We start from the raw sequence: 57,671 nt of genomic DNA, 5'->3' as shown, positions 1-57,671 counted from the left end.
CGAACTCGAGGCACGACAGTCCTGGACCGTGAACGCGGCTCGACTGTCCGTTGCTGCTCCCTGGCTCGTGTTGGCGTTGATGTCCACCCAGCCGGCCGCCATCGAGGCGTACAACACTCCCACCGGAGCATTGGTGTTGCTGGGCGGTTTGGCGATCTCCGTCGCTGCCTACCGACTGATGCTGCGACTCGGAGCACTCCCCACCGAGCGGAGGGTGCTGCGATGAACACATGGACCACAGGAGTTCTCATTGCCCTGGTTCTGGCCGGGGGACTGTGGCTGATGCTCAGCGCCGTGCGTGCCGTCGGAGCGCCCAGTTTTGCCGACCGCATTGCGCCGCAGTTGCGCATGGTTCAGGTCAGTTCCGCCTTGAACCGACGCGGAGTCGTGAGAGCCAGTCGAACAGCTGGAAACGACCGTGTCGGGCCCGTCCTCCAGCAAGCACTGACGTGGGCCACCGACAAGATAACTCCCTTCGCCGGAAGCGCGTCGGTTCTTGAGCGACGACTCATTCGGGCGGGTCTCGATAAGTCGGTGGTCGACTACCGAGCGGAGCAAGTGGTCTTCGCGGTGCTCGGTGTTCTGATCGGCAGTGTCTTCAGCATCGGCCTCATTCTGCGAGGAGACGTGAGCGTCGCCATCGTCATGGTCGGAGCGGTCCTGGGCGCCTTCTGCGGGGTATGGGGCAGAGATTTTCTCCTGAAACAACGCATCGCCAAACGGGAGAAGCTCATGCTTGCAGAGTTCCCGGCCGTGGCCGAACTCATGGCCTTGTCCGTGGGCGCGGGGGAGAGCGCCGTCGGAGCCCTGGAACGAGTGTGCCGTGTTGCCGAAGGCGAGCTTGTCGACGAGTTCAGGCAAGTCCTGGCACAGACCCGCGCAGGATCGGGGCTGGTCACGGCGCTCCAGGATTTTTCCTCCCGTACCGACGTCATTCCGCTGGGACGGTTCGTGGACGGCATCATCGTGGCCATCGAACGGGGAACACCGCTGGCCGAGGTCCTGCGCGCTCAAGCCCAGGACGTCCGCGATCACGATAAGCGCGTCCTGATGGAGATCGCGGGCAAGAAGGAAATCGCGATGTTGATACCCGTCGTGTTCTTCGTCCTTCCACTCAGCGTTGTCTTCGCCGTGTTCCCCGGATTGGCCGTCCTAGAAATGGGTTTCTGATCTCTACCCAATGACTTCACCGAATAAGAGTTAGCAATTATCAAAGGAGCTAGACATGAAATACCGCCTATTAGTGACCACACCGTTGTTCGCGCTGTTGACCTTGAGCAATGCACTGCATTCTCGTTTCAGCGATGAGGACCGCGATCGTGGGGACGTACCCGGTTGGGTCATGCTCACGCTGATGTCCGCAGTGCTCGTCGCTGGCCTGCTCCTCATCGCCCGTCCCGCACTCGAAGGCCTGTTCCAGGATGCGATCAACCGAGTCTCCGGTCTCTGAGGACAACAGGGACGCGGGTAATGCCGTCGCCGAATATGTGATGGTCCTGGCGCTCGCCGTGGTCATCTTCGCGGGCATTCTGCAGTTGGGCTTCGCTTTGCACGTGCGTAACACCCTGATTGACGCCGCCGCAGCCGGCGCGCGGTACGCCAGTTTGGCGGACCGCACCGACGACGACGGCGTCGCTCGCGCCCGCGGGATTATCGCCAACTCGGTGGGTGAGAGCTACGCCCACAACGTGAGTGTCTCGCGAACTCAGGTGGGATCATTGCCCGCCGTTGAGATCACCGTGGTCGCGCCACTGCCCGTGGTCGCAATGTTCGGTCCTCCGGAATCGTTGAATGTGAGTGGTCATGCCGTGGTCATGGACTAGTCGCGTTTTACGGGGGCGCATGCCCGCGTCACCGGCTGTGGAACCTGATCATCCGGATCGGGGCAGTGCCATCGTGGAATTCGTCGCGTTGGGGCTGCTGTTGCTCATCCCTGTGATCTATTTGGTGGTCACGGTGTCTCGGGTGCAAGCAGGTTCTTTCGCCGTGGTGGCCGCATCTGAACAAGCTGGCCAAGCCATCTCGGTCATGGAAGCGGATAGCTTCAATCAGGCTGCCATTCATGAGATTGCCGCGGTCGCCGCCCTGGATCACGGGTTCGACGCGCAGGACCTCGCCCTTGAGGTGAGCTGTTCCGATGGCTCATGTACTTCACCCGGTGCAGTGGCAACGGTTCATGCTCGTCTTACCGTGGGGCTCCCTGCTGTTCCGGGGTTCGTGACGGCCAACGTGGCCACTCTCAATTCGGATGTCACGGTCGTGTCCGGGAGGTATTCGTGACGATTCTGCCTGACATCGAACGTCCTTCTCACCGCACACGCCTCGTGACGTGCCTGTTGCGCCGGTTTCGGGGCGATCCTCGTGAACGGGATTCCGGACAGACCACCATCGTCCTCTTGGGGTTCACTCTGGTCACTCTGCTGCTGGTCATTACGATCATGGCCATCACGAGTGTGTACATCGGAGAGAGGAAACTTCAGTCACTGGCCGATCGGGCATCCAGTGCTTCCGCGGATACCTTCACCGACCTGGATCGAACGGCGGGAGCGGCACCGTCGCCAATCCTGACGCACGACGGCGTGGCGGGAGCGGCGTCGAGCTACCTTGGAACCGTGGGTGCTTTTGATGAGGTGCAGCAGCTATCACTGGGTGCACCGACCGGAACCTCTGACGGGCTGACTGCGCAGGTCACCTTGAACGCCGTGGTGCACCCGCCGGTGGTGAACTACATTATTCCCGCGGGCGTTCCAATCACTGCCACCGGTGACGCGCGAGCGGTCATGGGGCGCTAACCGGGTGCCATCGAAATCTTGGGTGAGGGAAATGCCCGTGGGAGACTCAAAATTCACTTTTTCCTCACATGAGACCTCAGTACTTCTCCCACCCCCGCGGCAGCACCGCTTCGTGGTCGAATTCATCGCGTTGGCTGACCTTGCCGTCGCGGTCGATCAGCGTGATCGCTTGGGAGGACCCGCGTTGAGTTCCTCCGGTGATTTCCGCGCCTGAGTCGGCCACCACGTTGATGAGCTCCACCGTGGATCCCACGTGCACGTTGTCCAACAGCACGCTGTTGCGCACCACGGCACCGGCCTCGATCACGCAGTTTTGGCCGATCACGGAGTGTTCGACCGTGCCGGCCACGCGCGCGCCGGGAGCGATGAAGGAGTTGGTGATCGCGGCGTCGTCGTTGACGAAACCCGGCAGGAGCGGAACCTGGCCGGTCCAGATGGGCCAATTCAGATCGTCAAGGGTGGCGCCGTTGCCGTCGATCAACTGCATCTGCGCGGTCCAGTAGGACTGCACCGTGCCCAGGTCCATCCAGTAGCCCAGGTGGCGGTGCTCGAAGACCTTGTGGTGCTCCATGAAGTAGGGGATCAGGTCCTCGCCGTAGTCGGCAAGCTGACCGAGTTCGTCCTGCAGGGTGTCCAAAGCGGAGAGCAACTTGTCCGTATCGAAGAGGAACATTTCTCCCGCAACGAGCTGGCCGGCAGGATCCTCGGGCTTGTAGGCGAATGAGGTCACCGCACCGGACTCATCCGTGGTCACCACGCTGTAGCGGGAGGTGTCCTCGTCCACGTGGGTGGTGACCATGGTCAGATCCGCGCGCTTGGTCAGGTGGGTGTCGATCACGTCGCGGAAATCCACGGTGTAGAGGTGGTCGGCCGAAAGTACGAGCACCAGATCCGGATCGGCATCACGAATTAGCTCGGCCTGACGGTAGATCGAATCCGAATTACCGGAGGCGAAACCCTCACCGTTGCGGCCCTCGAATGGCGGAAGGATCTGCAGCCCGCCGTGGGAGCGGTCCAAATCCCAGGGGCGGCCGTTGGCCAGGTACTTGTTCAGGCTGTGGGGGAGGTACTGCTGGACCATCCACACGTCAGGAATATGAGAGTGCGCCAGGTTGGACAGGGAGATGTCGATCAACCGGTAGGTGCCACCCACGGGCAGGGCGGGTTTGACCACGTTGTCAGTGAGTGCCCCCAGCCGCGATCCTTTACCTCCGGCAAGAACAAGTGCGAGAACCGTGGAACGCTCCATAGTCACCCTCCTGATTGTTGTGGCAGGGCACCAGAATAGCGGCACTGAAGGACCCGCACGTATGCCGTAAAGTGGTGTCCCATGGCCTCTATTGATTTTGCAGCTGAAATTCGCGATCTGCGCTCCACCTATGCGTCCGTGGAGGCCGTCACAGACGTTGCCGCGCTCGAGCGGGAAATCGCTGAACTCTCGAAGCAGGCCACCGCTCCGGATCTCTGGGACGATCAGGAACGGGCACAAAAGGTCACGTCGCAGCTGTCCCACAAGCAATCCAAGATGGACCGCCTCAAGAAGCTCAACGAGCGCATCGATGACCTGGAGGTCATGGTGCAGTTGGCCGAAGAGGAAGACGATCAGGACACCCGCGACGGCACGGTGGAAGAGCTTGAGTCCATCCGTAAGGCGCTGGGCCAGCTCGAGGTCCAGACCCTGCTGGCGGGCGAGTACGACGAGCGCGAGGCCGTGGTCACCATTCGCTCCGGTGCCGGTGGCGTGGATGCCGCTGACTTCGCGGAGATCCTCATGCGCATGTACCTGCGCTGGGCCGAGCGCCACGGTTACCCGACCAAGGTGCTGGACACCTCCTACGCGGAAGAGGCGGGCCTGAAGTCCGCCACGTTCGAGGTCAAGGCCCCGTACGCGTTCGGCACGCTCTCGGTCGAGGCCGGCACGCACCGCCTGGTGCGCATCTCGCCGTTCGACAACCAGGGCCGCCGCCAGACCTCGTTCGCCGCGGTGGAAGTGATTCCGCTGATCGAATCGGACGACACCGTGGAGATACCCGAGTCCGAACTCAAGGTGGACGTGTTCCGCTCCTCGGGTCCCGGCGGTCAGTCCGTGAACACCACGGACTCCGCGGTGCGCATGACCCACATCCCCACGGGCATCGTGGTGTCCATGCAGAACGAGAAGTCGCAGATCCAGAACCGCGCCGCCGCCCTGCGCGTGCTGCAGTCCCGATTGCTGCTGCAGCGTCAGGAAGAAGCGGACGCCAAGAAAAAGGAAATGGCCGGGGACGTCAAGGCATCCTGGGGCGATCAGATGCGCTCCTACGTGCTCAACCCGTACCAGATGGTCAAGGACCTGCGCACCAACTATGAAGAGGGCAATCCCTCCAACGTGTTCGACGGTGGCATCGACAAGTTCATCGACGAAGGCATTCGCTGGCGTGCCGACGCGCGCCAGCACGACGAAGACTAAGGAGCTCTCGTCCAACGACGACGCCGCCCCGCCCAGCAGGTGCCCCAGGGCACCAGGGTGGGGGAGCGGCGTCGTACTGGGTGAGACCCGCTGAAGGAAGTAACGGCCCATGGCCAAGAAGAAGAACGATGACGGCCGCCAGATCGTGGCCAACAACAAGAAAGCCCGGCACGATTTCAACATCTACGACACCTATGAGGCCGGCCTGGCGCTCATGGGGACCGAGGTGAAGTCGCTGCGCATGGGACGCGCGTCCCTGGTGGACGCGTTCTGCCAGTTCGACCGCAGCGGTGAGCTGTGGTTGGAACACGCGCACATCCCGGAGTACCTCCAGGGCTCGTGGACCAACCACTCGGCACGGCGCCGCCGCAAACTGCTGTTGCACCGCTCCGAGCTGGACAGAATCGCGAGCAAGACTCGCGAGGCCGGCTACACCATCATTCCGCTGTCCCTGTACTTCGTGGACAACAAGCGCGTGAAAGTGGAGATCGCCGTGGCTCGCGGTAAGCGCGAGTACGACAAGCGCCAGACCCTGCGTGAAAAGCAGGACAACCGTGAGGCCCAGCGCGCCATGCGGTACCGCAACATGGGGGCATAAACCCGCGTGTTGACGCGTTACACGGGTGCGGCGTAAGCTGATGTGTCCGCGACCGAGAGGGAGCGGGTTTGGTAATTGAATACGGGGATGATCGGTTTCGACGATGTGAGTTGAGACAAGGGAAGCGGGTCGAGGACGCAGAGTTATCTCGTAAACGCTCTCTGCAAAACAATAAGTGCCGAATCTAAGCGCACTGACTTCGCTCTCGCTGCGTAAGTAGCGACAGCAGTCTGGCAGCCCAGGTTTACCTTCGACCTGGATCCTGCCATCAGCTAGAAGGTCACTGCTGCGAACGCAGGTTACGGGCGTTCGTGGGACTCTTACGTAACTGAGTTCGGCGGCCACCTGTGTGTGGGATGGCCGGAACTGAGAAACCTATTAGCACACTGCACCCGGAGAAGCCTTGACAATGCTGCATCGGACGGGGGTTCAATTCCCCCCATCTCCACAAATTTCCCGTATCGGGAGAAAGCCTCGCGTTGTATACGCGGGGCTTTTTTCATGCGGTTTTCCCAATGTTTATTTTGGTCGTCACTTTGATGTTCAGTCAGCGCAGAATCACCGTGCTCCCCGTCAGGCCCAGCGCCTTCATCTCGGCCTCGATGGCGAACACGATTGCGCCCCTCACCTCTGGGGAGAACAACAGTTGCTGCCCGGTCACGGGATCGGGGAGGGGATGGTCCAAGGCGTTGACCAGCATCCGATAGACGTCGTTGGCTGTCATGGGGGTGCCGTTGCGCACGGCAGCGTTCCACACCGGAACCCACGTGCGGTCCCATGCCTGATGCAGGGCGCGGGGTGCCAGGGTGGTCAAGGCTTTGTGTGGACTGTAGCCGTGAGACGCTGGCAAGACCTTGCCGATGGCCTGGGGGAACATGTGCATGGCCTCCATCTCGGCTCCCGCCATCCCCAGTGACTTACTGACCAGGGGCGCTGTGCTGTAGCTCGAGAACCCCAACTGACCTCGGCCGACATCCACCAGCCCCTGCTCAGTGGCGTGGACCGCTCGCGCCGCCGCAGAACGCAGGGGAGGGACAGCGCCGCCGCCCGCGCCCATTGCCAGGAACACGGGCGCCTTCGCGGCAGCTACCGCGCCCCTTGCCCCACCGCGGCCCAAGACATCTAGGGCACCCATCGCCGCCGGGACACCCTCCAATGCCAATCCCATGGCCGGGAACAGGGGAGACATGTGCTGGAATGCGTCGTACTCGGCGGCGACCGGGCTGTGTTTGATGGCCTCATCCACCCCCATGAGAGTCGCCAGGGGCACGTTGGTCCAAAACGCTATGAAATTCACCCACGGCAGCAGGACCTTGTTCGCCACCGCATTCACCGCACGGTTTCCCGTATCCGCGCTCGTGATGGGTTGGAGCAGTCCCCGTGCCGGTGGGGGAAAGGTCCACTCGGTCTGGGTGGTCCAGTCCGGTGCGGTATCGGCCTGGGCAGCGGGAGGTGCTGGGGCGGCGTCGTCACCCAGGGGGCTCTTGGCGAGCCCGGAAGGGTCGGCGAAATCCACGGGATTGTGGCCGGCGAAGACCGTGGTTGAGGGGCTGTCCGTATAGAGCAGCGGGTCGGGAGCGAGAAACACACCCTGGCCGGGGTCGTACATGCGGGATGGTGAATCGTAGAGACCCAGAGCGTGGTTGAGGGACATGCCGCGCCAGCGCGCAGCCACGGACGGCGCAGCCAGGGGAGCGTGACCATCACCGTTGAGGATGAGCGGTTCACCGAACGTCCCATACCGGTGCCGCTCGACCACCGCCCCGGAGGTGTTCGTGACGCACATGCTGGATCGTCCGCCGTCCACGTGCAAGAAGTGTCGCCCCTGCTGATCGGTGATGCACAGGGGCAGTCCCCGCAGCGGATGGGGCGTGAACTGACGCAGGGTGCCCGGCGCGCCTCGGCGCTCCTCGAGCGGCTGGCCGTCCCACCACGTGCGCGTGAACGAGCCCTCGGAATCGACGCCGCCGATCACCCGGGACAGCGCATCGTACGCAAAGGTTGCGCGGACGGCCCCGCTGGTGTTGTCCCGGATCTCGACCACGCGACCGAGCGCGTCGACGTCGTAGACCCACCGGTTATCTCGCGAGCGTTGGCCGTCCCCGTGATATTTCAACGGCTGGCCGTTCACCGAGAGGAGGCGGTGGTCCGGGCCCAGCGTCAGCAGCTCCGTGACAGGCAGGGCGCCGGCGCGCGAACGGGTCACGCTGACGCGCGCATCCGCCTTGTTCAGCACGTAGGACTCGCGCACGGTGGCGGCGGCCGAGGCGGTCGTAGCCGCGGCCAGGGCAGTCGCATGATCCTGGGGTGTCCAAACATCCGCCATGATGCCCGGATCGAAGCCGCTGCGCACTTCCACGACCCGGTCCTTGGTGTCGAAAGTGTGCAACGAACTGCTCTTCGGCTCGGTGAGAACCCGAGTCAGCGCACGGTGCCCGCGCGGGTCGTAGCGCCCGTCCCAGCGTTCGAACACCATGCCGTTGCGGAGGTGGCGGACACTGACCAGGCGATCCAGATCGTCGTAGTGGAATTCGCTGACCACACCGTTGGGGAGGGCCAACCTCGTGGGCAACCTCATGTGACTCATCGACGCGAGGACTTCCCCGGGTGTTCCGCCCAAACTCCCCGCCGTCAGTAGTTGCACGTGCGTCGATCGCCCGGCCAGGTCATAGGTCGTGCGTTCGCTGCGGCCGTCCGGGTACCGGAGAATGCTGGTGCCTGCGGTGTCGTCATAGGTCAGGTGGATCGATCCGTGATCGCTGGTTTCCTCGATGAGCCTGTGCAGACTGCCGTAGCGGCGCTGCGCCGTGTCCCCGGACTGTGAGGCCTGAATCAGCCGTCCCAACGGATCGTAGGAGAATTCCTGAGCCGGTACCGTGCGCGCACCGGCCGCCGCAACGGTTTCGCGCCGAACGGCGCAGCCCGCCGCGTCCAGATGGTGCCGAACCCGGTGACCGGCCGGTGAGACATTCTCGATCCATGCGCCCGCCGGATCGTACGCGGTGTGCCACGCGGCCCCGCCCGGCAAGAGAGTCTCGCGCACGCGGCCGAGCGCGTCATAGGTCCACGACGTGCCAGCGCCCTCGGGATCGGTGAGCTGCGCGAGCAGACCGTCAGGCCCGTAGTCCCAGTGCGTGTGCAGCCCCAGACCACCCGGATCGACCACGCTGTCCCGCAGCTGCCCCCACGCGTCCCACGCGAAGTCCAGGACCACATTGCCCGGTTCGCGGCGGCGAGTCACGCGCCCGGCGGCGTCGTACTCGAGTTCCGTGCGGCCGTCCGGGCCGACGACGGCGCTCGGCAGCCCCCGCGCGTTGTACTCGTACGTCCACGTGATCTGCCGTTGGAAACCCGGGGAATCCTTGGTGACCGTCATCCTCTGCAGATCGCCGAACGGGTTGTACGCGGCGTCGTACTCGGTGCCCACACCGTCGGCCGCAGACTCCAGCCTGCCCAGCGTGTCGTGCTGGAACGTCAGGATCCGCCCGTGGGGTAGCTCCATACCGGTGACCCGGTCGCCGCCGTCGTAGCGGTAGCGGGTGGTGACCGGCTGTGCAGTGGTCGGATCGTGGTCGAAGGCCCAACTCACGTGGGCCGTCACGCGCCCGCGCTCGTCGTAATCCCACGTGCTGCGGGTCAGTACTCGCGTGGGCGCGCCCGCCGACGGCGCTCCCTCCTCCGTGACCTCGAGCAGCCGGTCCTCGACACCCCAGCGATACCGCCGCAGCGCGCCGGTGGGTAGGCGGAGCGATACGAGCCGACCCCAGAGGTCATAGTCGAGGGTCGTGAGAGCGCCCGTGGGCCCCATCAGGCGTATTAGTCGACCCGCGCGGTCGTAGGCGGCATGGCTAGTGCGTTGTTCAGGGGTCCCGACCGCCTGGGTTTCTCGCAGAAGAAGCCCGCGTTCGTCGAAGGTCCGCCGCGTGATGGTGCCTACCGGGTCGGTCTCCTGGACGGAGTGCCCGAGATGATCGACCCGCTGCGTCCAGACCCGCGGTTGATCGGAGTTCGCGGCCTGTCGCACGGCCACCACACGGCCCAGGACATCGCGGTCCAGCTCTGCCGTGATGAACTCGTCCGCAATTTTCGGTTCCGCGGTATCCCCGCGCGGCTGTTGGGTGTGCACCGGCAATCCCGCATCGCCGAACCACATGCGATAGCTGGACCCCGTGCCGTCTGAGGACGGGGAAACAAGGTTCTCGACCTGCCCCAGCGCGTTGCAACTGATGGTGACCACGCGACCGTCGGGACCGGTGATGCGTAACGGGTGCCCGCGGGCGTCGTACCCGAAAGTGGTTTCCAGACCGGCGTGATCGGTATTTTGGACCATGCGAACCAGACGGGCGTCGTCCGGTCCCGCCGGTGCGTACTCGAAGATGGTGCGGCCACCGTCGGCTGGAGTCACGGAGATGAGCCGCCCGCGAGAGTCATGCTCTAGCCGCGTGACGCTCAGATCCACGGTGCCGTCAGGTCGCGTGATGCCCGGTTGCTCGATTCGTTCCAGCAGTCCGCTGGCTCCGGGGTCTGGGCCATCCAGATCGTAGAACCAGCGCTTCACGGCCCCGGACTCCGAGGTGGAACGCGTTACCAATTGGAAGCGCGGCTCGTACTGGTTGATCTGCAGCGTCCGGCTGGGGGCCAACCCGGGAAGGGCCGTACCGACCTTCGACCGCAGGAGATTTCGGCGCGTGCACGGGTTGGGGTTGTCCACGTCGAAGAGCATGCGGTGGCGGATCCCGTCCGGCGCGGTGAGGGCCGTGCAATTGCCCGCGCGGTCGTACTCGAAGTACCGGGGGACCACTCGAAACGAACCGTCAGAGATCAGGCGGAAGCGATGTTCCAGGAGGTCGCCTCGGTAGTTGAACGTGTGCGAGTGCAGCGAACCGTCGGGCGGCATGACCGTGGTCTGCGAGGCGGGAACCGCCAGGTAGGTCTCGTTCACGGGGACGTACTGCAGCTGCTCGTAGCGGAACTGGAACTCCTCACCACCCACCAGTTGACGAGTGACGGTATTGAACGCCCACCCGGCTTCCGGACCGGCGTAGTCGATTTCCAGGTAGGTCCGCTCCACCGCATCCCTGATCCGCACGATGTTGTGCCGCATGGCTGGATGATCGGAACGCTGCTCATACTCGTAGCCGGTGGTCGGTCCGCGGGGGAATTGTGCGGTGGGCGGAAGCCGGACGCACACCAGATGCTCGATCCCCGGATCGTGTCCGTATTCCACGGCGCGTGTTCCGGTGTGATCGGTGATGCCCTCCAGCAACCCGCAATTGCCGTAGCGGAAGAACAATCCGCGAGCCTCCTGGTCCAGGACGGAGGTCAGGCGGCTGAGCTGGTCGTAACTGAGGTGGACGTGATTGCCGTGTCGGTCGGTCACGGAGACGAGCGGAATGCGCTCAGGATCGGTCCACCCGGCGGGTCGAGTGAAAACCTGGACCAGCCCGCCCGGGTGTTCCAGGTGGTACGTCTCTGATGCCTCCGTTCCGCGCCGCAGATTCATCGCCGCTTCCGCGGGCGGATCCCAGCCGTTCCCGTTGTCCGTGAAGGTCATTTCCTGCAGATTGCCGGTCCACAGTGCCACGGCGCCGTCGAGCAACGGCCGGAGATACACGTTCCACGTGTGGTCCCAACCAAAGCCGAACGGCCCGTAGTACGGCCGACCGCTGCGATACGAGCGCTGCAGCAGAATCGGAAGCGTGGCGGCCGGGATCACGAGATCCGTTGCGCTCACCGTCAGCGCACCGGTGAACAAGTCCACGGGGTCTGCGTCCACGGTCGGCCGCAGTGCCTCAGGTTGCGAAAAGGACGGGTCCGGTTCGTGGGGCATCGGCTGGTTACGTCGAATGCGCTCGGCCAGGTCGTCCACCTCCGCCGACGGCGCTCCCTCCGGCGCGACCCACGTCGCCAGAACCTCGGGAGACACGGGCTCGAACTGATCGAAGTGAGAGTTGGTGGGCGTCCGTGAGCTGAAGGACGGATGAGCCTTGTGGCCCTTGACCTGTGCGGTCGAGGTCACCGCCGGAGCCCCTTGGAGTTCGGGGGAGTCCCCGTCCGTAGGCGGGGCGGTTTCAACGGGCTCGGTGCTCGGTGGTGTGATCTCAGGGACGATCGGGTTCGGAGCGGGCAACGGATGGGTCTGCCGCCACGTCCCACAATCCGCGGTGACCCGGTCGATCAGGCCGCGCGAATTCTCCGTGACACCCGCGCTACCTTCCAGCGCACTGAGCACCCCGCAGGGGCTGTCCGCGACGATGACCTCGCCACCTTCATCCAGCGCACCGGTGTGGACCTCGTAGCCTTGGTCGTCCCACTCCACGTCGTAGCCCATGACTCCGCCTAGCTGAGTGCGACGATTGCGGGACCGCCCGGGGACCAGACCAGGTCACCGTGATTGAGATCCACGCGGTAGGGGAGGTTGGGTGCGGCGGCCGCAGCGACGTCGTCGACGGCCTGGTACATGCGCTCGCGTTCGTCGAGGCTCGCGTAGCGGCCGTGCGCCCCGATGATCTGGGCGGGATGTTCCGAGGAGGTGCGGAAGCGTTCGATCAGGACGATCCGATGCTCCGGCGAACGAGCCGTTGTACCGTCCACCGAGCCGATGAGGTGTGCCTCCAGGGCACGGGGGACGTACTCGTTCCGAGTGACCACAACGTTTCGGGTGCCAGTTCCCTGCGTGAGGGGGACGGAGGCAATGTCCAAGACCGCGGCGATAGGGAGCTCGGGGTGACGGTCCAGGAGTGTCCGCATGGCTTGGCTCGTGTCTTCCAGAACGGGGCCCGCGTCAATGTCCCGAGCAACGTTGAGGATGAAGTGCGTATGGGCGTCATCGCCCGCGTGAAGGACACTGACCAACCACACGCTGGACACGTGCCCTTCCTTGATGTTCCACAGCTCGGCGCTGTCGAGGTCATCCTCGCTCCAATCGGCGGCCCACCGCGAGCGCAGACTGCGGGCGGCGCACGCCACGGATTGCGAGAAACTGAGCACGCCGTGCTGTTCCGCCAGATACCTCAGGACGCGCAGCTCTCCGTCGTCATCGGATGCGGTCGGCTGGTCCAGCACGTGGGCGTACCGGTGCCACCATTGAAGGCTGTCCGGCCGGTTGTTCAGTTCGTCGCGCAGGCCGTAACTGATCACGCCGTGGAAGGGTCGTTTGCGGAATTTAACGGCGATTCTTGACTCTGATTCGGTATCGAGAACCGAGCGATCTGGGCCGCACCGGATATCCATGATGATCACCTTCTCCTCGGATCAATCCCGCCGTTTCACGAACTCTGCTCGCCCTCGGGACCGAAGAGTCGGCCCTCCTGAGTCGGTGACAGCCAGACCTCCCGGGCGGACTGTGGGGTGTGGTTGGCGCCCGTGAGGGCGGATCGCAGCTCGAGCGCTTGTTGTTCGTCCAGGTCCAATACTTCTCGCAGCCCCGTCAACGGCATGTCGAGCAAGTCGGCCACGGTCACGGAGGATCGCAGGTCCTTGAACCGGCGACGGACCGCCGCGGGGAGCTCTGTGACCGAGTCGATCGAGGCGTGCTGTGCCTCCGGCACGTAATGAACGAACGCCTTGGCCGCGAAATCCGTTTGGGACAGGGACACGGGTCTGGACAGCCGGTGTTCCGGGTCGATGGTGCTTCGGCGGATGCCTTCTTGGACCGCGTTGTGAAGTGACTGCGCACCCTTCACCCCCGGCCGCTCGATCACAGTGATGTTGGGTAGGTTCCGTTCGTACACCACTCCGTCGACCTCACGGACGGCGTCTTTCAGACGATCATTTCCGCAACAGACCAGTGAGCGGGCCGTCATGAACAGGGTGTCGGTGCTTTTTTCGACCTGCTCGGTTTTCACCAGGGTGATGTCCACGGTGAAAGGGTAGGAGATTTCCTCCCATCGGTCGGCACCCACGGCGTGATTGGCAAATCCCGAGTGCACTTTGCCGGAGACTTTCACGAAGTGACCTTGGCGGTCACTGATGTGCGGATGCTCGTCGACCAGGTTCGGCTTGTCGTAGTTGTATCTCATCCGATAACCGGGAGTGGACAACACCGCGTCCTTGATCGTGTAGCCCTGGCCCGGGTAGAAATCTTGGACCCGCCAGAACCTGTCGGCCTGGTCGTACACGGTGGTTTCGTCGTCGTCACCCTTGGGCTTAGCGTTGTATGAATCCGACCAGGAGGCGTGAATTTCACTCCCGGCAATCTCGCGAGCCTCGGTTCGGGGCACCTTACCGATGTGTCCGGTCTCCAAATAGGCCTCGATACAGAACTCCTCAGTGTCGGAGGGCCGGGCGACCACCAGGAAGAACTCCTGAATACCCTCAATATTGCGCAGCCCGTTAACAAACGTGTGTTCGGTTTCCAAGGTGTTCGGGCGCGGGAGCATGAAGAACAGTGCCCGGTTGGTCCCCAGGTGATAGCTGTCCAGCTGGTGATACAGCTGGGACAGCTGAGTGGTGAAGGAGAACGTCTCGCGTTTTTCCTGCCCGGCATCCGTGGAACGCGACGACATGGTTTCATCCGCGTTCAACCGTTTGGTGCCCCACTGACCGTTCGGTGCCGTGTAGCTGAAGCCGCCACCGGTGCCGGCAAAGGAGCCTTGAGCGCTGAAACCTCCGCCGCCCGTATCGATGTCGTAGGTTTCCAGGGACTGAGTAGTGTCGGCCGACTTGGTGAGGTTGAGCGACTCGATAGAGCGGGACTGGCGCTCGTTGGTTTCCGAGGCCATTTGGTACAGCTCGCGCTTCTTGGGCTCAAAATCCATGAAATACGGGTACTGCCGCAAGGGGGCCCTGTTGACCTGTGGAACGACCGAAACCTCCAGCACGGCCCCGAAGCACGCGTAATACTTCTCCAGCGTGTTCAGATAATCCGTAATTCCCGGGGAACCACGCCACGAACTCAGCAGCCCCCGCCTCTTGAGACCTATTTCCGTGGGGTTTTCCTGATACCCGGTGATACTGCAGACCACTTTCAGATAACTGATGATCACACCGGGATAGTTCTGATATTCCTCGGGCGGCTCGTAATCGAAGATGGCTAAGGAGGAGCGCCATCTGTAGGGCGCCTCGGAGCCCCCGGTTCTCCGGTCGATCATGTCGTCACTGACGCAGCGGCGGCTCCACGGAATGTCTAACGGCAGACGTAAATTGAAGGTGGACATGGCGAACAGCTTTCCGCCAACCGGGCATTCCCGGCCTCTTGGCCAAGTGCCCCCACATGTATGTCCGGTTGCCTATAGCGCGAATTGTCCGCTCACTCATTCAGCAAGTCAACGAACATGAACACGTCCGTTTCTTATCCCTCGGATACTTATCGGTATTCGCCAATCGTGCGGGTCGCTTCTCCGAATTCCACAATGACCGCGGCTGTTCGCGTAAATCACCGCGAGGGTAGGGCACCCTGTGGAAGACTTGGCCACAGATCCCACGAACAGCCAGCACGACAGACAGGTAGGTGCATCCCATGAGCGATCGTCCCAACGAGCCGCAGTCCGGTTCTTCCTCCGCTTCCGGACACACCTCGGGCAATAATCAGCCCGAGTACGGTCAGCGCGTGGAGGGCAACGACCAGGCCTTCGGTCAGAACGCCTACGACCGGTCGCAGCAGAACTACGGTTCGCAGCAGCCCGGGTACGGCCAGTACGGCGACTCCCAGGCCAACGGTCAGCAGTTCGGTAACGACCAGTACGGCAACCAGGGCTACGGCAACCAGTCCCAGTACGGTGACCAGCAGTACGGCAATGACCAGTACGGCAATCAGGGCCAGCAGGGTTACGGCAACCAGGGCTACGGTAACGATCAGTACGGCAACCAGGCGTACGGCCCGGGCGGGGCGAACAATCCCACGTATTACCAGAACGACTACAACCAGCAGCCCTACGGCAACCAGGACTACTACGGCAACGGCAAGCCCGCCGGTAACGGCCTGGGCATCGCGTCGCTCGTGCTGGGCATCATCGGCATCCTGACCTTCTGGTTCTTCGGTGTGGGTGGCCTCATCGGCCTGGTGGGTCTGATCCTCGGCATCGTGGGCTTGTCCAAGCTGCGCAAGACCCCGGGAGCCTCCAAGGCGTTGCCGATCGTGGGCATCGTGCTCTCGATCCTGGCGATCATCGGTGGCATTCTTATGGCGGCCCTGTTCTTCTGGGCCTTCGACATGATCAGCGAGTGCATGCCGTTGATCGAGTCCGGTTCCCAGACCGCTTACGAGCAGTGCGTGAACGACGCAGTCAACCAGAACATGGGTATCGACAGCTAACGCACCTTCCACAGCATCGTGCCCCGGCACGGTCGACGACGCCGCTCCACGCGGCGGTCTCGGCCGTCCGGGGCACGAGCTGGTTAAGACGAGCGCACCAGGCCCAGCTGAGGCTTGGCCCTAGGAAGTCTCGCGCGTACCCAGGATGTCCAGAGCGGCGTCGTGAAGTGCGCCGTTGCTCGCGATCGCGTTGGCCCCGAACGGGCCGTCCTGGCCCTTGAGCGAGGTGAAGCGACCGCCGGCCTCGGTCACGATGGGCACCAGCGCGGCCATGTCGTAGAGGTTGAGCTCGGGTTCGCACGCGATGTCCACCGCGCCCTCGGCCACCAGGCAGTAGGACCAGAAGTCACCGTAGGCGCGCGTGCGCCACACGGAATCGGTCAGCTCGATGAACTGATCGCGCACGCCCAGATCACGCCACCCGGTCAGGGACGAGTAGGAGAGCGACGCATCCGAGAGTTGGTTCACGGACGACACGGAAAGCCGGGTGGCCTGCGACAACGATCGTCCCGTGAAGGCGCCCGAACCCAGGGCGGCCCACCAGCGGCGGTTGAGCGCGGGAGCGGACACCACACCGGCTACGACCCGGTCGTCCTCGACCAGGCCGATGAGCGTGGCCCACACGGGTACACCGCGGACAAAGTTCTTGGTGCCGTCAATCGGGTCGATCACCCATTTGCGGGAGCCGGAACCGGTGGTGCCGAACTCCTCGCCGATCACGGCATCGCGATTGCGCACCCGGCCCAGCTGCGAACGGATCACGGATTCGGCCTCGCGATCCGCGTCCGTGACGGGGGTGAGATCCGGTTTGGTCTCCACGTGGAGGTCCTGAGCCTTGAACCGACGCATGGTCAGCCCGTCCACAGAATCGGCCAGAATGTGCGCGAGACGGAGATCCTCCGTGTAACTGCTGGGTGGTCGCATGTGCTCTACGTTATCGCCTGTCCTAGGTGCTTTTCCTCGGCGCCCGCCTGTGTTTCCCCGCGCGATGCCGCCAGCAGCCTGCGCAGCGACTCGAGCCTGAGCGGGGCTGCCGGGGAAGCTTCGGGCCGGTGCACCCACTCGTCCAGCGCGCAGCCGGGGGAGTCCTGGGTGTGCAGGCAGCCGCGCGGACAGTCCGCGGTCGCCGGCACGAGGTCGGTGAACGAGTTGAGGAGTTCTTCCTCGCTCACGTGGGCCAGGCCCAGCGAACGGATCCCGGGGGTGTCGATGACCCACGTGCCGGGGGAGGTGTCCGGCATGCGGAGGGCCCGGGCGGAGGATGACGTGTGGCGGCCACGACCCGTGACGTCGTTGACGCCACCGGTGGCCCTTTCCGAGCCCGTGAGCGCGTTGACCAGTGTGGATTTTCCCACACCGGACGGCCCCAGGAACACGCTGATGTGCCCGTCCAAGATGGTGCGGAGTCGCTCGATGGAGGCCTCGGAAATCGCCAGGGATGCCTCGTGTACGCCCGCGGCGGGTCGGCCGCCCAAGGCGTCCGTCGGTTCGGTCGAGGCGGTTTGGACGTCCAGCGCCTCCACGTAGGTGAGGAACTCGGCCGGGTCCTTCAAATCGGTCTTGGTCATGCAGATGACGGGGGTGATGCCCGCGTCCGACGCCGCCGCGAGACCACGATCCACAAAGCCCGTGCGCGGGGTGGGGGACTCGGTGGCCAGGACCAGCACGAGCCGGTCCGCGTTGGCCACGATCACCCGCTCGACCGGATCCGTGTCGTCCGCGCTGCGCCGCAGGATGGTGGCCCGAGGTTCGATGCGCACAATGCGCGCGAGGGTATCCGGGTCGCCGCTGACATCGCCGACGACACCCACTTGGTCACCGGGGACGATCGGCTTGCGGCGCAGCTCTTTGGCGCGGATGCACACCACGGTGCGCTGATCATGGCTCTGCTCGTTGACCACGCACGTGTACCGGCCACGGTCCACGGCGATCACGCGAGCGATCACGGCGTCCTCGTGGGTGGGGCGTTGCTTGGTGCGTGGACGGGAGCCCTTCTTATTGGCTCGCACCCGGACGTCGGACTCGTCCCACTGCCGCTGTGCGCTGGAATTACGCGCCATGGCTGACCAGAGTGGTCCACATCTGGGGGAAATCGGGCAGCGTCTTGGACGTGGTCCCGATGTTCTCCACGCTCACGTCAGGTATCCGCAGACCGATGATGGCGCCCGCGGTGGCCATGCGGTGATCCTCGTAGCTGTGGAACACCCCGCCATGCAGAGGAGCGGGAGTGATGATCAGGCCGTCCTCGGTCTCTTCCGCGTTGCCACCCAACCGGTTGATCTCGGTGGTCAGAGCGGCGAGGCGATCGGTTTCGTGTCCGCGCAGGTGCGCAATCCCGCGCAATCGTGACGGGTCGGCGGCCAGGGCACACATGGCCGCCACGGTGGGAGCGAGCTCACCGGCCTCGGACAGATCCAGGTCAACACCGTTGAGCTGCGCCGGACCGGTTGCGGTCAGCACACCGTCCGTCAGGTCAACGCTGCCGCCGAACTGCGGCAGGATGCTCCGCCAGTGATCGCCACCCTGGGTGGTGTGGGACGGCCAATCCGGGATGCTCACGGTGCCGCCGGTGACCATGGCAGCGGCCAGGAACGGTCCGGCATTGGAGAGGTCAGGCTCCACGGTGACGTCCAGACCGGGCACGGCGGTGGGTTCCACCCGCCACTCGGTATCGCTGACGCGTGTGGCGTTGACACCGGCCTCGCGGAGCACCTCGACGGTCATGGCCACGTGGGGCAGGGACGGTACGCCGGCGGCGTCGGACTCGTGTTTGAGGACGAGAGGGGCGTCGAAACGCACGGCGGACAGCAAGAGCGCGGAGACGAACTGGGATGAACCGCTCGCGTCGATGGTCACGGTGCCGCCGGCCACGCGGCCGGTTCCGGAGACGGTGAGCGGCAGGGTGCCGCGGCTGTCGTCCTCGACCGTGACGCCCAGGTCTCGCAAGCCTTGGATCACGGGACCCATGGGGCGGACGCGAGCGTGCGGATCGCCGTCGAACTGGGTGTCCGCATTGAGGAGCGCGGCCACGGGCGGGACGAACCGCATGACCGTGCCGGCCAAACCGCAGTCGATCTGACGGGGTTCGGGACGGTGAACGTCAGCGGCGGGACCCGAAGGAATGGGGGTAATGGCGAGATCTGAACCGAAGGGGCCAGCTACGCCGGTTGGCTCGATCACCGCACCCAATTGCTGGAGCGCGGCGATCATGAGCTCGCTGTCACGTGAATACAACGGCTTGTGCACCACCGAAGGTTCGGAAGCCAAGGCCGCCAGGACCAGATATCGATTGGTCAGAGATTTGGAACCGGGAATGGCCACGGTTCCGCTCACCGGGCGATCACCCGTGAAGGGCGCGGCCCACTGGGACTCGGGATGCGACAAGCCGTTGTCTGTATTCACAGTGTGGTTGACCCCTTAGTGGCTGACGGCGTCCTGGACGGCCTTCTCGGCCTGGGCGAACTTCTTCTTGGTGTCCTTGGAGACCTTGGCGGCGTTCTTACGAACATCGTCCGCGAGGTGGCTGGCGCGCCACGCGAGGGAGGGGTTGCCCGAGGTGTCCACGGACGCGATCATCACGGCACCGACCAACGAGAGGTTCTTGAACACGTTGTTGCGGCGGTTGGACTTGGCCTCCTTGGTGGAGGTATCCGCGGACTGGTACTGCACGTAGGTGTTGATGGCGGTGGTGCCCAACAGCACGGACGCGGAAAGACGGGGGAGCTTGCTCAGCGCGAGAGCGGAAGCGGCCAACACCTGTGCGGCGGCAATGCCCTGGGCCACCTGGGCGCGGTTGGCGGTCACGGGACGGACCTGTGGCAACACCTGCTCCACCTGCTTCAGGACCGGGTCCAGCTTCTCGGCTGCGGCCGAGGAATTACGGAATGCTTCGACACCGCCGGCAACGTAACCGGTGGCGAGCAGGGGACGGGCGAGACGACGAACGATGCTCATGGTTCCTCCTTTTGGTCCCGGCATTTCCGGGAGGGCACGTCTTTCATCCTAACGGGGTGCCACTGTGCCGCGCACGGGAATAGGGCGGTGGGTCCACCGTGTTATTCACCAATAGACAGCAAGCGCCACACGCGTGGCTCATCATCGGCCCGACAACGCGACCCACGGAAGGCAGGCAGCGCATGATCATGACCGCCCCGACCGTAGACTGGGCCGTGATGAACGATCATGATGAGCTCGAGCAGCAGGCCACTACCGACACGGTGGACGTCAGCGAGGAAACCACACAGCAGCGCCGCGAACGATTCGAACGCGACGCCATGCAGTACGTGGATCAGCTGTACGCCGCCGCGCTGCGGATGGCCCGCAATCCCGCCGATGCCGAGGACCTGGTCCAGGAGGCCTACACCAAGGCCTTCTCCGCGTTCCACCAGTACAAGCCGGGGACCAACCTCAAGGCATGGCTGTACCGGATCCTGACCAATACCTACATCAACCTGTACCGCAAACGGCAGCGCGAACCGCGCCAGGCCAACACGGACACGGTGGAGGATTGGCAGTTGCACCGGGCAGAATCCCACACGTCCAAGGGGCTGCGATCGGCCGAGGCCGAGGCCCTGGACCACCTGCCGGATTCGGACGTGAAGCGAGCGCTGCAAGAACTTCCCGAAGAGTTCCGACTCGCCGTGTACTTCTCCGATGTAGAGGGCTTCGCCTACAAGGAGATCTCCGAGATCATGGACACGCCCATCGGCACCGTGATGTCGCGACTGCACCGAGGCCGCAAGCTGCTCCGGGAAAAACTGGCCGACTACGCCACCGAGCGGGGTTTCGACACCTCCAAGGGGACCAAGAAGTCCAAGGGCGAGACAACATCGAAGGACCGAGGCTGAACCAATGGCTGACAACGACTGCCAGAACGGCTGCACCGACGAACGCATCCGTCGCATTTACGAATACCTTGACGGTGCGCTGACCAAGGAGGATCTCGAAGAGATCCACGCGCACCTCACGGACTGCCCCGAGTGCGAGCGCGAATACAACCTGGAGTGCGTGATCCGCACCGTGATCAAGCGATCCTGCACCGAGACTGCCCCCGCGCAGCTCAAGCAGTCGATCCTCACGCGCATCGAAGCGCAGTGCAGTGATCACCCGGCGGCCTGACCCTCACCGGCTTTTCTCGGCTTAAACAACAACGCCCGCAACCGTAATGGTTGCGGGCGTTGTTCGCACTGCACAGAACTCAGGCGTTGGGCCGCTTTCCGCGGTTCGCAGAGTTCTTGCGGCGGTCCTTGCGCTTACGTCCACGCTTGCTCATGGTGTACCTCCTGCGTTGATTCGACTGGGCACCGTCCGCCAGTATCTCACAACCTGGCGTTTACTCCGAGTTGGCCGGATTTCAACCGCCGACGGCGCTCGCGGGCTTATCGGGGTTCGGGCAGGTTCAGCCAGTTGTACCAGCCGCGGTGCAGCACCAGCCACGCCATCAGCCCGTAGCCGGCCTGTCCGGGGTGGCCGTGGTTGGCGGCCAGGTCCTTGCGCCACTGCTCGTGGTGCTGCAGCGGGTTGAAGGTGTCCACGTAGACGTGCTGGCGCCGGGTGGTTACGTCGCCGAAAGCCGCCGAGAGATCGGCGATCTTTCGGTTGCGTTCCGGGTCCAACGTGGGCGGGGGACCGACCACCAGAACCTTGATGTTGTTCTGGGTCGCCTGATCCACGATGTTCGCCATGTTCAACCGGGAACGGGCCGAGGTGATGTCCAGGTCCACGTCCATGGCCGAGGGCGCGATCACCAAGCGGTTGTCGCACATGGAATCGAAACGGCGGGAGGCCTCGTCGAACCAGCGTTCGTTGAGGGACTCGCTGCCCTCACCGGGCGCCGCCAGGTTGTAGGCGTCCACGGGCACGATGTCCCGCGGGGTGCGGGCCAGCACTCGACCGAACCAGCCCAGGGCACGGGGGTCTTCCACACCGGCTAGCAGTTCGTCACCGACGGCCACAATGCGGATCCTGCGTTGGTCCACTATTCCTCTTCCTTTGCTCATAACGTGTCTCGGTGGCCACCGTAAACCACGATGGCCACCGAGGGGAAAACGTGTCCGCTGCGGCCCCGATCTCACGGGGCCGCAGCGCAGTGATGATTACTCGCCGCGGTCGAAGGCCTGCTGCACCAAGGTTTCGAGTTCCTTCGCGTGGCGCTTGGCCGAACCGTTCGCCGGGGAAGCCGAGGCCGGGCGCGAAGCCAGCTTGACCGGGCGGTCCAGCTGCGGCACCAGGTTCACGGCCATGAACGGCCAGGCACCCTGGTTGGCGGGCTCGTCCTGTGCCCACATGATGCGGGCCTCCGGGTAGCGGGCCAGTTCCTTCTTGATCTCGTTCTCGGGCAGCGGGTAGAGCTGCTCGACACGAATGATCGCGGTCGAGTGGTCGTCGGACTTCTCACGCTGCGCGGCGAGATCGTAGTACAGACGACCGGACACCAGGATCACGTCAGTGACCTTGGAGTCGTCCAGGTTGGCGACGTCCGGGATGACCTGCTGGAACGTACCCTGCGTGAAGTCCTCGATGGGGGAGGCCGCTGCCTTCAGGCGCAACAATTGCTTGGGCGTGGCCACGATCAACGGGCGACGCGGGCGCGAGTAGGCCTGACGGCGCAACAGATGGAAGTGGTTGGCCGGGGTGGACGGATTCACCACGGTCATGTTCCGCTCGGCGCACAGGGTGAGGAACCGCTCGATACGTGCCGAGGAGTGGTCCGGGCCCTGTCCCTCGAAGCCGTGGGGCAGGAGCAGGACCAGCGAGGAACGCTGACCCCATTTCTGTTCGGCCGAGGAGATGAACTCGTCCACGATGGTCTGCGCACCGTTGGTGAAGTCACCGAACTGCGCCTCCCACACGGTGAGCGCCTCGGGACGCTCCACGGAGTAGCCGTACTCGAAGCCCAGCACGCCGTATTCGGAGAGCAGCGAGTTGTAGATGGACAACTTGGCCTGGTCACCGGACAGGTTGTTCAACGGTGCCCACTCGGAGCCGTTCTCGGCGTCGAAGAAGACCGCGTGACGCTGCGTGAAGGTACCGCGGCGCACGTCCTGACCGGAGAACCGGATCGGGACACCTTCCATGAGCAGCGAACCGAAGGCCATGAGCTCGCCCATGCCCCAGTCCACGCCGCCCTTCTCGGTCATCTCGTTGCGGCGGTCCAGCAGCTTCTGCAGCTTGCGGTGGGTGGTGAAACCCTCCGGGGCCTGCACGTGGGCCTCACCGATACGGCGGGCGACCTCTTCGGTGATGGCCGTGGACTTGGGGATCGAAACTCCCGTGTCCGCCTGCTGGGCCGAGGGGCGCTCGATGTTGGCGATAGCGGCGGCGTCGCCGGTGACCAGCGGGATCGTGGAGGTCTGGGCCTCGTGGGACTCAGCGAAGACCCGCTCGAGGCGCTCCTGGTAGTCCTTGAGCGCGCGATCGGCCTCTTCCTGGGTGATGTCACCGCGACCCACGAGGTTCTCGGTGTAGATCTTGCGGGTCGAGCGCTTGCCGTCGATCAGGGAGTACATCAGCGGCTGGGTCATCGAGGGATCGTCGCCCTCGTTGTGACCGCGGCGGCGGTAGCAGACCAGGTCGATCACGACGTCCTTGTGGAAGCGCTGGCGGTACTCGAAGGCCAGCTGACCCACGCGGGTCACGGCCTCGGGGTCGTCCGCGTTGACGTGGAAGATCGGGGCCTGCACGGCGCGGGCCACGTCCGTGGAGTACGTGGAGGTGCGCGCGCCGGAGGGCGAGGTGGTGAAGCCGATCTGGTTGTTGACCACCACGTGGATGGTGCCGCCCACGTTGTAGCCCTCCAGGCCGGACATCTGCATGACTTCGTACACGATGCCCTGGCCGGCCATGGCGGCGTCGCCGTGGACCTGAATGGGCAGCACGGGGAACGTGCCGTCACCCTCGGGGCCGGCACCGAGCACGTCGGTCTTGGCGCGGGCGATGCCCTCGATCACGGGGTCCGCGGCTTCAAGGTGGGACGGGTTGGCGGCCAAGTAGACCTGGGTCTCGTTGCCGTTGTCGGAGGTGAAAACACCTTCCGTGCCCAGGTGGTACTTGACGTCACCGGAACCCTCGATGGAGCGGGGATCCTGGCTGCCCTCGAATTCGCGGAAGACCTGTGCGTAGGACTTACCGGCGATGTTGGTCAGTACGTTGAGGCGGCCACGGTGGGCCATGGCGATACCCACGCCGGCCAAGGACTCGTCGGCGGCGTCGGAGATGATCGCGTCCAGCAGCGGGATCAGGGATTCGCCGCCCTCCAACGAGAAGCGCTTCTGACCCACGTACTTGGTCTGCAGGAAGGTCTCGAAGGCCTCGGCTGCGTTCAAGCGACCCAGGATGCGGAACTGTTCCTCGCGGGCCGGCTTCTGGTAATCGTGCTCGAGCTTGTCCTGGAACCACTCGCGCTCTTCCGGATCCTGCAGGTGCATGTACTCGATGCCCACGGTGCGGCAGTACGCGTCACGCAGGCGCCCCAGGATCACACGCAGGGTCAGCAGGTCTTGGCCACCGAAACCGCCGGTGGGCCACTCGCGCTCCAGGTCCCACAGGGAGAGTCCGTAGCTGCGGATGTCCAGGTCCGGGTGCTTGCGCATCACGTACTCGAGCGGGTTGGTGTCCGCCATCAGGTGGCCGCGCACGCGGTACGCGTGGATCAGCTGCTGAATGCGGGCAACCTTGTTGATCTGGGTCTCGGGGTTGACCTGGTTGTCCACGGCCCAGCGAACGGGCTCGTAGGGGATCCTCAGGGCCTCGAAGATGGTGTCGTAGAAGTTGTCGCCACCGAGCAGGTAGTGCTCCACGAGCTTGAGGAACTCACCCGAACCGGCACCCTGGATCACGCGGTGATCGTAGGTGGAGGTCAGGGTGATGATCTTGGAAACACCCATGCGCGCAGTGGTGCGGGGAGAGGCGCCCTTGTACTCGGCGGGGTAGTCCAGGGCCCCCACACCCACGATGCACGCCTGACCCTTGGACAATCGCGGAACGGAGTGCACGGTGCCGATACCACCCGGGTTGGTCAAGGAGACCGTGGTGCCCTGGTAGTCCTCCATGGTCAGTTCGCCGGAACGGCCGCGCTTGACCACGTCTTCGTAGGCGGTCCAGAACTGCATGAAGGTCATGCCCTCGGCACCCTTGATGTTGGGCACCACCAGGTTGCGGGAGCCGTCCTTGTTGGGGATGTCGATGGCAATGCCGAAGTTCACGTGGGCCGGCTGGATCGCGGCGGGCTTGCCGTCCACTTCGCCGTAGACCACGTTCTGCGACGGGTAGTTGGCCAGTGCGCGGATCACGGCGTAACCGATCAGGTGGGTGAAGGACACCTTGCCACCGCGGTTACGGGACAGGTGGCTGTTGATCACGAGACGGTTGTCGATCAGCAGCTTGGCCGGCACCGCGCGCACGGTGGTTGCCGTGGGCACGCTCAGTGAGGCGTCCATGTTGGCGGCCACGGCCTTGGCGGGTCCGCGCAGCTTGACGACCTTGTCCTGTGCTTCGACCTCTTCCGGCTGTTCCTTGGGCTTGGGCTTGGCCGCGCCCTCCGGCTGAGCGCGGATGGGACGCTTGGTGGGCGATCCTTCGTTGCCGTTGGTCTCCTGGTCCACGCCTTCCGGCTTGCCCTTGGCCTTGGAGCCTCCGGTCGTTGCCGACGGCGCTGCGGCGCGCTTGGGCTCACTGGACTCCGAGCGGGGCTTGGCTTCGGCCTTGGCCGCCGGGGCGGTCTTTTCCTGGGTCACCTTGGGCTTGTTCTCCTGTGTAGATGAAGAAGCAGCCGCCTTGGACGGGGCGGCTGCGGAAGTTTTGGTCGCAGCACCGTTCGACGTGGAAGCGGCCTGCGAGGGGGAAGCGGAGTCGGAATCAGAGCCCTTGCTCATTTCCTCGAAAATGGGCCACCACTTCTTGTCCACGGAGTTCTTGTCGTCCTGGTACTTCTCGAACAGCTCGTCGACGAGCCATTCGTTACCGGCGAATTCTTCGGGGATCAGGTGGTGCGGCTGCTCTGGCACGGGAGATACGCCTCTTCCATATGACGGTGTGCTCCGGTGGTTGCTCGGTAGACCACCACCGGTCGGTGGTGCCGACGGTATGTCTCTCCGCCAGCGGACGTGGTGGCCTCATTTCCCATAAGGCCGTACTAAGCCAACAGTCTAATGAGGCGAACACCACCTGGCCAGTCCATCCTGACCGCTCGGTAGGTTTCGTCGTTCGAGGGTGACGGACCCGTGACGGACCCTCCACGGACGACCTGACGAGGCAGTTGGCGGGCCCGTAGTATGGGGTCTCGTGCGATTCCTGACGACTCCCAATACAGACCTCACCTACAACGACGTCTTCCTGGTGCCCTCCATCTCCCGTGTGACGTCCCGCTTCGATGTCGACCTCTCCCCGGCGGACGGCACGGGCAGCACCATTCCGCTCGTCGCCGCAAATATGACAGCCGTGACCGGTCGACGCATGGTTGAAACCATGGCTCGCCGCGGCGGCCTGGGCATCCTGCCCCAGGACATCCCGCTGGACGTCATCTCCAAGGTGACCGGCTGGGTCAAGGGCCGCTCACCCCAGTACGAGACGCCGGTGGCACTGCACGAGACGGACACGGTTCATGACGCACTCGGTGTCATGCACAAGCGCCCCCACGGTGCCGTGCTCGTCACGGACGCGCGGGACCACTACCGCGGGCTGGTACTCGCCGCCGACTGCCAGGACGTGGACCGCTTCACTCAGCTCGCGGACGTGATGCGAACCGACGGCCCGGTCTTCCAGGTCGAGGACTTCGACGGCCAGGATCGCAACGCCGCGATGCGCGCCGCCTACGAGCAGCTGGCGGCATCGCGACTCAACGCCGCGCCCGTGCTGCGGGATCGCACGATCGAGGGCGTTCTGACACAGAAAGGCGCGGTGCGCTCCACGATCTATGAGCCCGCTCTCGACCAGCAGGGTCGGTTGCAGGTCGGTGCGGCCGTGGGAATCAACGGCGACGTGGCCGCGAAAGCCGCAGCACTGCTCGACACCGGTATCGACGTGTTGGTGGTCGACACCGCCCACGGTCATCAAATCAAGGCCATGCAGGCACTCGAAGCCGTGCGCGCACTGGATCCGCAGGTCCCCATCGTCGCCGGCAACGTGGTCTCCGCCGACGGCGTGCGCGACCTCATCGGCGCGGGTGCGGACATCGTGAAGGTCGGTGTGGGCCCCGGAGCCATGTGCACCACGCGCATGATGACGGCGGTCGGTCGCCCGCAGTTCTCCGCGGTCGTGGAGTGCGCGGAGGCCGCCGCCGATCTCGGCAAGCACATCTGGGCCGACGGCGGCGTGAAGCACCCGCGCGACGTGGCCCTGGCGCTCGCCGCCGGCGCGAGCCAGGTGATGATCGGGTCGTGGTTCGCGGGAACCCACGAAGGACCCGGTGACCTCAACATCGATGCCGACGGGCGGGCCTATAAGGAGAGCTTCGGGATGGCTTCCGCGCGGGCGGTGCGTCACCGCACGCGTGGTGAGGACGAATTCGCTCGCGCTCGCAAGGCGTTGTTCGAAGAAGGCATCTCCAACTCCAAGATGTACCTGGACCCCCAGCGCCCCGGTGTCGAGGACCTGGTCGATCACATCACCTCCGGCGTGCGCAGCTCCATGACGTACGCCGGGGCCACGTCATTGGCGCAGTTCGCCAACCGTGCGGTCGTGGGAATCCAGTCGCAGTCCGGTTACGACGAGGGTCGCCCGCGCTCCGAATCCTGGAGCTGATTGGTTCTTCCGGATGGGAATCCCTCGGCGGGGCTTATTGAGAATGATTAGTGATATGCTCTCCGCAGATCACATGCAATCCATTCTCAATAAGCCCCCGCTGATGAGAATGACCCGAAGGAGATGATTCCGTGTCCGCACGCGTCCAGGGCCTGAGTGCTCGCCCGTTCGTCCGTTCCGCCGTTGCCGTATCCGCACTGAGCGCGTTGGCGCTCACGGGGTGCTCGGCAAACTCGGGCGACGCTCAGGAAGGTGACGCGGCGGCGTCGGACGGGGACAAGGTCACGGTGGTGACCTCGACCAACGTGTACTCGGATCTCGTTGAACAGGTCGCCGGCGACCACGTGGACGTCACGCCCATCATCGACTCCGCCGCGCAGGATCCGCACTCGTACGAGGCATCGCCCCAGGATCGGCTGACCATCGAGAAGGCGGACGTGGTGATCCTCAACGGCGGTGGCTACGACGCTTTCATGGAGGACATGACCACGGACTCGCAGAAGGTCATCAACGCGGTGGACGTCTCTGAGTTGGAGGGCAAGGAAGAAGCGGCCGAGGCGCACGACCACGCGCACGACGAAGAAGGTCACGAAGGCCACCACCACGAACCCGGCGGTTTCAACGAGCACGTCTGGTACGACTTGGACACCATGCAGACGTTGACCGAGCGCATCGCTGAGCAGCTGGGAGAGATCGACCAGGACCGCTCGAAGGAGTTCACGGACAACGCCACAGCACTCAACGACCGGTTGTCCGGAATGAAGACCGAGCTCGAGTCGTTGAAGGCCTCGGGTGGTTACGTGGCCACCGAGCCGATGCCCGGATATCTCTTGCAGGACGCGGGTCTCCACGATGACACTCCCGCGGAATTCATGACCGCGATCGACTCGGAATCCGACGTGGCTCCCGCCGTCATGAAGGAAACCACGGACCTGGTCACGAGCGGTCACATCGACCTGTTGGCGTTCAACCAGCAGACCTCGACCGGTCAGACCGAGAAGCTGCGCGAGGACGCGGAAAAATCCGGTGTGAGTGTGGTGGAATTCTCCGAGACCCTGCCTGACGGTAAGAACTACCAGGAATGGATGCAGGACAATATCGACCGCGTCTCCCAAGCAGTGAAGTAATAGCCGTATGACCCTCCCCACCAAGGTGGCACCAACCATTCACACTTCAGCGGCCCAGCCCGCCACTCCCACCACCACGCCGTGGTCCGCCCCAGACAACCAGCGGGATTCGGGCCAGGCAGTGGTCGAACTCAAGAACGCGGATCTCGCTTTCGGCGACCGCGTGCTGTGGCGCGACCTCAACCTCACCATTCGTGAAGGCGAGTACTTCGCCGTGCTCGGTTCTAATGGAACGGGTAAGACCAGTTTCCTCAAGGTGCTGCTCGGGCTGCTCCCGCTGACCCGGGGAACGGTCTCGGTCACGGGGGAGCGCCCCGGAGCGGCCTCGCGACATGTGGGGTACGTACCCCAGCAGCGCGGCTTCTCGCCACGGACACCGCTGCGTGCCCGGGACCTGGTGGCCCAGGGCATCGACGGGCACAAGTGGGGGATCAGGCTCCACAGCCGCGCGGTCAACGAACGGGTGGGCGAGCTGCTCGACAAGGTCGGCGCGGGCGATTACGCCAACGCCCCGGTGGGGCTGCTCTCGGGTGGCGAGCAGCAGCGACTGCGCATTGCCCAGGCCCTGGCCACCGACCCGGAATTGTTGCTGTGCGACGAGGCGCTACTGTCCTTGGATCTGAATCATCAGTACATCGTCAGTGAGCTGGTCAACCAGCAACGCGTGGACTCGGGTAGCGCCGTGGTGTTCGTGACGCACGACATCAACCCGATCATCGATCACGTGGACCGCATCCTGTACCTGGCCGGCGGCTCCTTCAAGATCGGCACGCCCGATGAGGTCATGCGCTCCGAGGTGCTGTCGGAGCTGTACGGCACCGACATCGAGGTGCTGCGCAGCAACGGCCGCATCATCGTGACCGGTCGCCCCGACAACACCCACCACATCTCGTCCCAGGAAGGTCTCATTCCGTGATCCCAGCCCAAGTCGATTGGGACTCGATCGTCGATTCCGTGTTCGTCTTCGACAACTACGGTGAATTGCTGGTGCTGCTGAGCAACTCGCTGTGGGCCGGTGCCCTCCTGGGGCTGGTCGGAGGGCTGGTGGGCACGTTCGTGATGATGCGCGACCTGGCCTTTTCGGTGCACGGCATTGCGGAACTGTCCTTCGCCGGCGCGGCTGCGGCCTTGTTGATCGGTTCGGACATCGTGACCGGTTCACTGCTAGGCTCAGTGCTTGCCGCGCTGATCATCGGTTTCATGGGACTGCGCGCCCGGGACAGTAATTCGTTCGTGGGCGTGCTCATGCCGTTCGGGCTGGGCCTGGGGATCCTGTTCCTGTCGCTCTACGAAGGTCGCTCGTCCAATAAGTTCTCGTTGTTGACCGGTCAGATCGTGTCCGTGTCCCCGGTGCAGCTGACATCCATGATCGTGTTGTCCATCGTGGTGGTGGCCGGGTTGCTGATCGTGTGGCGTCCGCTCACGTTTGCCAGCACGGATCCCGTGGTGGCCGAGGCCCGCGGCCTGCCCGTGCGCACCCTGTCCATCGTGTTCATGGTGCTGCTGGGTATTTCCGTGGCCATGTCGGTCCAGATCGTGGGCGCGCTGCTCGTGCTCGCCCTCTTGATCACCCCGGCTGCCGCGGCCATGAATCTCACGGTGGCACCGGCGCGGATCGTGGTGCTGTCGGTGGTCTTCGCGGAGCTGTCCATGGTCGGCGGCATCCTGCTGGCGCTGGGCGGATCCATTCCGATCAGCCCCTACGTGACCACCATTTCGTTTGCGATCTGGCTCGTCACCCGCGTGATCCGTGGAATCCGTGAGCGCGGCTCCTCGTATCGTCGAGGCGGCTCAGAAAAGGACCCGCACGGCCGCGGGCAGGATACGCACCTGCACGGGCAGGGGCCCCAGGGGCTCCCCGTCCCCGTGAGCAACGTGCGCGGGTAGTTCACCCGACGGCGCATCGTGCGGCGTCACGGTCATCGCGGTGACAGGTTCCAGCGCGATCTCCGCCAGGTTTTCGTGGGTTTTCAGTAGCAACCGCGGCAACAGGAACAAGATCCGCAGGGGCCGGGCGTCGGACACGGCAAAGAGTTCCGCCCGGCCGTCCCGATGATCGGCGCGCGGCACGATGGTCAGGCCACCCCCGTAGGACGACGTATTGGCCACCGACAAGAACGTGGCCCGGCGATCGACCACGCGCCGAGCGCCGTCGGGCCGGGTGTAGTCGATCGTGTAGTCACGCGAGGTGAGTCGCAGAATTTCCCAGACCAGGGCCACCGCGTATTTGGCGGAGACGCGGATTCTGCTCCAACGATTGGCGCGCGCGTTGACGCGGGCATCCAGGCCCAGGCACACGGTGGTCGCGCACACGTGTGAGGTGCCGTCGGCACAGTCCACGGCCAGGAGATCCATGTGCTCAGGCGTGGTTTCCAGACCGCGCAGCACACGGCCCGCGGCGCGTTCGGTGTCGCGCGTGGGGATCCCGCAGAACCTGGCCAGGTCGTTACCTGAGCCCGCCGGGATCAGACCGAACGCCACATTCACGCCCTGTTGCCCCACCTCGTGCAGTACTTGGAGGACCAGATGGGCCATGCCGTCCCCGCCGACGGCAACCACGGCGGCTACGTGCAGAGCGCGGGATCGCAGGGTGTCGGTTAGTGTGGCGGAAAGCTCCCGCGCGGACGGGGCGTCGATGAAAACCGCGGTGTACCCGCCTGCGGAAAAGATGCCGCGCGCACGGTCGCACGCAACGCGTGCCTGGGGGGAATTCCCGTTGTGCACCAGGAGGATGTCGCGGGGACGTTGAGCCGCCACCGTCAGCGTGACTCGCGCGCGCAGTTACCGCAGATGCCCGTGATTTCCACGGTGTGGTCCACGTCCGTGAACCCGTGCTCGTTGGCGGTGTCATCCGCCCAGTCCTCGATCGCGGGTGCCTCGAGCTCAACCGCGGCACCGCACGAACGGCACACCAGGTGATGGTGGTGGTGCTCGGCCTCGCAGCGGCGGTAAATGGCCTCACCCTCCGCGTTACGCAGGACGTCCACCTCGCCGGTGTCCGCCATGGACTGCAGGATCCGGTAGGTCGTGGCCAGGGACACGGACTGCCCCTCGTCCTGAAGGCGGCGGTGTAATTCCTGGGTGGAAATGAAATCTTCGAGGCTCCGCAGTGCCCCGGCAACGGCCCGGCGCTGCTTGGTGTTACGCACCTCGGGTTGCCCGGTGGTTTTTGTGCTCACGCCCGTCCCTTCCATGTGCTTGCTTCTTCAACCATGCTAACGGTTCGCATCTGCGGGGTGTTCCCGAGCTAGGCTGAAGTCATGTTGCTGACCAAGTTCACACACTCGTGCGTCCGGCTGGAGAAGAACGGCACATCCCTGGTGATCGACCCCGGGTCGTTCTCGGAGGTCGAGGAGGCGCTGGACGGCGTCAATCTGGTGCTGATCACCCACGTCCACCCGGACCACTACGACGCGAAGCGGCTGACCGCGGCGCTCGCAGAGAATCCCGAGCTGAACATCTACGCGCCGCAGTCGGTCATCGACGAACTCGCGGAGGCCTCCGGGGAGGCCACGGACCGGTTGCACGCGGTCACTGCGGATTCCACGTTGTCGCTGGGCCCGTTCGAGGTCAAGACCTTCGGCGGCCAGCACGCACTGATCCACCCGCTGATTCCCACGGTGGACAACGTGGGCTTCGTGATCGACGACGCCGTGTTCCACCCCGGCGATTCCTTCACCGTTCCGCACGGGCTGACCGTGCCCACCGTGCTGGTCCCGTTGCACGCCCCGTGGTCCAAGATGTCCGAGGTCATCGACTTCATCATCGCAACCCGCGCCACCAACGTGTACCAGATCCACGATGCGCTGCTCTCCGATATCGGTTTCGGGATCGTCGAGAAGCAGGTCACCAAATTCTCCGAGATGTACGGCACCGAGTACCGCCACCTGGAAACCCGCGAGTCCGTGGAAGTCTGATCCGCACCGTCCTGTAACCCGGCCGCGGCCCATGGCGGGTGGGATCCGCGGATCGAGACCACCGTACAGACCCAGAAGTTCGATCGAAAGGAAGTCACCGTGAGCTCCGTTTTCACCAAGATCATCGAGGGCGAACTGCCCGGCCGGTTCGTGTGGTCGGACGAGCAGTGCGCCGGATTCCTGTCCATCGCACCGCTCTCGCAGGGACACGTCCTGGTGGTGCCCCGCGAGGAGATCGACTCCTGGCTGGATCTGCCCGACGAATTGGCGGAGCACCTGATGACCGTGTGCAAGACCGTGGGCCAGGCCATCGATGAGGTCTTCTCACCCAAGCGCGTGGGACTGATGATTCAGGGCTTCGAGGTGCCCCACGCCCACCTGCACGTGTGGCCCACCAACACGATCGAAGAATTCGATTTCGACCAGGTGGACAAGGACCCGGACCCCGAGGTCATGGACGAGACGGCCCGCAAGATCCGTGGCGCACTGGTCGCCGCCGGTCACGAGGCCCACGTTCCCCAGGACTAGGGGTAGCAGATGGCGCCGGGCACCACTGGTGCGCGGTGCCTCAGCTCATGGACATCCGCCGAGGCGGGTTGGCTCAGCGTTGCGTCACGTCGCGCAGTGCTTTGCGGACCCGCTTTTCCGATACCGTGCGCGCGGTGCCCAGCTCCTGTGCGAACAGCGATACGCGCAGCTCTTCCAGATCCCATCGAACACGGGTGAGCGCCTCGGGCACGGGAGCGGTCGGGGGAACGGCCGCCCGTGCACCGCGGTAATCCTGTTCGATGTCCTGAACCAGCACCATGTTCACGCTGTCGCGCTGGATATGGCCCGAGAGCTTGTCCAGACGCGCATTGATGGCTTTCACGTAGCGGGGTAGGTGCTGCAGCGCGTGCCATCCGGTGTCCGCCACGAATCCGGGGTAGATCAGGCGATCGATCTGCTCGGACATGTCCTTGAACGCGGGCACCGCAGCCAACGAGCCCGGCTTTCTGAGTCGCTTGCGTAGCGTGGTGGCTTCCGCGAGCGTCTCGGTGACCAGAGCCGTCACCGCGAACACCGTATCGATCAATTCGGCGCGCACGTGCACGGCCAACTCGTCGAATTCGGCCTTGGTGAACGGCGGTTCCTCGGGTACCAGCCGGTCGATCGCGGCCACGGTGCAATCGCGAATCAGCGCGTCCACGGAACCGTGCGGATTCTGCGTGAAGATCAGCCGTTCCCGCTGGCTCAGATGATCCACAACGTAACGATGCACCGACGGCAGCGTGCGTTCCAGCAGCGCAATCACCCCGTGGCGCTGTGCCGAACGTTGTTCGTCCTGCTGGGTCAGGATCCGCAGGTCCACGGTGGGCTCCTGCGTCGCGCCCTTACCGGTCTTTGCGGCATTGGGATTGTCCCGGCGGACCATGAGCGTGGGGTAGCCGGTGATGGTCTGCCCCGCTACCTGGGTCTGCACCGAGCGCGGCGGGTCTTTCTCCGGCCAGGTCGTCAGTCCCGTGCGTTCCAGACTTTCCGCCGACGACGCCGCTCCGCCACCCTTGGCACCTCGCCCGCCGCGACCCTTTGCCCCCGGACGCGGTGTATCGGGCTTACCGGACCGCTGAGCGCCGGAGGTGCCCCCGGCGGCGTCGGCGGCGTTGGCGAAGTCCGCGAGTTGGGAGGCCGCGCTGCCCAGCGAGTCGGCCAGGGCGCGGCGGATCTGCGGCCTGAGCCGATCCTTGAGTTCGGCGAGGTTCCCGCCGGTTCCGAGCACCTTGTTGCGGGCGTCGCGCACCTCGAAGTTCATGCGCAGGTGAGCCGGAAGCACGCTGGGCTGGAAGTCCGTGGCCTGCACCTGATGTCCGCGCAGCCGGCGCAGCACGGTGGCCAGGGATTCCAGTAGCGAATCCGTTTCCGGGGAGAACTCCGCCGACAGCACGTCCACCGCGGTGGCGGCCATGTCCGGGGCGGGTACGAAGTTGCGCCGCACGGCCTTGGGCAGGGACTTGATGAGGGCGGTGACCAACTCGGTGCGCAGACCGGGGATGTGCCACTCGAATTGCTCCGGGGCCAGACGATCCAGGAACAGCACGGGCACGCGCACGGTCACACCGTCAGCGGTCTCCGAACCGGGGGAGAACTCGTAGTCGAGGTCCAGCGACAGGATGCCGTCCGGAGACGCCACGTTCCAGGTGCGCGGGAAGGACTGCGTGTCGAGCTCGGCGACCTCCGGGGCGATCAGCGCGTCCGGATCCAGGTCCAGCAGGTGCTCGTTGCTGCCGCGCGCCTTCTTCCACCACGCGTCGAAGTGCCGCTGGGACACCACGTCCGCGGGGATGCGCGCATCGTAGAAGTCGAAGAGCACCTGGTCATCCACGCGCAGGTCCTTGCGGCGCATGCGGTTCTCGAGTTCCTCCACACGCTCCAGGCGCTGCTGATTGCGCTGGTAGAACCGGTGCCGTGTTTGCCAGTCACCTTCGACCAGGGCGTGGCGGATGAACAGTTCGCGAGAGAGCTGCGGGTCCACCCTGGAGAACTGCACGGGTCGCTCGGTCACGAGTGGCAAGCCGTACAGCGTGACCTTCTCGTACGCCATCACGGCACCGCGGGAGCGGGACCAGTGTGGCTCCGAGTAGTTGCGCTTGATCAGATCCGGTGCCAGCTCCTCGACCCATTCCGGGTTGATGCTCGCGTTGGTGCGCGCCCACAGCCGTGACGTCTCCACGAGTTCTGCCGAGACGACCCAGTCCGGAGACGTCTTGAACAGGGCAGAACCGGGGAAGATCGCGAACTTGGTGCCGCGCGCACCGCGGTAGTCGCGGGTGCGTTCATCACGCACTCCGATATGGCTCAGCAGACCGGACAGCAGGCTCTGATGAATGGCGTCCTGATTGCCGGCGACGTCCAGCTCACGGGAGCTCCCCGGGTCGATCCCCACTTCGCGGGCGATCTGACGCAATTGGGCGAAGAGGTCCTGCCACTCTCGGATCCGCAGGAAATTGAGGTACTCGCGCTTGCACAGCTTGCGGAACTGCGAGGATGACAGCTCGTGTTGCTGTTCCTGGATGTATTGCCACAGCAGGCCGTAAGACATGAAGTCGGACGTCTTGTCCTTGAACCGCTTGTGGAACTCGTCCGCGGCCTGCCGATGCTCCAGCGGCCGTTCGCGTGGATCCTGAACCGTGAGCGCTGCAGCAAGCACCATGACCTCGCGGACGCAATTGCGCCGCTTGGCCTCCACGATCATGCGCCCCAGCCTCGGGTCCACGGGCAGGGCCGCCAGGACGCGGCCGGTCTGGGTGAGTGGCGAATCCTGCTGGCCGCGGCGGCGTCGTCCCCGGGAACGACCGCGACCACCCGACGACGCCGCCTGCTCGCGTTGCTCGTTCTGGCCACCCGAGCGCAGCGCGCCGAGTTCGCGCAACAGCACCACGCCGTCCTTGACGGCGCGGGAATCCGGCTTCTGTACGAACGGGAATTCGGAGATGTCCGTGGGCTCGCGCACCACACCCACCGAAATCATCTGCAGGATGACCGCGGCCAGATTGGTGCGCAGGATTTCCGGGTCGGTGAACTCCGGGCGGGACTCGAAGTCCTCCTCGGAATACAGGCGAATGCACACGCCGTCCGACACACGGCCGCAACGGCCGGCGCGCTGCCGCGCGGACGCTTGGGAAATCCGCTCGATGGGCAGGCGCTGTACCTTGGTGCGCGCCGAATAGCGCGAGATTCTGGCGGTGCCCGGGTCGATCACGTACTTGATGCCGGGGACCGTCAGCGAGGTCTCCGCCACGTTGGTCGCGAGCACGATCCGACGCTTGGAAGACGGCGCGAACACCCTGTTCTGCTCCGCCATGGACAACCGGCCGAACAGGGGTAGCAGCTCGGTGCCGGCCAGTGCGCGATTGCGGTCGATGACTTTGGCCAGCGCGTCCTGGGCGTCCCGGATCTCGCGTTCACCAGCGAAGAAGATCAGGATGTCGCCGGGCGGCTCGGAAGCGAGCTCCACCACGGCATCGCACACGGCGTCGATGGGATCGCGGTCCTCGTCCTCGAGGCCGTCTCCCGTGTCCGCCTCGTCATCGCCGCCGTCGCCGGTGCGGGGCTGGGCGAGCGGACGGTAGCGGACCTCCACCGGGTAGGTGCGGCCCGAGACTTCGATGATGGGGGCGGGCTTCACCTGGTCGCCGTCCTCGGCGGGTTCAGCGAAGTGCTCGGCGAACCGCTCGGGATCAATGGTTGCCGAGGTGATGATCAATTTGAGATCCGGGCGGCGGGGGAGCAGGCGCTTGAGATACCCCAGCAGGAAATCGATGTTGAGGGAGCGCTCGTGGGCCTCGTCGATGATGATCGCGTTGTAGCGGCGCAGCATCGGATCGTGGCTGATTTCGGCAAGCATGATGCCATCGGTCATCAGCTTGACCTTGGAGTCCTTGCCGACCTCGGACGTGAAGCGCACCTGGTAGCCGACCGTCTGCCCGACCTGCTCGCCCATCTCGTAGGCAATGCGTTCAGCCACGGAGCGTGCGGCGATGCGGCGCGGCTGGGTGTGGCCGATCAACCCGTTCTCACCCAGACCCAGCTCCAGGCACATCTTGGGTAGCTGTGTGGTCTTGCCGGAGCCTGTCTCACCGGCGACCACCACCACCTGGTGATCACGAATGGCAGCGCTGATGTCGTCACGGCGCGCGCTGACCGGAAGGTTCTGGGGGTACACGATGCGGGGCGTGGTGCTGGACTCAGTCATGTCAACGCCCCAGTCTACGGGTCCGGGGCGGTACGCCACTCACGGCGTGCGGGCCCGTCAGAACACGATCCCATACCGAATGTGTGCCACGTCTCATTTTTTGACCGAACGGCAGGTAATATCCAGGCACCACTATTTGTCTTGAAAGGACGCCCACCATCATGAAGCGCACTCTTTCGCTAACCGCAGCGGTCGCCGCTTCCGCCCTGGTCCTGACCGCTTGCGGTTCGGGCGGCGGTGCCAGCCAGTCCGAGGAACCCCAGGATGTCTCCGTGGGGATCGCTCAATTCGTGGAACACCCCTCGCTCGATGCCGCGCGAGAAGGTTTCGTAGCCGCCTTGGAAGAAGGCGGCTACAAGGAAGGCGACAACCTGAAGTTGGACGTGCAGAACGCCTCCGGTGACCAAGCCACCGCGACCAACATCGCCTCCAACTTCGCGTCGTCCGATAACGACTTGATCCTCGGTATCGCGACACCCACCGCTCAGTCCCTGGCACAAGCCGTGACCGACAAGCCCGTCCTGTTCACCGCCGTCACCGATCCCGTGGACGCCGGACTCGTGGACTCCATGGACGCGCCCGGAGCCAATATCACCGGTACGACCGACATGAACCCGGTCGAGGACCAGATCAAACTCATCAAGCAGTTCAAACCGGACGCCAAGTCCGTGGGCATCATCTACAGCTCCGGCGAGACCAACTCGCAGATCCAGGTGGAAGAGGCCAAGAAGGCCGCCGAAGCGGAGGGTCTGACCGTGGAGGAGAAGACCGTGACCACCACCGCGGAGGTCGCCCAGGCCGCGGAGTCCTTCAACACCGATTCCATTTACGTCCCCACCGACAACAAGGTGGTGGCCGGCCTCGAAGCAGTGGTCGGCGCCGCCGAGTCCAAGAAGATCCCGTTGATCGTGGGTGAAGGTGACTCGGTGGAACGCGGTGGTCTGGCAACCGAGGGCATCAGCTATGAACAGCTCGGCAAGCAGACCGGGGAAATGGCCCTTCGCATCATCGAGGAGGACGGCGACCCCGCCGAGATGGCCGTGGAATCCCAGAAGGAGACCCACTTGATCATCAATGCCGAGGCCGCCAAGGCCATGGGCATCGAGGTCCCCAAGGCACTGCTTGATTCCGCCGATGCAGTGATCCGGTAACCATTCATGATCGCCGGAATCGAACTCGGCCTGATCTACGCAGTGATGGCCCTGGGCGTCTATCTCACGTTTCGTGTGCTGGACTTCCCGGACCTCACGGTGGATCAGTCCTTCACCACTGGGGCCGCCACCGCGGCCATGATTATCCTGGGTGGTGGCAGCCCCTGGCTGGGCACCATCGCGGGATTCTTCGCCGGTGCGCTCGCGGGTCTCATCACGGGTCTGCTGCACACCAAAGCCCACATCAACGGCTTGCTGGCGGGTATTTTGACCATGACCGCCTTGTACTCCATCAACCTCAGAGTCATGGACAGCAAGGCCAACCTGGCACTGCTGCGCGAGGACACCGTATTCACCCCGCTGCGCGAAGCCGGGTTGCAGGGATCCGTGGTGGGAGTGCTCCTACTGCTCGTCGGGGTGCTGCTGGTCAAGGTCCTGCTTGACTGGTTCCTCTACACGGACGCCGGCTTGGCCATGCAGGCCACCGGTGACAACCCGGACATGATCCGTTCCTTTGGCGTGAACACGGATAACCAGAAAATTCTCGGTCTGTGCCTGTCCAACGGCATGGTCGGCTTGTCCGGTGCGCTCGTGGCTCAGTACCAGGGTTTTGCGGACATCGGCATGGGTATCGGCCTGATCGTCGTGGGCCTGGCTTCCGTGATCCTGGGTCAGGGCATCTTCGGAACGCGCACGGTCATCATTGCCACCGCGGCCGTGATCTTCGGGTCCGTGCTGTACCGACTGGTGATCACCGCGGCCCTGCAGCTGGGTCTGAACCCGTCCGACATGAAGCTGATCTCCGCCGTACTGGTGGTCATCGCGTTGGTGCTTCCGCAAATGACGTTCTTCAAGCGGTGGAATGCGCGCCGCAAGGACCGCGAGGCACGCAAGGTCCAGGCCGGCGTCGAACCCGGCGTGGGGACACCCGCTACCGTGGGCGGTCGCACAGGAGAGGGGCAATAAACCATGTTGACCATCACCGACGTGCGGAAAACGTTCTTCGCCGGAACCGTCAATGAACGCGTGGCTCTGGACGGCGTGAGCCTGACCGTGGAACCGGGAGATTTCGTGACCGTGATCGGCTCCAACGGCGCCGGTAAATCCACGATGTTGAATACGGTCTCCGGGTCGATCATCCCGGACTCCGGCAGCATCCAGGTCTCCGGCGAACCGGTCACCAAGCTCGGGGAACACAAGAAGGCCCACTGGATCTCTCGCGTGTTCCAGGACCCCATGAAGGGTTCCTCGCCCAATCTGACCATCGAGCAGAACATGGCCATTGCGTCCCGCCGCGGCAAGTCTCGCCGACTGTCCATGGGCGTGACGCGCTCGCGGAAACAACAGTTCCGGGACGAGCTGGCCAAGTTGGAACTCGGGTTGGAGAACCGGCTGGGTGCCAAGGTGGGGTTGCTGTCCGGCGGCCAACGCCAGGCACTGTCCCTGCTCATGGCAACGTTCTCATCACCGGAGATCCTGCTCCTGGACGAGCACACCGCGGCCCTGGATCCCCAGCGCGCCAAGCACGTGACGGAACTGACCGAGCGCATGGTGTCCGAACAGAACCTCACCACCATCATGGTCACCCACAACATGGAACAGGCCCTGCGCCTGGGTAACCGGTTGATCATGATGCACGAGGGCAAGATCCTGTTCGAGCTGAACGAGGAGCAGAAGGCCAGATCGACCGTGTCCGATCTGCTGTCGGAGTTCCAGAAACTGCAAACGGTCAGCGGGGAACCCACACTTGATGACGCTACGCTGCTAGAAACAGTCCGCGTCACCAAAGAAGGAAAACCGTAGTCATCGTGAACACGAACAGGCGCCAGCGCACCACATCAGTCATCTCTTTGGCGGGTCTGCTGGCCCTGTTCGTGTGCATCTTCACTCTTCCTCCGGCCCTGGTACACCTCGGGCGGGCGGCGTCAGAAAGTGCATCGGTGCCCCTGACCGGCACCGCACTGGCCACGATCATCGTGGGCTTCGGCACGCTTCTGATCGGTGGGGTGCTGAGCATCATCGGCATGGCGCGGAGGCGTACCACGGCCCCGGTGCACAACCCGGAGGATGACTACGTGGCCGAGCAGTTCGGCGAGGGGGAGATGCTCCACGACTACGACCCCATGGAGCTGAATCCGCACCTTCGGGCGCGGCAACGACACGGCGATAACGAGCGCTGACGAACGAAACCCCCGGGCTGTTGCTCCGGGGGTTTCTTCGTGGTGCAGCGTGCATAACCGGTTGCATCGACCGCGCTGAGGCGAGGGGCGGGGCCCGACCGCCGAGTGGGCGTTGTTGGGTACGAGGCCGAACCGCGACGGAAGAGGACCGCGCGGGGCGGGGGAGCGGCGTCGTCGACGGAAAAGGCGCGTTAAACGAAAAAGTGCCCGCGATAGGAATCGAACCTACGACCTTCTGCTCCGGAGGCAGACGCTCTATCCCCTGAGCTACGCGGGCGGGGGCTGTCCTGCCGGTCCGTGAACCGGGCCGTGAACAACTCGATCGATATTAGCAGGTTCGTCACGGCAGGCGAATTGACTCGAATCGGTGGGCGCGGTTCGTCCCGTTACACTGGACCGGTGACTCCTGACGAACTTTCCGCTGCCGTATCCGCATGCCTGCACGACGCCCTGGCCGCCGGTGATTTGACCCTGGTGGACGGTGCAGAGCTTCCCGAAGCGAAGGTCGAGCGCCCCAAGAATCGTGAGCACGGGGACTGGGCCACCACGGTGGCCATGCAGGCGTCCAAGAAATTCGGTCGTAAGCCGCGCGAGATCGCCGAGATCCTGGTCGAACGCCTGAGCGCAGTTCCCGGCGTGGCCGCCGTGGACATCGCCGGTCCCGGATTCCTGAACATCACGCTCGACGCCGCCGCGGCCGGTGAGCTCGCGCAGTCGATCGTGGAGCAGGGCACCTCCTTCGGTACCTCAGACGTTCTGGGCGGAACCGCCATCAACCTGGAATTCGTCTCCGCCAACCCCACCGGCCCCATTCACCTGGGTGGCACCCGCTGGGCCGCAGTAGGTGACTCGCTGGCCCGCATCCTGCAATCGCAGGGCGCCCAGGTCACCCGCGAGTACTACTTCAACGACCACGGTGCGCAGATCGACCGGTTCGCTCGCTCCCTGCTGGCTCGCGCCCGCAACGAGGACGCACCCGAGGACGGCTACGGCGGACAGTACATTTCCGACATCGCCCAGCGCGTGCTCGAACAGCACCCGGACGCCCTGGAGTCCGAGGATCCACAGGAAGTTTTCCGCGCCGCCGGTGTGGAGTTGATGTTCCAGGAGATCAAGTCCTCGCTGCACGAGTTCGGTGTGGATTTCGACGTGTTCTTCCACGAGAACTCCCTGTTCGAAGGCGGACAGGTCGAGCAGTTGGTCGAGCAGCTCAAGGACTCGGACGCCATGTACTTCAAGGACGGCGCCTGGTGGCTGCGGTCCACGGACTACGGCGACGACAAGGACCGCGTGGTCATCAAGTCGGACGGCAATGCCGCCTACATCGCCGGCGACATCGCCTACTTCAAGGACAAGCGCGGCCGCGGAGCCGACCTGTGCATCTACATGCTGGGCGCGGATCACCACGGTTACGTGGCCCGCCTGAAGGCCGTGGCCGCAGCCCTCGGGAATTCCCCGGAGCGCGTTGAGGTGCTGATCGGTCAGATGGTCAACCTGGTCCGCGAGGGCGTGGCCGTGCGCATGTCCAAGCGCGCCGGCACGGTGGTGACCATGGAGGACCTCGTGGAGGTCGTGGGGGTTGACGCCGCGCGCTACTCCCTGACCCGCTACTCGGTGGACTCCAACATCGACATCGACCTGGACGTGCTGACCAAGCGTTCCAACGAGAACCCGGTCTTCTACGTCCAGTACGCCCACGCCCGCACGTGCGCCGTGCAGCGCAACGCTGAGGCGGCCGGGGTGCGTCGCGCGGCGGAGGACGGCACCAACCTTTTCGACGCCGCTCTGCTGGATCACGCTCGCGAGGCCGACCTGCTCGCCGCGCTGGGGCAGTACCCCTCCGTGGTCGCTCAGGCCGCCGAGCTGCGTGAACCGCACCGTGTGGCCCGCCACCTGGAACTTCTGGCCGGCACTTATCACCGCTGGTACGACGTGTGTCGCGTGGCACCGCAGGGTGACGGCCCGGTGGAACCGGTACACAACTCTCGCTTGTGGCTCAACGACGCCGTGCAGCAGGTCCTGGCCAACGGCCTGACCCTGTTGGGCGTCGGTGCGCCGGAACGGATGTGATCTCGTGAGCTCAGCAGACAACGCCCACCCGTTGGCACCGGGATGGCTGACCGTCCCCGAGGACAACGCCACTCTGGACCCCAAGGTCTTCACCGAGCAGTACGCCCGGAATGATCGTGGCTGCGTCACGGTGGACGGCGTCTCCGTCGCCGAAATGGCCGAACGCTACGGTTCGCCCAGCTACGTGATCTCGGAAGATACCTTCCGATCTCGCGCGCGTGGTTTCCGTGAGGCGTTCGAAGCCGCGTTCACTCCCATGGGCGTTGACGTGGAGGTCTACTACGCGTCCAAGGCACTGCTGAACACCCACGTGGCACGGTGGGCCCAGGACGAGGGGCTCAACGTGGACACCGCGTCCGGTGGCGAACTCGAGGTCGCACTGCGCGCCGGAGTGGACCCTTCCAAGATCGCGTTGCACGGCAACAACAAATCTGCCGCGGAGATCACCCGCGCACTGGACACCGGCGTGGGGCGCATCGTGGTGGACTCCCTTCCGGAGATCCAGCTGGTCGCGGATCTCGCCCAGAAGCTCGCGGTGCGCGCTCCCATCATGTTGCGCGTGACCCCGGGTGTGCACGCTTCGACCCATGAGTTCATCGCCACGGCCCACGAGGACCAGAAGTTCGGGCTGTCGCTCAATCCCTCCGTGGAGGGGGAGGACTCGCCCGCCCTGCAGGCCCTCGCCCAGTGCGTGGCGTTGCGCGAACACCTGGACCTGCGCGGACTGCACTGCCACATCGGATCCCAGATCTTCGCCGCGGAAGGCTTCGGCCAGGCCGCCGAGCGCGTGCTGGCGCTGCGGGAAACCGTGGCCGAGCGCTGGTCCACGGTACTGCCCGAGCTGGACCTGGGCGGCGGTCACGGCGTGGCCTACACGAGTGCGGACGAACCCCGTACCGCTGAATCGATCGCCACGGACCTCGCCGAACACCTGGACGGTCTGCTCAAGAATTCCGAGCTGCCGCTCCCGCACCTCTCGTTCGAACCCGGCCGCTTCATCGCGGGTCCTTCCGGTTGCACCGTGTACACGGTAGGCACGGTCAAGACCGTGACCGTCAGCCCCGGTGTGGAGCGCCGCTACGTGTCCGTGGACGGAGGCATGAGTGACAACGCCCGCCCGGTGCTCTACGACGCCGATTACACCGCCGTGCTCGCCAACCGCGTGTCGGATGCCGGTCCCGTGCTCAGCCGCGTGGTCGGTAAGCACTGCGAATCCGGTGACATCGTGGTGCGGGACGTCTACCTGCCGGCGGACGTCTCGGCCGGTGACCTGCTGGTCGTACCCGTGACCGGTGCGTACTGCTGGGCCCTGTCCAGCAACTACAACTGGCTCACGCGACCTGGAATGATCAGCGTGGATGCCCAAGGACAGGTCCAGGTTCTGATCCGAGCCGAAACCGTCGACGATCTGCTGGCCCGGGACACCGGCGCGAGCGCCGAATAAGCCCCCAAGGAATATCAGGAGCAATGACTACTTCAGCGACTTCGCACCCACAGACTCCCCACTTGAAGGTCGCCCTGTTGGGCGCCGGCACCGTGGGATCCCAGGTGGCCCGCGTGCTGCTTGACTCCAAGGATGAACTCGCCCTGCGCTCGGGCGTCACGCTCGACCTCGTGGGCGTGGCCGTGCGCGACGTGGACGCCAAGCGAGATTACGAGATTCCGCGCGAATTGCTCACCACGGACGCGGATTCCGTGATCGACGCCGCGGACATCGTGGTGGAGCTGACCGGTGGCATCGAGCCCGCCCGCACTCGCATCCTGCGCGCCCTCAACGCCGGCACCACCGTGGTCACCGGTAACAAGGCGCTGCTCGCGGCTCATGGCCGCGAACTCCAGGACGCCGCGGCGGCGCCGGGCTCGCAATTGTCCTACGAGGCCGCCGTGGCCGGCGCGATCCCGATCGTTCGCCCCATGCGCGACTCGCTCGCCGGCGACAAGGTCACCCGCTTCCTGGGCATCATGAACGGCACCACCAACTTCATCCTGGACCAGATGGACACCACGGGCGCCGCATTCAACGACGCCCTGGCCGAGGCCCAGGAGCTGGGTTACGCCGAGGCCGACCCCACCGCCGACGTCGAGGGGCACGACGCCGCCGCCAAGGCCGCCGTGCTCGCGTCGCTCGCCTTCCACTCGACCTTCACCCTGGACGACGTCCACTGCGAGGGCATCACCGCGGTGAGCGCGGAAGATGTCGCAACCGCGGCCGAGGCCGGTTACGTGATCAAGCTGCTGTCCGTGGGTGAGCGCACCGAGGACGGCGTGAACCTGCGCGTCAACCCCGTCATGATTCCCCGCAACCACGTGCTCGGGGGAGTGCACGGTGCGTACAACGCCGTCTTTGTCGAGGCCGAGAACGCCGGCTCGCTCATGTTCTACGGCCAGGGCGCAGGCGGTGAACCCACGGCGTCGGCCGTTCTGGGCGACCTGGTGTCCGCCGCTCGCTCGATTGCGCGTGGTGCCGAGGGCATCCCGCTGAGCGATCACGCCAAGCTGCCCGCCGTGTCCATGGACAACGTGACCACGCGCATGGCCATCACCGTGACCGTGAAGGACCGCTTGGGTGTGCTCGCTCAAATCGCCCAGGTCTTCGCGGACCATGGCGTGTCCATCTCCACCATGCATCAGACCGAGGATCCCAAGGATCAGGCCATCTCCGTGCTGCGCCTGGTGACCCACACGGGTCGTCACCGTGATCTCATGGACACCGTGGGCGCACTGCGTGAGTTGCCCGTGGTGGCCGAGGTGCTCTCGGTGATCCCCGTGGAGACCGGCGACTAAGTCCACCGCCCCGCGGGGCGTTTCATAAACTTCAATGGGTGGTGAACGCCGCCCACCGTCACACAGCGTCGAGGAGAACCGGCATGGCACACGTCTGGCAGGGCGTCATCAACGAGTACAAGGACCGCTTGCCGGTCACCGAGGCCACCGAGGTCATCACCATGGGTGAGGGTGGCACGCCGCTGATCCAGGCTCGTGCCCTGTCCGAACTGACCGGCAGCTCCGTGTGGCTCAAGTTCGAGGGCATGAACCCCACCGGTTCCTTCAAGGACCGCGGCATGACCATGGCCATCACCAAGGCCAAGGAGGAGGGTGCGGAGGCCGTGGTATGTGCCTCGACGGGCAACACCTCCGCCGCCGCTGCGGCCTACGCCAAGCAGGCGGGGATGCGCTGTGCCGTGCTCGTGCCCGAGGGCAAGATCTCGATGAGCAAGATGTCCCAGGCCGTGGCCCACGGCGCGGACATCATCCAGATCGAAGGCAACTTCGACAACTGCCTGGAAGTCGCGCGCAAACTTTCCGAGTCCTATCCCGTGTTCCTGGTGAATTCGGTCAACCCGTACCGCATCGAGGGCCAGAAGACCGCGGCCTTCGAGGTCGTGGACACCCTGGGCGACGCCCCGGACATCCACGTGCTCCCGGTCGGTAACGCCGGCAACATCACCGCGTACTGGAAGGGTTACAAGGAGTACGCCTCCGAGATCCCGGCGACCTCCGGTGAGAAGTTGGCACCCGTGTCCACGCACACACCGACCATGTGGGGCTTCCAGGCTGCTGGCGCGGCACCGCTCGTGCTGGGTCACCCCGTCACCGAACCGGAGACGATCGCCACCGCCATCCGAATCGGCAACCCCGCTTCGTGGGACACCGCCATTGCGGCCCGTGACGAGTCCGGCGGTCTGATCGATTCCGTGACGGACGAGCAGATCATCGAGGCCCACCGCTGGCTGTCTTCGCGCGAGGGCGTGTTCGTGGAGCCCGGTTCGGCCTCCGGTGTGGCCGGCCTGCTCAAGAAGCAGCGCGCGGGCGAGGTGCCCAGCGGCAAGACCATCGTGATCACCGTGACCGGTCACGGCCTCAAGGACCCGCAATGGGCCATCAAGGGTGCCGAGGCCGAGGACGCCAGCGCGGTGGAGCCCAAGCGCGTTCCCTTCGACGTGGTCCCCGTGGCCGCAGCCTTGGGGTTGGAGTGACCGAGGTCGTGAACGAGCAGGTAGTCGCCGCACCGGGCACGAGCGTGTCGGTGCGGGTCCCCGGATCCACCGGAAACGTGGGTCCCGGTTTCGACACCCTGGGACTGGCCCTGGGTTATTACGACGAGCTCACGGTCACCCGCATCGAATCCGGTCTCGAATTCGAGCTCACGGGTGAAGGGTCGGAGAACGTGCCCCACACCGCGGATCACCTGGTGGTCCGTTCGATGCAGGCAGTGTTCGACGCCGCCGGGGCCGGTTCCCTGCCCGGGTTGCGGTTAAAGGCGCACAACCAGATCCCGCACGGTCGTGGCATGGGATCCTCGGCCTCGGCCGTGGTCGCCGGGGTGCTGGCCGCCAACGCATTGCTCTCTGACACCGCACGGCTGGATGATCGCACCATCCTGCAGGTGTGCTCCCAGCTCGAGGGGCATCCGGATAACGTGGCCCCCACCCTGTACGGGGGACTCACCGTGTCCTTCGAACAAAACGGCGAATTCGTCAGCGTGCCCGTGCATGTGCACGAGAACGTGATTCCGATCGTGGCCATCCCGGACTTCGAGGTGGCGACCTCAGTGGCCCGCGGCCTGCTGCCCGATACCGTTTCGCATCGCACCGCTGCGGTCACTGCCGGTCGTGCTGCACTGTTGGTCGAGGCGCTGAGCAACCGTCCCGAGTACCTGCTTCCGGCCACGTTCGACCTGCTGCACCAGCCCTACCGTGCCCAGGCCATGGGCCCGAGCTTCGAGCTCATGACCCAGTTGCGCGAGCGCGGATTCGCGGCGCTGATCTCCGGTGCCGGACCCACCGTTCTCACTCTGGCCAACGGCCCCGAAGCGGCGGAACAGGTGGTTGCGGCTATCGATGAGATTACCGCGGATGCGGATTCCGCGGCCCATACCCACAACAGTGAGGACGTGTCGTGGCGTGTTATGGCGCTACGCGTTCCCGCTGAGGGTGCTAAAGTGGGCGTATCCACGCAATAGGCCCTGGGTTCGCCCACGCGGTTCAAGCGGAGTCCCGCATTCGAGTCAGCTTTCGTGACCGAGCGTCACTGCTGTTTCAATGCGTCGCCTCAGTGCGATTCCTTTTCATGATGACCAGGTCACCTCTGTGATGTGACCGCAACTGGTGGATCAGAGGGATCAGAGGACCTCATTGCTGATTTTCTAGCGCGCAGTCTGCGCGCATTCAACGTGGCCCGCAGTAGGTGGCCCACAACAATATCGTCGGGTCAGTGTGCGATGTCATCGCTACGGCCCCCATCGAGTCAGAAGGAACCTTCGTGACAGAAACCACCGCCCCCGAACAGGGAACGGAAAACTCCAAGCCGCAGAACACTGGTTTGTCCGGGCTGAAACTTGCACAGTTGCAGGCTCTCGCCTCCCAGTTGGGCATCACCGGCGCTCGTCGGATGCGCAAGTCTCTGCTGGTCGAGGCCATCGAGGCCCACCAGCGCGGCGGTGCCGTGGCCGAACGTGACAAGGCCGTGGAGGAAAAGATCTCGGAAACCGCGCGCAAGGCATCGACCCGCCGTGCGTCGTCGTCGGAACCCGCACCCTCCCAGAACGCACCCAAGGACAGTGCCGCCTCGGACCAGGACGAGAAGTCCACCGATACCGCCAACGGCCCCGCGAACCAGGACGAGGACCAGAAGAACGACTCCCAGGGCGACAACCGCTCGGGGCAGAACGAGCGTCAGTCCGGCTCGCGCCGCTCCCGCCGTGCGTCCGCTTCCGGCCGCGGGGATCGCTCCCGTAACCAGAAGGATTCGGAACAGCAGGAGAACCAGGACCAGCAGTCCAAGGACTCCGGCCAGGAAAACCAGGGAGAGCAGTCCGAGAATTCCCAGAACGAGCAGAACGAGCAGAACGAGGACTCCAAGGATTCCTCCAACCGCGGCAACCGCAATCAGCGCTCGCGCGGCAACCGCAACGATCGTAACGACCGCAACGACCGCAACGATCGTGGCGATCGCAAGGACGGCAACAACTCGCGCGACGAGAAGTCCGGGTCCAACGACCAGGACAACGCCTCCCGTGACGACAAGGGGTCCCGCGACGACAAGCAGGATTCCAACCGCAAGGACTCCTCGCAGGACGGCCAGAACCGCAAGGACGGTAACGAGCGCAACGACCGCGGTAACCGCAGCCGGAACGATCGCAATGACCGGAACAACGACGGCAACGACCGTGACGGCAATTCGCGTCGTAACCGCCGCAACCGCAATCGAAACGATCGCAATGACCGCAACGATCGCAACGAGCGTCGCAATCGCCGCAGCCGCAACAACGGTCCGGACGTCGACGACATCGAGATCACCGAGGACGACGTCCTGTTGCCCGTGGCGGGCATCCTGGACGTGCTCGACAACTACGCGTTCGTGCGCACCTCGGGTTACCTCCCGGGTCCGTCGGACGTGTACGTGAGCCTGTCCCAGGTCAAGAAGAACAACCTGCGCAAGGGCGATGCGATTGTGGGTGCCATTCGCGCACCTCGCGAGGGCGAACAGAACAACAGCTCCCGTCAGAAGTTCTCCGCGCTCGTGCAGTTGACCTCCGTCAACGGTCGCAAACCGGAGGAGAACAATGACCGCACCGAGTTCTCCAAGCTGGTTCCGCTGTACCCGCAGGAGCGCTTGCGCCTGGAGACCGAGCCCAAGAAGATCGGTCCCCGCGTGGTCGATCTGGTGGCTCCGATCGGTAAGGGCCAGCGCGGCCTGATCGTGTCCCCGCCCAAGGCCGGTAAGACCCTCATGTTGCAGGCGATCGCCAACGCGATCACCACGAACAACCCCGAGGTGCACCTCATGATGGTGCTCGTGGACGAGCGTCCCGAGGAAGTCACCGACATGCAGCGCACGGTGAAGGGTGAGGTCATCGCCTCGACCTTCGACCGTCCCGCGGACGATCACACCACGGTGGCCGAGCTCGCGATCGAGCGCGCCAAGCGCCTGGTGGAAATGGGTATGGACGTGGTGGTCCTGCTGGACTCCATGACCCGCCTGGGCCGCGCCTACAACCTGTCCGCCCCCGCCTCCGGACGCATCCTGTCCGGTGGTGTGGATTCGGCAGCGCTGTACCCGCCCAAGAAGTTCTTCGGCGCCGCTCGTAACATCGAGAACGGTGGCTCGCTGACCATCCTGGCCACGGCGCTCGTGGAGACCGGTTCCAAGATGGACGAGGTCATCTTCGAAGAGTTCAAGGGCACCGGCAACATGGAACTGCGCCTGTCCCGCCAGCTCGCGGACCGTCGTATCTTCCCCGCCGTGGACGTCAACTCTTCCGGCACCCGCCGCGAAGAGAACCTGCTCTCCGCGGACGAGATCAAGATCATGTGGAAGCTGCGTCGCGTGCTGTCCGGTCTGGAACAGCAGCAGGCTCTGGAACTGCTCACCAACAAGTTGCGTGACACGCAGTCCAACACGGAGTTCCTGCTGCAGGTCCAGAAGACCACGCTGGCCAACGGTAAGGACTAGCGAGAACTCGTCGCTGTCCCGTTCCACCCGTCGATAGGAGACCCTTCAATGTCCGATCCCGTTCAGCCGCTGCTGGATGAGCACGCTCAGCTGCAGCGCGAACTGGCGGATCCCGCCGTGCACGCAGATGCGGGCAAGGCCCGCAAGCTGGGCCGGCGGTACTCCGAACTCAACGGCATTGTCGAAGCCCATCGACGGGTGGAACAGCTTTCCGAGGACCTCGAGGCCACGCGCGAGCTCGGCAGCGAGGACCCGGAGCTGGCTTCAGAGATCGCCCCGCTCGAGGCCGAACTGGAAACTGCTCAGGAAGTGCTGCGCCGCAAACTGATCCCCCGGGATCCGGATGACGGCCGCAACGTGATCCTCGAAATCAAGGCCGGCGAAGGCGGCGACGAGTCCGCTCTGTTCGCCGGTGACCTGCTGCGCATGTACATGCGTTACGCGGAGTCGCTCAAGTTCAAGACCGAGGTGCTCTCGTCCACCCCCACCGAGTTGGGCGGTTACAAGGACGTGCAGCTCGCGGTGAAGTCCACGTCCAACGATCCAGAACACGGTGCGTGGGCGCGGTTGAAGTACGAGGGCGGCGTGCATCGCGTGCAGCGTGTGCCGGCCACGGAATCTCAGGGCCGCGTGCACACCTCGGCCGCCGGCGTCCTGGTGTTCCCGGAGGTCGATGAGCCGGACGAGATCGACATCAGCCAGAACGACCTGAAGATCGACGTCTACCGATCCTCCGGCCCCGGCGGTCAGTCCGTGAACACTACGGACTCCGCGGTGCGCATCACTCACTTGCCCACGGGCATCGTGGTGGCCATGCAGAACGAGAAGTCGCAGTTGCAGAACCGTGAGGCCGCCATGCGCGTTCTCCGGGCGCGCATCCTGGCGCACCAGCAGGAACAGATCGACGCGGAGAACGCCGCCGTGCGCAAGTCGCAGGTGCGCACCGTGGACCGTTCCGAGCGCATCCGCACCTACAACTACCCCGAGAACCGCATTGCGGATCACCGCACGGGGTACAAGTCCTACAACCTGGATCAGGTGCTGGACGGCGCCCTGGAACCCGTGGTGAACTCCGCGATCGAGTTGGACGAGAAGACCCGTTTGGAACACCTCGGTCAAGACCAGGCTGGGAAGCAGGACTGACCGGCGGTGGAAGCTACCCTTGCCCAGGCTCTGCGGTGGGCGCACGGTGACCTTGCGGGGGCCGGTGTACCGTCTCCCGACACGGACGCCGTACTTCTCGCAGCTCATCTCATGGGGTTGAGCAGGGGAGAGGTCGAGGCCAAAGCCATTCTGGGTGCCTCCGAACCCGCGGGGTTCCGCGAGCTCGTGGCCCAGCGGGCTCAGCGCATTCCGCTGCAGCACCTGACCGGTAAGGCTCCGTTCCGTCAGCTTGAGCTGTCGGTGGGTCCCGGGGTTTTTGTCCCCCGCCCCGAAACCGAACTTCTGGTCCAACTCAGCCTGGATGAAGCTCGGCTGTGGCGAGAAGCGGGCGTTCCCCATCCTCGAGTGGTTGATCTGGGAACCGGTTCTGGTGCCATTGCCCTGGCCATTGCCACGGAAGACCCCACCACTCGCGTGTTCGCGGTGGAAAAAGAGGACTCAGCCTTCGACTGGGCGCAACAGAACCTGCGCGGTTCCAAGGTCACACTCACCCAGGCCGATTATCAGGACTACGAGCCCGAGAACGCGGGCACGTTCTGCGTGGTGGTGAGCAATCCGCCCTACGTCCCGCCCGAGGACATTCCCACGGAGCCTGAGGTCAGGGACTATGACCCACCCACGGCGCTGTACGGGGGAGCTGACCACGGGATGGCACTGCCCTGCGCCGCCATGGACACCGCCGTACGGCTGTTGCGGCCCGGTGGAGCATTATTCATGGAACACGCCGAGTCCCAGGTGGATGCCATGGAGCGTGAACTTGCCGCCCGTGGTTTCGTGGAGATCCAATTGCATTGCGACCTCGCCGGGAAACCCCGTGCGTCAGGCGCGCGCAGACCGGATGCGGATGAAGATTCAAGCATCGATCCGCACCAGACGTTGAGCTAAGGAGACGCTCGTGAGTGCCACGTACAAGTGCGCAGACCAAGAAACCATGGGCGCGGCGATCGATCACGCGGCGCGCGTCGTGGCAGACGGCGAATGCATCGTCATACCCACGGACACGGTGTACGGCATCGGTTGCGATGCGTTCTCTCCCATGGGCGTCCAAACCCTGCTCGGCGCCAAGGGCCGCACACGCCACATGCCGCCCCCCGTGCTGATTGCCAATCCCGGCGTCATGGCCGGTCTCGCCGATCAGGTCTCCGACGATGCCCGCGCCCTCGCCGAAGCTTTTTGGCCCGGTGCCCTCACACTCGTGTGCTGGGCTCAGCCCACCCTGGGCTGGGATCTCGGGGAAACCCACGGCACGGTGGCCCTGCGGGTTCCCGATGACCACGTCGCGCGGCAAGTTCTTGAGCGAGTCGGCCCCATGGCCGTGTCCTCCGCGAACCTCACGGGCATGCCGGCCGCGCTCAACGCCGACGACGCCCAGGACATGCTCCAGGACCGCGTCGCCCTCTATCTCGACGACGGCGCTCGGCCCACCGCCGAGCACGCGGCGGAGAATCCCAGCGGACTCCCGTCGACCATCGTCGACTGCACCGGTGACGTGCCCGTGGTGCTGCGCCTGGGTGCCATCGGACTCGATGAATTACGCTCCGTGGTTCCCAACGTGGACGGTGGAGACTCCACGACGGATGTCGAGACCGATGAGACGAGCGAGGACAGCGCCACCAGCGAGAGCGGTCCGAAGGGCGGGGCGAACGAGTCGGGTGAGAACGGCGACCACGATGCCTCGCCGAACGCAGGGGAGAGCCACGATACTGAGGTGACCGCCGCGGCGTCGTCGCCCGTCGACTCCGAAGCCGAGCGGGCGATAGACCGCTGGCGGCAGCAGAACGACGTCGGCGATCGGACGACACGCCGCGCGACGGCCGAACCATTGGTCGAGCCGGGAGCGCCCGAGGCCGAGGTCGCTAGGGCCCTGGTGCAGAACGCGGCCGCAAAACCTGGCGCGCGCGCGGATCAAAATCGCAATCGCGCGGATGCGTCCCAACCTCGATGGAACGGGACGTCCGCACTGAGCGTGGACGAGGCCAGCCAGTTGGTCAGCGGATCCTGACGCATCTCCGCGAAAACTGACGCACGGCAAGGGCCGCAACCGTGATGGTTGCGGCCCTCGCCGTGGCTGGTCAGGAGCTTACTTGCCCAGTGACAAGTGCGCCTGGCGCAGTACTTCTTGCACGTTGGGTTCGGGGATCACACCGTTCTCGTGCGCCCAACCGGGCACCTGACGCTGACCGAACCAGGTAACTTCGAGACGCCGGATGGCCCCGTTGAACCGATTATTGGCCAGTCCCGAAACCCAGAATCCACCGTCGATCACGGCGCGGCACAGGAACGGCGGCAGCTGCAGGGGATTGCGACGACCGGCATCGCGCAGAACAGAGCCAGTGGTCGCGCCCTCCCAGGGCTGCAGGATCACGGCGGGCAGTGGCTCGGGGAATTCGCCTACGGCCACGGCGAACTGGGCGAGAGCCTTGACCGACGTGACCGGGGTGGGCGCGGTTCCGTCACCGGCGACCGACGAGAACATCGAGGACGCGAACTTGGCCAGCAACCGCGTGGTGCGCCGCCCGCTGCCCATGACCGAGGTTGCGCGTAGCACCGTGAGCTGCGGGGCATGGGACTCGGTGTCCCACTGTGACCGCAAGCGGTACAGGGCGGATTCGCCCAGTGCCTTGGACAGCGAGTAGGCGGAGAACGGTGCGGTACGGATGGACTCGTCCAGCACGGGAGCATCTCCCTGGACCGAGGCGGAGCTGATGTGGATGACTCGTCGAACACCCGTGCGGTGCGCGGCCAGTGCCACCAGAACCGGCAGCAGGGCGTTGGCGCCGGTCAGCGACTGCTGGTGAGTCTGATCGGGCGCGGCCAATCCGGCGGCGTTGACCACGATGTCTGCGCCGGCGAACGAATCCGCCAGGTAGTCGATGACCGACTCCAACCGCTGCGCATGCTCGATCAAGTGGTGCACGGTGGTGGCCGGAGAGGCCAACCGGGGCGTGGACACGGGGGTCACGGCAATGTTCTTGGTCTGCAGGGCAGTGGTGATGGCCGACCCCACAAAGCCCGTGGCTCCGAGTACTCGCCAGCTACTAGCTGTCACGGTGAATCTCCTCCCGACAATGGTTTCTTCATCGTACGGCAGCGAACGGGCGCTGACCGTGTCCGGGAGATTGTCAGCCGCGCGTTGATAGAATCCGTGAGTCCAGCGGGGCCTCACGTTGTGGGTCCCTCACAGTACTTTCCGCGGGAGCAACCATGACTCGAGCCAGTTCACACCCGGCGCAGAGCCAGCGCGTCAGCGTCGCGTGCGTGACGCAGGACCGTCCCCGCGATGTGGACCAACTGATCGCGGGTCTGCGGAGCCAGACGGATCCGATCGACAGCCTGTGTCTGGTTGATGCAGGCAAGACGGCCTTGGACGAAACGCATCTTCGCGGGCTGATCGACGGTGCGTTCGAACTGCGTTACCTGCGCTCGGAAGCCAACCTGGGTGGTGCCGGTGGTTTTTCCCTGGCCATCCTCACGGCCCTGTCCACGGGTGCGGATCAGGTATGGCTCATGGACGACGACGCCCACCCCGAGGACGAAAACTGCCTGCGAACCCTGCGCCAAGCCGCCGCCGAACGGAACCTGGCCGTGGTGTCCCCGCTGATCGTGGCGCCCCAGGACCACGGCACGTTGTCCTTCCCGTTCCGCCTCGAGGGAACCATCACGCACTCTCGTGCTGACATCCAATCTTTAGGGTTCATCCCTTCCTACGCCGCCTTCTTCAACGGTGCGCTCATGGACGAGTCGGTGTTCTTCACCGTGGGACTCCCTGATCTCAAGCTGTTCCTGCGCGGGGACGAAGTGGACTTTCTGGTGCGGCTGCGCAAATCCGGCCTGTCCTTCGGAACTGTGACCACCACCGCCGTGGCACATCCTCCGGGATGGGACGAGGAACAGGTGGTCATCCCCGGAAAGCTCCAGGTGCTGATCCCTCCGGGCCAGTTCAAGCAACAGCACTTCTTCCGCAACCGCGGCTACGTGTCGTGGCGGTACAAGCGCGTGGTGCAGTTGGCCGCAGACGCCATCGGGTATCCGGCGTATTACCTGCAGCGCGGCGATCTCAAAGGATTGCGCACGTGGGCCGGCCGGTACGTCAATGGAATGCGGGGACGTGGTTTCGGTGGCCCTCGCTAAGCCCCTGGACCCTTGCGAATCTCCCGCCCCTTTCTCGCTGCTGGTTCCCGTCTACCGCGGGGATTCCGCTCACCGGGTGCGGCGGGCCATCGACTCCAATACCCACGAACAGACCCGGCCCCCGGCGCAGGTCGTGATCGTGCGTGACGGCCCCGTGCCGCAGGAGATCACGGACGAGCTCGACCGGATCAGCGCGGCGTCGGCGGTGCCCGTGGTGCGCGTGGAACTCGAACACAACGCGGGGCTGACCAATGCTCTGAACACGGGACTGTTGTGGTGCTCCCACGATGTGGTGGCCCGCGCGGACGCTGACGACATCTCTTACCCGGACCGTTTCGAACGGCAGTTGCCGCTGATCGAGGCCGGTGCGGATCTCGTGGGTGCCTCGATGCATGAAATCGGCGATGACGAGACCGCCCCCTTGGCCCTGCGCCAGGCACCGGTGGGTCGTTCCGAGATCGCCCGGGTGGCCAAGCGCCGCAACCCGATTTCTCACCCCTCCGTAGTCTTTCGCCGTAGCGCGGTGGAAGCGGTCGGTGGCTACGAACACGTCCCCATGGCCGAGGACTACTGGCTGTGGGCGCGCATGCTGCATGCGGGTGCCGACGTCCGCAACGTGTCCGAACCGCTGGTCGGTTACCGGGTGTCTGCGGGTTCCTACGAGCGGCGCGGTGGGCCCCGCGTGTTTCTGGCGGAAATGGCGTTGCAATGGAAATTGCGCCGTTTGGGGTACGTGGGCTTCATACAATGGGCGACGAACGTGATCGTGCGGGGCGGGTACAGATTTGTACCGCTCAAGGCGCGGGAAACGGCCTACCGGTTCATGGTGGGCCACCGCAACAGCTAGTTCGCGTGCACGAAAGGACGTCAACGCGCATGGGGAACCCCCAAATCAATGCCCCCTCGGCGGAGAAGCCGGTCGCGTGGCTGTGGATCCAGATGATTCTGGATTCCGCCGCGTGGATTGTCGCCATGTGCGTGGCGGTGCTTCTGCGTTACGAGATGAACGTGCAGTTCGTCTCGGTGGGCGGCTTGGTGATCACGTGCGCCGTGGCGGTCGCGTGTCAGATGGTAGTGGGCTTCTCCTTCGCGCTGTACAAGGGGCGTTACTCCTTCGGCAGTTTCGAAGAAGCCAAACTGCTGGTCGTGGTGACCGTGATCGTTACAGCCATCCTGGAGGTCGTGCTCCTGGTCTTCGGTGTGGCCATGGGGATCCCGCGATCCATAGGATTCATCGCGTTCCCGTTCGCGTGTTTGTTCATGGCGGCCTTCCGCTACCTCAAGCGCATGTACCAGGAATCCACGGCCAAGCCGGGGGTCGAGGCCCAGCACGTGGTGGTCTTCGGTGCCGGCTACCTGGGCACGTTCCTGGTTCACCGAATGATGCAGGATCCGTCCTCGGAGTTCCTGCCGGTTGCTCTCATTGACGACGACCCCGCCAAGAAGCACCTGCGGATCTCATCGGTTCCCGTGATGGGCACCCTGCACGACGTCGCCCACGTCTTGGAGGCCACGCGGTCGGCCGTTCTCATCGTGGCGATCTCCGACGTCGAACCGCGCCTGATGCGCCGAGTGTCCGACGCCGTGGCCGGCACCAACACGCGGGTGATGACCGTGCCACCGCTCACCGACATGTTGACCGCCAACAAGCAGAGCGTGGATCTGCGGGACATCGCCATGGAGGATCTCATCGGACGCCGCCCGGTGGATATCCACGTGCACGCGATTGCCGGATACGTCACGGGTAAGCGCGTACTGGTCACGGGTGCGGGCGGTTCCATTGGTTCCGAACTGTGCCGTCAACTCGTGGGTTTCGAACCCGCCGAACTCATCATGTTGGACCGCGACGAAACCGGTTTGCAGTCCACTCAGCTCTCCATCACCGGTCGCGGCCTGCTGGACGGCAAAGAC

The 57,671-nt window shown here is 64.7% G+C and carries 47 protein-coding genes, 1 tRNA gene and 1 other RNA gene (2 of these 49 running past the window's edge); 34 read left to right on the top strand and 15 right to left on the bottom strand.

The annotated features are described in order from the left end of the window. The 6 genes in view from RF638_RS06730 to RF638_RS06705 are tightly spaced (at most 55 nt apart) and all read left to right on the top strand, a layout consistent with a single transcriptional unit that may run on beyond the window. A protein-coding gene (locus RF638_RS06730) for a type II secretion system F family protein (RefSeq protein WP_095797393.1) crosses the window boundary here: on the top strand, positions 1–226 show its 3' portion. It extends 632 nt beyond the left edge of the window; the window shows 226 of its 858 coding nt (coding positions 633–858); its start codon lies beyond the left edge, outside the window; its stop codon occupies positions 224–226. After that, on the top strand, positions 223–1,170 hold the full coding sequence (locus RF638_RS06725) for a type II secretion system F family protein (RefSeq protein ID WP_095797392.1): 948 nt from the start codon (positions 223–225) through the stop codon (positions 1,168–1,170). Before RF638_RS06730 ends, RF638_RS06725 begins: the two co-directional genes overlap by 4 nt. Before the next feature lie 55 nt (positions 1,171–1,225). Then, positions 1,226–1,450: a hypothetical protein gene (locus tag RF638_RS06720; protein WP_095797391.1), complete on the top strand. Its 225-nt coding sequence runs from the start codon at positions 1,226–1,228 to the stop codon at positions 1,448–1,450. After that, entirely contained in the window at positions 1,422–1,823 is a 402-nt protein-coding gene (locus RF638_RS06715; RefSeq protein WP_095797390.1) for a TadE/TadG family type IV pilus assembly protein, read from the top strand. The genes RF638_RS06720 and RF638_RS06715 overlap by 29 nt, the downstream gene beginning before the upstream one ends. Positions 1,824–1,842: 19 nt before the next feature. After that, positions 1,843–2,280 (top strand): hypothetical protein, encoded by a 438-nt coding sequence (locus tag RF638_RS06710; RefSeq protein WP_238663043.1) that lies wholly within the window; start codon positions 1,843–1,845, stop codon positions 2,278–2,280. Continuing rightward, positions 2,277–2,792: a type II secretion system protein gene (locus RF638_RS06705; protein WP_129699889.1), complete on the top strand. Its 516-nt coding sequence runs from the start codon at positions 2,277–2,279 to the stop codon at positions 2,790–2,792. Before RF638_RS06710 ends, RF638_RS06705 begins: the two co-directional genes overlap by 4 nt. A 76-nt stretch (positions 2,793–2,868) precedes the next feature. Here RF638_RS06705 and RF638_RS06700 read toward each other — a convergent pair whose 3' ends face one another. Then, positions 2,869–4,041, bottom strand: a complete 1,173-nt coding sequence (locus RF638_RS06700) for a glucose-1-phosphate adenylyltransferase family protein (RefSeq protein ID WP_368841630.1) — start codon at positions 4,039–4,041, stop codon at positions 2,869–2,871. Between the two features lie 81 nt (positions 4,042–4,122). Here RF638_RS06700 and prfB point away from each other — a divergent pair, with 81 nt between their 5' ends. From prfB to ssrA, 3 genes are all read left to right on the top strand, one after another. Next, positions 4,123–5,241, top strand: a complete 1,119-nt coding sequence (prfB, locus tag RF638_RS06695; RefSeq protein WP_368629110.1) for a peptide chain release factor 2 — start codon at positions 4,123–4,125, stop codon at positions 5,239–5,241. Positions 5,242–5,350: 109 nt separating this feature from the next. Further along, positions 5,351–5,839 carry an SsrA-binding protein SmpB gene (gene smpB / locus RF638_RS06690; RefSeq protein WP_095797386.1) on the top strand — a complete coding sequence of 163 codons (489 nt, stop codon included), beginning with the start codon at positions 5,351–5,353 and terminating at the stop codon, positions 5,837–5,839. Between the two features lie 83 nt (positions 5,840–5,922). Then, positions 5,923–6,290, top strand: a transfer-messenger RNA (tmRNA) gene (gene ssrA / locus RF638_RS06685). Positions 6,291–6,386: 96 nt separating this feature from the next. Here the strand turns inward: ssrA and RF638_RS06680 are convergent. The 3 genes from RF638_RS06680 to RF638_RS06670 are packed head-to-tail and all read right to left on the bottom strand — an operon-like array spanning position 6,387 to position 14,997. Beyond that, positions 6,387–12,170 (bottom strand): DUF6531 domain-containing protein, encoded by a 5,784-nt coding sequence (locus RF638_RS06680; RefSeq protein ID WP_368841629.1) that lies wholly within the window; start codon positions 12,168–12,170, stop codon positions 6,387–6,389. An 8-nt stretch (positions 12,171–12,178) separates the two neighbouring features. Continuing rightward, complete coding sequence (locus RF638_RS06675) at positions 12,179–13,072, bottom strand: hypothetical protein (protein ID WP_368841628.1); 894 nt, start codon at positions 13,070–13,072, stop codon at positions 12,179–12,181. 35 nt (positions 13,073–13,107) lie between these two features. Then, entirely contained in the window at positions 13,108–14,997 is a 1,890-nt protein-coding gene (locus RF638_RS06670) for a hypothetical protein (RefSeq protein WP_368841627.1), read from the bottom strand. Between the two features lie 302 nt (positions 14,998–15,299). Between RF638_RS06670 and RF638_RS06665 the strand changes: the two genes are divergently transcribed. Continuing rightward, entirely contained in the window at positions 15,300–16,094 is a 795-nt protein-coding gene (locus RF638_RS06665) for a DUF4190 domain-containing protein (protein ID WP_259915642.1), read from the top strand. Positions 16,095–16,214: 120 nt separating this feature from the next. Here the strand turns inward: RF638_RS06665 and hisN are convergent, their stop codons facing one another. Genes hisN through RF638_RS06645 form a run of 4 tightly spaced genes read right to left on the bottom strand, consistent with a single transcriptional unit; the run spans position 16,215 to position 20,048 of the window. After that, positions 16,215–17,018: a histidinol-phosphatase gene (hisN, locus tag RF638_RS06660; RefSeq protein WP_259915641.1), complete on the bottom strand. Its 804-nt coding sequence runs from the start codon at positions 17,016–17,018 to the stop codon at positions 16,215–16,217. A gap of 5 nt (positions 17,019–17,023) precedes the next feature. Next, positions 17,024–18,154: a ribosome small subunit-dependent GTPase A gene (rsgA, locus tag RF638_RS06655; RefSeq protein WP_129701845.1), complete on the bottom strand. Its 1,131-nt coding sequence runs from the start codon at positions 18,152–18,154 to the stop codon at positions 17,024–17,026. Then, positions 18,144–19,496, bottom strand: coding sequence for a 3-phosphoshikimate 1-carboxyvinyltransferase (aroA, locus tag RF638_RS06650; protein WP_129701847.1), 1,353 nt, complete (start codon positions 19,494–19,496; stop codon positions 18,144–18,146). The genes rsgA and aroA overlap by 11 nt, the downstream gene beginning before the upstream one ends. A 15-nt stretch (positions 19,497–19,511) precedes the next feature. Then, positions 19,512–20,048: a DoxX family membrane protein gene (locus tag RF638_RS06645; protein ID WP_095797378.1), complete on the bottom strand. Its 537-nt coding sequence runs from the start codon at positions 20,046–20,048 to the stop codon at positions 19,512–19,514. A 218-nt stretch (positions 20,049–20,266) separates the two neighbouring features. On the opposite strand from RF638_RS06645, the gene RF638_RS06640 reads away from it, so the two are divergent. Together RF638_RS06640 and rsrA are read left to right on the top strand one after the other, a co-directional pair. Then, positions 20,267–20,941 (top strand): sigma-70 family RNA polymerase sigma factor, encoded by a 675-nt coding sequence (locus tag RF638_RS06640; RefSeq protein WP_173674292.1) that lies wholly within the window; start codon positions 20,267–20,269, stop codon positions 20,939–20,941. Positions 20,942–20,945: 4 nt separating this feature from the next. Beyond that, complete coding sequence (gene rsrA / locus RF638_RS06635) at positions 20,946–21,212, top strand: mycothiol system anti-sigma-R factor (protein ID WP_095797376.1); 267 nt, start codon at positions 20,946–20,948, stop codon at positions 21,210–21,212. 260 nt (positions 21,213–21,472) lie between these two features. Here rsrA and RF638_RS06630 read toward each other — a convergent pair whose 3' ends face one another. Both RF638_RS06630 and RF638_RS06625 read right to left on the bottom strand, forming a co-directional pair. Beyond that, positions 21,473–22,072 carry a GDSL-type esterase/lipase family protein gene (locus tag RF638_RS06630; RefSeq protein WP_016998288.1) on the bottom strand — a complete coding sequence of 200 codons (600 nt, stop codon included), beginning with the start codon at positions 22,070–22,072 and terminating at the stop codon, positions 21,473–21,475. A 117-nt stretch (positions 22,073–22,189) separates the two neighbouring features. Next, entirely contained in the window at positions 22,190–26,098 is a 3,909-nt protein-coding gene (locus RF638_RS06625) for a multifunctional oxoglutarate decarboxylase/oxoglutarate dehydrogenase thiamine pyrophosphate-binding subunit/dihydrolipoyllysine-residue succinyltransferase subunit (protein ID WP_368841626.1), read from the bottom strand. Between the two features lie 277 nt (positions 26,099–26,375). On the opposite strand from RF638_RS06625, the gene RF638_RS06620 reads away from it, so the two are divergent. The 4 genes from RF638_RS06620 (at position 26,376) to RF638_RS06605 (ending at position 30,847) form a co-directional block, all read left to right on the top strand. Beyond that, on the top strand, positions 26,376–27,833 hold the full coding sequence (locus RF638_RS06620) for a GuaB1 family IMP dehydrogenase-related protein (RefSeq protein ID WP_368630547.1): 1,458 nt from the start codon (positions 26,376–26,378) through the stop codon (positions 27,831–27,833). A 131-nt stretch (positions 27,834–27,964) separates the two neighbouring features. After that, positions 27,965–28,960: a metal ABC transporter substrate-binding protein gene (locus tag RF638_RS06615; RefSeq protein WP_368841625.1), complete on the top strand. Its 996-nt coding sequence runs from the start codon at positions 27,965–27,967 to the stop codon at positions 28,958–28,960. 7 nt (positions 28,961–28,967) lie between these two features. Continuing rightward, on the top strand, positions 28,968–29,876 hold the full coding sequence (locus RF638_RS06610; RefSeq protein WP_368841624.1) for a metal ABC transporter ATP-binding protein: 909 nt from the start codon (positions 28,968–28,970) through the stop codon (positions 29,874–29,876). After that, positions 29,873–30,847: a metal ABC transporter permease gene (locus tag RF638_RS06605; RefSeq protein ID WP_095797371.1), complete on the top strand. Its 975-nt coding sequence runs from the start codon at positions 29,873–29,875 to the stop codon at positions 30,845–30,847. Before RF638_RS06610 ends, RF638_RS06605 begins: the two co-directional genes overlap by 4 nt. Here the strand turns inward: RF638_RS06605 and RF638_RS06600 are convergent. Together RF638_RS06600 and RF638_RS06595 are read right to left on the bottom strand one after the other, a co-directional pair. Beyond that, on the bottom strand, positions 30,752–31,717 hold the full coding sequence (locus RF638_RS06600) for a diacylglycerol kinase family protein (RefSeq protein WP_368841623.1): 966 nt from the start codon (positions 31,715–31,717) through the stop codon (positions 30,752–30,754). The genes RF638_RS06605 and RF638_RS06600 overlap by 96 nt on opposite strands. Positions 31,718–31,719: 2 nt before the next feature. After that, positions 31,720–32,139: a Fur family transcriptional regulator gene (locus tag RF638_RS06595; RefSeq protein WP_095797561.1), complete on the bottom strand. Its 420-nt coding sequence runs from the start codon at positions 32,137–32,139 to the stop codon at positions 31,720–31,722. 81 nt (positions 32,140–32,220) lie between these two features. Here RF638_RS06595 and RF638_RS06590 point away from each other — a divergent pair, with 81 nt between their 5' ends. Together RF638_RS06590 and RF638_RS06585 are read left to right on the top strand one after the other, a co-directional pair. Then, positions 32,221–32,877 (top strand): MBL fold metallo-hydrolase, encoded by a 657-nt coding sequence (locus RF638_RS06590; protein WP_259915624.1) that lies wholly within the window; start codon positions 32,221–32,223, stop codon positions 32,875–32,877. 99 nt (positions 32,878–32,976) lie between these two features. Next, on the top strand, positions 32,977–33,405 hold the full coding sequence (locus tag RF638_RS06585; protein WP_095797368.1) for an HIT family protein: 429 nt from the start codon (positions 32,977–32,979) through the stop codon (positions 33,403–33,405). A gap of 73 nt (positions 33,406–33,478) precedes the next feature. Here RF638_RS06585 and hrpA read toward each other — a convergent pair whose 3' ends face one another. After that, positions 33,479–37,609, bottom strand: a complete 4,131-nt coding sequence (hrpA, locus tag RF638_RS06580; protein WP_368841622.1) for an ATP-dependent RNA helicase HrpA — start codon at positions 37,607–37,609, stop codon at positions 33,479–33,481. Between the two features lie 161 nt (positions 37,610–37,770). On the opposite strand from hrpA, the gene RF638_RS06575 reads away from it, so the two are divergent. From RF638_RS06575 to RF638_RS06560, 4 genes are read left to right on the top strand one after another with little or no spacing between them, the layout of a single operon-like run. After that, positions 37,771–38,760: an ABC transporter substrate-binding protein gene (locus RF638_RS06575; protein WP_368841621.1), complete on the top strand. Its 990-nt coding sequence runs from the start codon at positions 37,771–37,773 to the stop codon at positions 38,758–38,760. A 6-nt stretch (positions 38,761–38,766) separates the two neighbouring features. Then, positions 38,767–39,726: an ABC transporter permease gene (locus tag RF638_RS06570; RefSeq protein WP_368841620.1), complete on the top strand. Its 960-nt coding sequence runs from the start codon at positions 38,767–38,769 to the stop codon at positions 39,724–39,726. Positions 39,727–39,729: 3 nt separating this feature from the next. After that, positions 39,730–40,563 carry an ABC transporter ATP-binding protein gene (locus tag RF638_RS06565; RefSeq protein WP_095797364.1) on the top strand — a complete coding sequence of 278 codons (834 nt, stop codon included), beginning with the start codon at positions 39,730–39,732 and terminating at the stop codon, positions 40,561–40,563. A gap of 5 nt (positions 40,564–40,568) precedes the next feature. Continuing rightward, on the top strand, positions 40,569–40,940 hold the full coding sequence (locus RF638_RS06560) for a hypothetical protein (RefSeq protein ID WP_238663250.1): 372 nt from the start codon (positions 40,569–40,571) through the stop codon (positions 40,938–40,940). Between the two features lie 204 nt (positions 40,941–41,144). Here the strand turns inward: RF638_RS06560 and RF638_RS06555 are convergent. Then, positions 41,145–41,217: transfer RNA gene (locus RF638_RS06555), tRNA-Arg, on the bottom strand. A 122-nt stretch (positions 41,218–41,339) separates the two neighbouring features. On the opposite strand from RF638_RS06555, the gene argS reads away from it, so the two are divergent. The 9 genes from argS to RF638_RS06510 all read left to right on the top strand — a co-directional run bounded on the left by argS (position 41,340) and on the right by RF638_RS06510 (position 53,631). Further along, positions 41,340–43,010 carry an arginine--tRNA ligase gene (gene argS, locus RF638_RS06550; RefSeq protein ID WP_259915619.1) on the top strand — a complete coding sequence of 557 codons (1,671 nt, stop codon included), beginning with the start codon at positions 41,340–41,342 and terminating at the stop codon, positions 43,008–43,010. 4 nt (positions 43,011–43,014) lie between these two features. After that, positions 43,015–44,454 carry a diaminopimelate decarboxylase gene (lysA, locus tag RF638_RS06545; protein WP_368841619.1) on the top strand — a complete coding sequence of 480 codons (1,440 nt, stop codon included), beginning with the start codon at positions 43,015–43,017 and terminating at the stop codon, positions 44,452–44,454. A 23-nt stretch (positions 44,455–44,477) separates the two neighbouring features. Then, positions 44,478–45,794 (top strand): homoserine dehydrogenase, encoded by a 1,317-nt coding sequence (locus tag RF638_RS06540; RefSeq protein ID WP_368841618.1) that lies wholly within the window; start codon positions 44,478–44,480, stop codon positions 45,792–45,794. A gap of 83 nt (positions 45,795–45,877) precedes the next feature. Further along, on the top strand, positions 45,878–46,987 hold the full coding sequence (gene thrC / locus RF638_RS06535; protein WP_315277969.1) for a threonine synthase: 1,110 nt from the start codon (positions 45,878–45,880) through the stop codon (positions 46,985–46,987). 8 nt (positions 46,988–46,995) lie between these two features. Beyond that, positions 46,996–47,973: a homoserine kinase gene (gene thrB, locus RF638_RS06530; RefSeq protein WP_129701880.1), complete on the top strand. Its 978-nt coding sequence runs from the start codon at positions 46,996–46,998 to the stop codon at positions 47,971–47,973. A gap of 299 nt (positions 47,974–48,272) precedes the next feature. Then, positions 48,273–50,465, top strand: coding sequence for a transcription termination factor Rho (gene rho, locus RF638_RS06525; protein WP_368841617.1), 2,193 nt, complete (start codon positions 48,273–48,275; stop codon positions 50,463–50,465). Between the two features lie 48 nt (positions 50,466–50,513). Then, the gene (gene prfA, locus RF638_RS06520) at positions 50,514–51,608 is read left to right on the top strand and encodes a peptide chain release factor 1 (RefSeq protein WP_095797359.1); all 1,095 of its coding nucleotides are present in this window, start codon (positions 50,514–50,516) and stop codon (positions 51,606–51,608) included. A 6-nt stretch (positions 51,609–51,614) separates the two neighbouring features. Further along, positions 51,615–52,514, top strand: a complete 900-nt coding sequence (gene prmC, locus RF638_RS06515) for a peptide chain release factor N(5)-glutamine methyltransferase (RefSeq protein ID WP_368841616.1) — start codon at positions 51,615–51,617, stop codon at positions 52,512–52,514. A 10-nt stretch (positions 52,515–52,524) separates the two neighbouring features. Next, positions 52,525–53,631 (top strand): L-threonylcarbamoyladenylate synthase, encoded by a 1,107-nt coding sequence (locus RF638_RS06510; RefSeq protein ID WP_368841615.1) that lies wholly within the window; start codon positions 52,525–52,527, stop codon positions 53,629–53,631. Positions 53,632–53,709: 78 nt separating this feature from the next. Here RF638_RS06510 and RF638_RS06505 read toward each other — a convergent pair whose 3' ends face one another. Next, complete coding sequence (locus RF638_RS06505; RefSeq protein WP_368841614.1) at positions 53,710–54,678, bottom strand: NAD-dependent epimerase/dehydratase family protein; 969 nt, start codon at positions 54,676–54,678, stop codon at positions 53,710–53,712. A 155-nt stretch (positions 54,679–54,833) separates the two neighbouring features. On the opposite strand from RF638_RS06505, the gene RF638_RS06500 reads away from it, so the two are divergent. The 3 genes in view from RF638_RS06500 to RF638_RS06490 are tightly spaced (at most 29 nt apart) and all read left to right on the top strand, a layout consistent with a single transcriptional unit that may run on beyond the window. Further along, positions 54,834–55,760: a glycosyltransferase gene (locus RF638_RS06500; protein WP_095797356.1), complete on the top strand. Its 927-nt coding sequence runs from the start codon at positions 54,834–54,836 to the stop codon at positions 55,758–55,760. Next, positions 55,738–56,607 (top strand): glycosyltransferase, encoded by an 870-nt coding sequence (locus tag RF638_RS06495; protein WP_368841613.1) that lies wholly within the window; start codon positions 55,738–55,740, stop codon positions 56,605–56,607. The genes RF638_RS06500 and RF638_RS06495 overlap by 23 nt, the downstream gene beginning before the upstream one ends. Positions 56,608–56,636: 29 nt before the next feature. After that, positions 56,637–57,671, top strand: partial view of a polysaccharide biosynthesis protein gene (locus RF638_RS06490; protein ID WP_368841612.1) — the 5' portion only. Its footprint extends 876 nt past the window's final position; only the first 1,035 of its 1,911 coding nucleotides appear in the window; its start codon is at positions 56,637–56,639; its stop codon lies off the right edge, out of view.

Origin of the sequence: Kocuria sp. CPCC 205235 (assembly GCF_040980905.1) — a bacterium.
GTDB classification, from domain to species: domain Bacteria; phylum Actinomycetota; class Actinomycetes; order Actinomycetales; family Micrococcaceae; genus Kocuria; species Kocuria carniphila.
Note: the sequence above shows the minus strand (reverse complement) of the source record. Positions and strands in the feature narration are given on the sequence as shown.

Bases quoted from the DNA above. Each gene is read 5' to 3' on its own strand.
- RF638_RS06715 (WP_095797390.1), top strand. From the start codon at position 1,422: ATGCGATCAACCGAGTCTCCGGTCTCTGAGGACAACAGGGACGCGGGT.
- RF638_RS06710 (WP_238663043.1), top strand. From the start codon at position 1,843: ATGCCCGCGTCACCGGCTGTGGAACCTGATCATCCGGATCGGGGCAGT.
- RF638_RS06590 (WP_259915624.1), top strand. From the start codon at position 32,221: ATGTTGCTGACCAAGTTCACACACTCGTGCGTCCGGCTGGAGAAGAAC.
- prfA (WP_095797359.1), top strand. From the start codon at position 50,514: ATGTCCGATCCCGTTCAGCCGCTGCTGGATGAGCACGCTCAGCTGCAG.
- RF638_RS06640 (WP_173674292.1), top strand. From the start codon at position 20,267: ATGAACGATCATGATGAGCTCGAGCAGCAGGCCACTACCGACACGGTG.
- RF638_RS06670 (WP_368841627.1), bottom strand. From the start codon at position 14,997: ATGTCCACCTTCAATTTACGTCTGCCGTTAGACATTCCGTGGAGCCGC.
- smpB (WP_095797386.1), top strand. From the start codon at position 5,351: ATGGCCAAGAAGAAGAACGATGACGGCCGCCAGATCGTGGCCAACAAC.
- RF638_RS06675 (WP_368841628.1), bottom strand. From the start codon at position 13,072: ATGGATATCCGGTGCGGCCCAGATCGCTCGGTTCTCGATACCGAATCA.
- RF638_RS06645 (WP_095797378.1), bottom strand. From the start codon at position 20,048: ATGAGCATCGTTCGTCGTCTCGCCCGTCCCCTGCTCGCCACCGGTTAC.
- RF638_RS06540 (WP_368841618.1), top strand. From the start codon at position 44,478: ATGACTACTTCAGCGACTTCGCACCCACAGACTCCCCACTTGAAGGTC.
- prfB (WP_368629110.1), top strand. From the start codon at position 4,123: ATGGCCTCTATTGATTTTGCAGCTGAAATTCGCGATCTGCGCTCCACC.
- RF638_RS06500 (WP_095797356.1), top strand. From the start codon at position 54,834: ATGACTCGAGCCAGTTCACACCCGGCGCAGAGCCAGCGCGTCAGCGTC.
- RF638_RS06610 (WP_368841624.1), top strand. From the start codon at position 28,968: ATGACCCTCCCCACCAAGGTGGCACCAACCATTCACACTTCAGCGGCC.
- rsgA (WP_129701845.1), bottom strand. From the start codon at position 18,154: ATGGCGCGTAATTCCAGCGCACAGCGGCAGTGGGACGAGTCCGACGTC.
- RF638_RS06725 (WP_095797392.1), top strand. From the start codon at position 223: ATGAACACATGGACCACAGGAGTTCTCATTGCCCTGGTTCTGGCCGGG.
- hrpA (WP_368841622.1), bottom strand. From the start codon at position 37,609: ATGACTGAGTCCAGCACCACGCCCCGCATCGTGTACCCCCAGAACCTT.
- RF638_RS06700 (WP_368841630.1), bottom strand. From the start codon at position 4,041: ATGGAGCGTTCCACGGTTCTCGCACTTGTTCTTGCCGGAGGTAAAGGA.
- RF638_RS06570 (WP_368841620.1), top strand. From the start codon at position 38,767: ATGATCGCCGGAATCGAACTCGGCCTGATCTACGCAGTGATGGCCCTG.
- thrC (WP_315277969.1), top strand. From the start codon at position 45,878: ATGGCACACGTCTGGCAGGGCGTCATCAACGAGTACAAGGACCGCTTG.
- RF638_RS06575 (WP_368841621.1), top strand. From the start codon at position 37,771: ATGAAGCGCACTCTTTCGCTAACCGCAGCGGTCGCCGCTTCCGCCCTG.
- RF638_RS06665 (WP_259915642.1), top strand. From the start codon at position 15,300: ATGAGCGATCGTCCCAACGAGCCGCAGTCCGGTTCTTCCTCCGCTTCC.
- RF638_RS06680 (WP_368841629.1), bottom strand. From the start codon at position 12,170: ATGGGCTACGACGTGGAGTGGGACGACCAAGGCTACGAGGTCCACACC.
- RF638_RS06720 (WP_095797391.1), top strand. From the start codon at position 1,226: ATGAAATACCGCCTATTAGTGACCACACCGTTGTTCGCGCTGTTGACC.
- RF638_RS06565 (WP_095797364.1), top strand. From the start codon at position 39,730: ATGTTGACCATCACCGACGTGCGGAAAACGTTCTTCGCCGGAACCGTC.
- hisN (WP_259915641.1), bottom strand. From the start codon at position 17,018: ATGCGACCACCCAGCAGTTACACGGAGGATCTCCGTCTCGCGCACATT.
- rsrA (WP_095797376.1), top strand. From the start codon at position 20,946: ATGGCTGACAACGACTGCCAGAACGGCTGCACCGACGAACGCATCCGT.